This is a genomic window from Nocardioides ureilyticus, from assembly GCF_051280745.1.
Classification (GTDB): Bacteria; Actinomycetota; Actinomycetes; order Propionibacteriales; family Nocardioidaceae; genus Nocardioides.
The window spans coordinates 1-56802 of record NZ_JBNCOG010000018.1 but is presented as its reverse complement, the minus strand read 5'-3'; the positions used below and the strand labels follow the sequence as shown (position 1 = coordinate 56802).

The following is a 56802-nucleotide window of genomic DNA, read 5'->3' as shown; positions in this document are numbered from 1 at the left end:
CGCAACGCCTGCGACGTGCTCGCGCCGGTGGCCGAGAGCACCCCTGACGACGGCCGGGTCTCCATCGAGGTGGAGCCCGACCTGGCCAACGACACCGACGCGACCATCGCCTCGGCCCGCAAGCTCTGGCAGGCCGTGGACCGGCCGAACGCGCTCATCAAGATCCCGGCGACGCTCGAGGGCCTCCCGGCGATCACCACCGCGATCGCCGAGGGCATCAGCGTCAACGTGACCCTCATCTTCAGCGAGGAGCGCTACCGCGCCGTGATGGACGCCTACCTCACCGGCCTGGAGCAGGCTCGCGAGGCCGGGCGCGACCTCTCCACCATCCGCTCGGTGGCCTCCTTCTTCGTCTCCCGGGTCGACAGCGAGGTCGACAAGCGGCTCGAGGCGGTCGGCTCGGACGTGGCGCTCGCCCTGCGCGGCAAGGCGGCGGTCGCCAACGCGCTCGTCGCGTACGGCGCCTTCGAGGAGGTCACCGCCTCCGACCGCTGGCGTGCGCTCGCCGACGCCGGCGCGAACGTGCAGCGCCCGCTGTGGGCCTCGACCGGGGTGAAGAACCCCGACTACGACGACACCATGTACGTCACGCAGCTGGTGGCGCCCGGCACGGTGAACACGATGCCGGAGAAGACGCTCGAGGCCTTCGCCGACCACGGCGAGGTCCTCGGGGACGTCGTCACCGGCCGGGCCGGCGAGGGGCGCGCCATCCTGGAGCGCCTCACCGAGCTGGGCATCGACGTCGACGACGTGCTCCTCGTGCTCGAGCAGGAGGGCGTCGCGAAGTTCAAGGGCTCGTGGACCGACCTGGTCGAGACCGTCCGCACGCAGATGGAGAACGTCGCGGGATGACCGACGCGCCGGTGGACCCGACGTCGACCCGCGCCTGGTCCCGGCTGTCGGCCCTGGCTGCCGACTTCGCGCCGGACCTCCGGAGCTGGTTCGCCCGCGATCCCGAGCGGGTCGACCGGCTCTCCTTCACCGCGGGCGACCTCCTCGTGGACCTCTCGAAGTCCCTGGTCGACGACGACGTGCTCGCGGCGCTCCTGGACCTCGCCGACGAGGTGGGGGTCGCGGAGCGCCGCGAGGCGATGCTGCGCGGTGAGCGGGTCAACGTCACCGAGGACCGCGCGGTGCTGCACACCGCGCTGCGGCTGCCGCGGGACGCCTCGCCCGACCGGAGGCCCAGCGTCGAGGGCCAGGACGTCGTGCCCGACGTGCACGCCGAGCTCGACCGGGTCTACGCCTTCGCCGAGAAGGTCCGCAGCGGTGAGTGGACGGGCGTGACCGGGCAGCCGATCCGCACCGTGGTCAACATCGGCATCGGTGGCTCGGACCTCGGGCCGGTGATGGCCTACGAGGCGTTGGCGGCCTATCGGCAGGAGGGGCTGGAGTGCCGGTTCCTCAGCAACATCGACCCGACCGACGCCGCCACGACGCTCGCCGGCCTGGACCCGGCGACGACCCTCTTCATCGTCTCGAGCAAGACCTTCGGGACCTTGGAGACCCTCACCAACGCCCGCCTGTGCCGCCAGTGGCTGCTCGACGGTCTCCGCGCCTCCGCACACGACGGTGACTCCGGGGACGACGCCGAGGCCGTGCGGCGCCACTTCGTCGCCGTCTCGACCGCGCTCGACAAGGTCGCCGACTTCGGCATCGACCCGGCCAACGCCTTCGGGTTCTGGGACTGGGTCGGCGGGCGGTACTCCCTCGACTCGGCCATCGGGACCTCGTTGGTCATCGCGATCGGCCCCGACCGGTTCGCGGAGCTGCTGGCGGGCTTCCACGCGATGGACGAGCACTTCCGGACGGCCGAGCCGGCGCGGAACGTCCCCGTCCTCATGGGCCTCCTCAACGTCTGGTACACCGACTTCCTCGGCGCCGAGACCCACGCGGTCCTCCCCTACTCGCAGCTGCTGCACCGCTTCCCGGCGTACCTCCAGCAGCTGACGATGGAGTCCAACGGCAAGCGCGTGCGGTGGGACGGCACGCCGGTCACCACCGACACCGGCGAGGTCTTCTGGGGCGAGCCGGGCACCAACGGCCAGCACGCCTTCTACCAGCTCATCCACCAGGGCACCCGGCTCGTGCCGGCCGACTTCATCGCCGTGGCCCAGCCGAGCCATCCGCTCCGCGACGGCGACGTGGACGTCCACGAGCTGCTGCTGGCGAACTTCCTCGCCCAGACCCGGGCGCTGGCCTTCGGCAAGACCGCCGAGGAGGTCCGGGCGGAAGGCACGGCCGAGGACGTCGTGCCGGCCCGCGTCTTCCCGGGCAACCGTCCGACGACGTCGATCATGGCGCCGGCCCTGACCCCGTCCGTGCTGGGCCAGCTCGTGGCCCTCTACGAGCACGTCACCTTCACCCAGGGCGTGGTCTGGGGGATCGACAGCTTCGACCAGTGGGGCGTCGAGCTCGGGAAGCAGCTGGCCCAGGAGGTGGGCCCCGCGCTCAGCGGGGACGCCGGCGCGCTGGCCGGTCAGGACGCCTCCACCCGGGCGCTCATCGCCTACTACCGGCAGCACCGCCAGCCGTGACGACGTACCGCAACCCGCTCCGCGACCCGCGTGACCGGCGCCTGCCGCGCATCGCCGGTCCGTGCAGCATCGTCCTCTTCGGCGTCACCGGCGACCTCTCGCGCCGGAAGGTGATGCCCGCGATCTACGACCTCGCCAACCGAGGCCTCCTCCCACCCGGCTTCAGCCTGGTGGGCTTCGCGCGCCGGGACTGGTCCGACCAGGACTTCGCCCAGGTCGTCCACGACTCCGTCCGGGAGCACGCGCGCACCGAGTTCCGCGAGGAGGTGTGGCAGCAGCTCGCCGAGGGGCTCCGCTTCGTGCCCGGCACCTTCGACGACGACGCCGCCTTCCGCCACCTGCGGCGGACCGTCGACGAGCTCGACGAGGAGCGCGGGACCGATGGCAACCACGCGTTCTACCTCGCGATCCCGCCCGGCTCCTTCGGCGACGTCGTCGGCCAGCTCGCCAGGCACGGCCTGGCCGACGGCGGTGCGGGCTCGTGGCGCCGGGTCGTCGTGGAGAAGCCGTTCGGCCACGACCAGGAGTCGGCCCGCCGGCTCGACGCGACGTTGGCCGAGGTCTTCCCGGCGGAGTCGGTCTTCCGGATCGACCACTACCTCGGCAAGGAGACCGTCCAGAACATCCTGGCCATCCGCTTCGCCAACGCGATGTTCGAGCCGCTCTGGAACGCCCGGTACGTCGACCACGTGCAGATCACCATGGCCGAGGACGGCGGCATCGGCGGTCGCGCCGGCTACTACGACGGCATCGGCGCGGCCCGCGACGTCATCCAGAACCACCTGCTGCAGCTGCTGGCGCTGGTGGCGATGGAGGAACCGGTCTCCTTCGACGCCGACAGCCTCCGGTCGGAGAAGGAGAAGCTGCTGCGCAGCGTCTCGCTCCCGGAGCGGCTGGACCTCACCACCGCCCGCGGGCAGTACGCCGAGGGGTGGGCCGGCGGCCGGAAGGTCCCCGGCTTCCTGGAGGAGGACGGGGTCGCCGAGGACTCCACCACCGAGACCTACGCCGCGGTGACCCTCCACGTCGACAACCGGCGCTGGGCCGGGGTGCCCTTCTACCTCCGGACCGGCAAGCGCCTGGGACGCCGCGTCACCGAGGTCGCCGTGGTCCTCAAGTCCGCGCCGCACCATCCCTTCGGCGCCCAGTCGGTCGAGGAGCTCACGCAGAACGCCGTCGTCATCCGGGTCCAGCCGGACGAGGGCATGACGGTGCGCTTCGGCTCCAAGGTCCCGGGGACCACCATGGAGATCCGCGACGTCAACATGGACTTCGCCTACGGCGGCTCGTTCACCGAGTCCTCCCCCGAGGCGTACGAACGCCTGGTCCTCGACGTGCTCCTCGGGGACCCGCCCCTCTTCCCGCGCCACGAGGAGGTCGACCTCTCCTGGCAGATCCTCGACCCGGTGCTCGAGCACTGGGCGCGCGAGGGCGCCCCGGAGCCGTACCCCGCCGGCACGTGGGGACCGCCCTCGGCCGACGCCGTGCTGGCCCGCGCCGGGCACACCTGGAGGCGGCCGTGATCGAGCTGACCGACACCACCGCCTCGGCGATCGCGGCGGAGCTGGTCCGCGCCCGCAGCCGCGCGGGGTCTCCCGCGATGGGCATGGTCATGACCCTCGTGGTCGTGGTCGGCGAGGACCGGGCGGCCGAGGCGATGGAGGTCGCCCGCACCTCGTCCCACGAGCACCCGGCCCGGGTGCTCGGCGTCGTCCTCGGCGACCGGCACGGCAGCTCCACGGTCGACGCCCAGGTGGGCACGGGCTCGGGCTGGACGGGCGAGACGGCGATCGTCCGCCTGCGGGGCGAGGTGGTCGAGCACCCGGAGTCGGTCGTCCTCCCGCTGCTGCTCCCCGACTCGCCCGTGGTCGTCTGGTGGCCCGCCGACGCACCGCCCGACCCGGCCGCCGACCCCATCGGAGCCCTGGCCCGACGGCGCATCACCGACGCCGGATCAGCCGGCCGGGGCGCGCGCGGGACGCTGCGGCAGCAGTGCGCGGCGTACGTCCGGGGCAACACCGACCTCGCCTGGACGCGGGTGACCCCGTGGCGAGCCCTGCTGGCCACGGCACTGGACCAGCACCAGCTGCGCGTGACCGGTGGCTCCGTGACCGCCGAGGGTGAGAACCCGAGCGCCGACCTGCTCGCGACCTGGCTCGCCGACCGCCTCGAGGTGGCCGTCACGCGCAAGGACCTGCCGGGCCCCGGCATCACCGAGGTCGTGCTGGACACCGAGGAGGGGCCGATCAGCATCACCCGCGAGGACGGCCGGCTCGCCACGTTCCGCACCCCCGGCCGCCCCGACCGACCGGTCGCCCTCACGCGGCGCTCGCTGCCCGAGCTGCTCGCCGAGGAGCTGCGCAGGCTCGACGAGGACGACGTCTACGCCGCCACGGCCCGACGGCTGGCGGAGAGCAGGAGCACCCCATGAGCACCCCCCGGATCGAGGTCCACGACGACGACCAGACGCTGGCGACCGCCGTCGCCGGTGAGCTGCTGACCCGCCTCGAGGAGGCCCAGGAGGCCGGCCGGCAGCCGCACGTCGCGCTCACCGGCGGCACCTTCGCCGACGTGGTGCACCGCGAGGTCGCCCGGCTCGCACCGGAGTCGGCGGTCGACTGGGACCGCGTGGTGCTGTGGTGGGGCGACGAGCGCTTCGTCGAGCACTCCTCGCCGGACCGCAACGCGGGGCAGGCGCGGGCTGCCTTCGTCGACGCCGTGGGAATCCCCGACCGGAACGTCCGTGAGGTTCCGCCGGCGGACCGGTGCGACTCGGTCGAGGAGGCCGCCGAGCGGTACGCCGCAGCGCTGGACGCCGAGCTGGGTGGGGAGGGCACCGGCTTCGAGGTGGTCATGCTGGGCCTGGGCCCGGACGCGCACGTCGCCTCGCTCTTCCCGGGCCATCCGGCCCTCGACGCGGCCGGCCGGTCGGCCGTGGCGGTGCACGACTCCCCCAAGCCGCCCCCGCAGCGGGTCACGCTGACCTACGAGGCCCTCAACCGGAACCGCGCCCTGTGGTTCCTGGTGAGCGGCGACGGCAAGGCCGAGGCCGTCGCACGGGCACTGGCCGGTCGCGCAGGCCAGCCCGGGGAGGCGGCCGACCGGCACGACGTACCGGCCGTCGGCGCCACCGGCACCGAGGAGACCATCTGGTTCCTCGACCGGGCCGCCGCGTCGCGGTTGTAGGCCCTCGCCGGGCTCGGGGCGCGGGCGCTGGTCCCGACACGCCGGTCGCGACCTCCATCGTCGGTCGCGCGGCTGCTCGACCTGGCGCCTGCTTCGCAGTCCTCGCGAGCTCGGACTGCGGGCGCTCAGAAGATCAGGTCGCCGGACTTGCGGCGGGAGCGGAGCAGCTGCAGCGCCTCGTCGAGGATGTCAGCCGCCTCCTGGTCGGAGCGGCGCTCCTTCACGTAGGCCAGGTGGGTCTTGTAGGGCTCGATCTTCGGGGCCGGCGGCGGGTTCTCCGAGTCGAGGCTGGCGGGCAGCCCGCACTTCGGGCAGTCCCAGGACTCCGGGACCGTGGCCTCCACCGAGAACGTCACCACCGAGCGGTGCTCGTGGGAGCAGAAGTAGGTCACCGCCTGGCGCGGCGCGGCCTCACCCCGCTCGGCCTCGCCCATCGGGCCGGCCCCCACCCGGCTGCCTCGAATCGCATTTCCTCCACCAGCCACGTGATGTCCCTTTCTCGGGGTTGTCCGAGGGCCTAGCCCTGGTAGGCCATGATGAGGCCCAGCGCGATGACGGTCGCGAACCAGATGACGCCGATGCCGACCGTGAGCCGGTCGAGGTTCCGCTCGGCGACCGAGGAGCCGCCCAGCGAGCTGGAGACGCCCCCGCCGAACATGTCGGACAGACCACCGCCACGACCCTTGTGCAGCAGCACGAGCAGGATCATGAGGGCGCTCGTGATCATGAGCACGACAGTGAAGAGGAGTTGCACAGTTACCGATCCTACGTCAACGAGTCGGCTGGTCAGAGGACCGGCATGTCGTAGTACCGGCAGACGCCGCTGAACTCCTCGACCTGCAGGCTCGCACCGCCCACCAGGCACCCGTCGACGTCCGGCTGGGCCATGATCCCGGCGACGTTGGCGGCCTTGACGGAGCCGCCGTAGAGCACCCGCACGCCGTCGGCCGCCTCGTCGCCGTGGGAGTCCCGGATGCACGAGCGCAGTGCGCTGCAGACCTCCTGGGCGTCCTCGGGCGTGGCCACCTCACCGGTGCCGATCGCCCACACCGGCTCGTAGGCGACGACCAGGCCGGCCACCTGCTCGGCGGTGAAGCCCGCCAGGGAGCCGGTGACCTGCGTGACGCAGAAGTCGACATGGCCGCGGGCCTGCCGCGTCTCGAGACCTTCGCCCACGCAGACGATGGGCGTCATCCCCGCCTCGTGCGCCTTGTGCGCCTTGGCGTTGACGACCTCGTCGGTCTCCCCGTGGTGCTCACGCCGCTCCGAGTGGCCGACGACGACGTAGGAGCACCCGAGCTTGGCCAGCATCGAGGCGGAGATCTCCCCCGTGTAGGCGCCCGAGTCGTGGGTGGAGACGTCCTGGGCGCCGTACCGCACCTGGAGGCGGTCGCCGTCGACCAGCGTCTGCACCGACCGCAGGTCGGTGAACGGCGGCACGACGACCACCTCGACCTTGGAGAAGTCGTGGCGCTTGTCCGCGAGCGTCCACGCCAGCTTCTGGACCAGCACCACCGCTTCCTGGTGGTTGAGGTTCATCTTCCAGTTGCCCGCCATGAGCGGGGTCCGGGTCTGCTTAGCCATGGGTCAGTCCTCCAGGACCTTGATGCCGGGGAGCTCCTTGCCCTCGAGGTACTCGAGGCTCGCACCGCCCCCGGTCGAGATGTGGCCGAACGACGACTCGTCGAAGCCGAGGGTCCGCACGGCGGCGGCCGAGTCGCCGCCACCGACGACCGTGAGGCCCCCGGAGCCGGAGGCCTCGGTGAGGGCGCGGGCGACGGCGCGGGTGCCCTCGGCGAAGGCCTCCACCTCGAAGACCCCCATCGGGCCGTTCCAGAAGACGGTGCGGGCGCCGGACAGCGCGCCCGCGAACGCGGCGGCGGAGTCGGGGCCGATGTCGAGGCCGAGGCTGTCGGCGGGGATCTCCGCGGCCGGCACGACGCGCGGCGTCGGGGTGGCGTCGCCCCCGGGGAACGCCGTGTCGACCACGACGTCGCTCGGCAGCAGCAGCTCCACCCCCGAGTCCGCGGCGCGTCGGAGGTACTCGCGGCAGGTCTCGACCTGGTCCTCCTCGAGGAGGCTCTTGCCGACCTCGTGGCCCTGGGCCCGGAGGAACGTGAAGACCATGCCGCCGCCGATCAGCAGCTTGTCGGCCTTCCCCAGCAGGTTGTCGATGACCCCGAGCTTGTCCGAGACCTTCGAGCCGCCGAGCACCACGACGTAGGGGCGGGCCGGGTCGACGGTGAGCCGACGGAGCACGTCCACCTCGGCCGCGACGAGCGTGCCCATCGCGTGCGGCAGCCGCTGCGCCACGTCGTAGACCGAGGCCTGCTTGCGGTGCACGACGCCGAACCCGTCGGAGACGAAGACGTCGGCCAGCGCCGCGAGCCGGTCGGCGAACTCGCCGCGCTCGGCGTCGTCCTTGCTGGTCTCCCCCGCGTTGAAGCGGACGTTCTCCAGCACGGCGACCTGCCCGTCCGAGAGCGCCGCGACGGTGTCGCGGGCGGAGTCCCCGACGGTGTCGGTCGCGAAGTCGACCTCCTGCCCGAGCAGCTCGCCGAGCCGCTCGGCCACCGGCGCCAGGGAGTACGCCGGGTCGGGCGCGCCCTTCGGACGGCCGAGGTGGGCGGTGACGACCACCCGGGCACCGGCCTCGGCCAGGGCGCGGATGGTCGGGACGCTCGCACGGATCCGGCCGTCGTCGGTGATCCTCGCCCCGCCGCCAGGAGCAGTGTCGAGCGGCACGTTGAGGTCCGAGCGGACCAGGACGCGCCGGCCGCGGACGCCCTGCTCGACGAGGTCGGCGAGGGTGGTGTGGTCCGCCACGGTCAGAGGGTCTCGCCGATGTAGTCGATGAGGTCCGCGAGGCGGTTGGAGTAGCCCCACTCGTTGTCGTACCAGCCGACGACCTTGACCTGGTTGCCGATGACCTTGGTCAGCGGGGCGTCGAAGATGCAGGACGCCGGGTCGGTCACGATGTCGGAGGAGACCAGCGGGTCGGTCGAGTAGCGCAGGAACCGGCCGTCGGCGGCCTTCTCGACCGCAGCGTTGACCTCCTCGACGCTGGTCTCGCGCCCGGCCTCGAAGGTGAGGTCGGTCGCGGAGCCGGTCGGCACGGGGACCCGCAGCGCGTAGCCGTCGAGCTTGCCCTTGAGCTCGGGGAGCACGAGCCCGATCGCCTTGGCGGCACCGGTGGAGGTGGGGACCACGTTGATCGCGGCGGCGCGGGCGCGGCGCAGGTCCTTGTGGATGTTGTCCTGCAGGTTCTGGTCGGCGGTGTAGGCGTGGACCGTCGTCATCAGGCCCTTGACGATGCCGAGCTCGTCGTTGAGCGCCTTCGCCATGGGCGCCAGGCAGTTGGTGGTGCAGGAGGCGTTGGAGATGACCGTGTGCGCGGAGGGGTCGTACTGCTCGTGGTTGACCCCCATGACCACGGTGACGTCCTCGTTCGAGGCCGGGGCGGAGATGATGACCTTCTTCGCGCCGCCGTTGTCGACGTGGGCGCGCGCCTTGGTGGCGTCGGTGAAGAAGCCGGTGGACTCGACGACGACGTCGACGCCCAGGTCGCCCCACTTCAGGTTCGCCGGGTCGCGCTCGGCGAAGGTCTTGATCACCTGGTCGCCGACCCGGATCTCGTCCTGGGTCGCCGTCACGTCGGCGTCGAGCCGGCCGAGGATCGAGTCGAACTTGAGCAGCGGGGCCAGCGACGTGTTGTCGGTCAGGTCGTTGACGGCGACGATCTCGATGTCGAGACCCGACGCCCGGACGGCGCGGAAGAAGTTGCGGCCGATCCGGCCGAACCCGTTGATGCCTACGCGAACAGTCACTGCGGTTGCTCCTGCTTCCTCATCGGGTGTGCGGTGAGGTCGACCCTACCCAAGCAAGCGACGGTCGGGACCTCAGCCCTCGTCGGCGAGCATGTCGGGTGTCAGCGACGCCTCGGTGTCGGGGATGCCGAGGTCCTCGGCGCGCTTGTCGGCCATGGCCAGCAGGCGGCGGATGCGGCCCGCGATGGCGTCCTTGGTCAGGACCGGGTCGTGGAGCTGGCCCAGCTCCTCGAGCGAGGCCTGCTTGTGCTCGAGGCGGAGGGCGCCGGCCATCTTGAGGTGGTCGGGGACCTCGTCGCCGAGGATCTCCATCGCGCGCTCCACCCGGGCTCCCGCGGCGACCGCGGCACGTGCGGAGCGCCGGAGGTTGGCGTCGTCGAAGTTGGCGAGCCGGTTCGCCGTGGCGCGCACCTCGCGGCGCATCCGGCGCTCCTCCCACGCCATCAGCGACTCGTGCGCGCCCAGGCGGGTCAGCAGCTGGCCGATCGCGTCGCCGTCGCGGATGACCACCCGGTCGACGCCGCGCACCTCGCGCGCCTTCGCCTGGATGCCGAGGCGGCGGGCGACGCCGACCAGGGCCAGCGCGGCCTCAGGCCCAGGACAGGTCACCTCCAGCGAGGAGGAGCGGCCGGGCTCGGTCAGCGACCCGTGCGCCAGGAAGGCCCCACGCCAGGCCGCGACGGCGTCGCACCCGCCACCGGAGACGACCGCGGGCGGGAGGCCCCGGACCGGGCGGCCCCGCTGGTCGAGGAGCCCGGTCTGCCGGGCCAGGGCGTCGCCGTCCTTGGCGATGCGGACCAGGTAGCGGCTGCCCTTCCGGATGCCGTTGCCCTGCACCATCACGACGTCCGACTGGTGGCCGTAGACCTCGGCGATGTCCTTGCGCAGGCGGCGGGCGGCGGCACCGGTGTCGAGCTCCGCCTCGATGACGACCCGCCCGCTCACGAGGTGCAGCCCGCCGGCGAAGCGGAGCATCGAGGCGACCTCGGCCTTCCGGCAGCAGGTCTTCGTGATCTGGGTGCTGGCCAGCTCAGCCTTCACCTGTGCCGTCATCGCCATGGGCGCATCCTCGCACGCCGCCACGGCGCCCGCAGAACCTCGCGCAGCCTCGTTCAGGCGCCGGTGAAGACCCGCTCGTAGGCGGCGGCGAGCTTCCGGGGGTCGTGCCGCGGCGTGCCGTCGTCGGCCGCCACGTCGTCGACGACGAGCCGTGCGCCGTACGCCGCCACGACGTGCTCGAGGTCCGCGAGCCCGTCTGCGACGCTCGCCCGGTCGGCCAGCACCGTGTGGACGACGAGGTCGGGGGCGTGCTCGGCCAGCACGGCGAGGTGGTCGGCGGGACCGAAGCCTCCGGTCTCCCCCGCCTGCTCGGCGAGGTTGAGCACGACGACGACACGGGCGCTGGTGCCGACCAGCGCCTCGCGGAGCGCGGGGACCATCAGGTGCGGGAGCACGGAGGTGAACCAGGAGCCCGGCCCCAGGACCACCCAGTCGGCCGCCTCGACCGCCGCGACCGCCTCCGGGCATGCCGCCGGGTCGGCGGGCTCGAGGCGGATCGAGTCGATCACGCCGTCGGTGGTCGCCACCTCCACCTGCCCCCGCACGGTCGTGGGCGCGTCGGGGTCCCCCGGCACCAGCCCCCGCACCTCGGCGGTGATGTCCATCGGCGTCAACGCCATCGGCAGCACCCGGCCGCGTGCGCCCAGCAGCCGGCCGACCCGGTCGAGCGCGTCCACGTGGTCGCCGAGGAGCTCCCAGAGCCCGACGATCAGCAGGTTTCCGACCACGTGGCCGCGCATCTCGCCGTTCCCCTCGAACCGGTGCTGGAGCAGGTTGGTCCACGTGTCGCCCCACCGGTCCTCGCCGCAGAGCGCGGCCAGGGCCATCCGGAGGTCGCCGGGCGGGAGGACGCCGAACTCCCCGCGGAGCCGACCGGAGGAGCCGCCGTTGTCCGCGACGGTCACGACGGCGGTGAGCTCGTCGAGCACGAGCTCGTCGAGCAGCCGGCGCAGGGCGCTGAGGGACGCGTGCAGCCCGTGGCCGCCGCCGAGCGCGACCACCGACTGGGCCCGGTCGCCGGTCCCGCTCACTCGCGGCCCAGGTCCCGGTGGACCGGCTGGGCGTCGTACCCGCGAGCGCGCAGGCGGCGGACCACCTCCTCGGTCATCGCGACGCTGCGGTGCTTGCCGCCGGTGCAGCCGATCGCCACCCGCATGAAGCGCTTGCCCTCGCGCAGGTAACCCTCGGCCACGCCCGCCAGGACCGGGACGTAGCCGTCGAGGAACTCCGAGGCGCCCGCCCTGCTCAGGACGTACTCCGCGACCTCGGTGTCCCGGCCGGTGCCCGGCCTGAGGTCGGGGATCCAGTGCGGGTTGGGCAGGAAGCGCATGTCGGCCACGAAGTCGGCGTCGATCGGGATGCCGTACTTGAAGCCGAAGCTGATGACGTTGACGCTGAGCCGGACCTTGTCGGCCTTGCCGAACGCCCCGGCGATCGCCCGGGTCAGCTGGTGGACGTTGAGCCCCGTGGTGTCGATGACCAGGTCGGCGTCGCCCCGGAGGTCGGCCAGGACCTTGCGCTCGCGCTGCAGCCCGTCGAGCAGCCGGCCACCCCCCTGCAGCGGGTGCGGTCGGCGGGCCGCCTCCTGGCGGCGGACCAGCACCTCGTCGGTGGCGTCGAGGAAGAGCAGCGTGGCGCGACGCCCGATCCCCCCGCGGGCCAGGTTGGCCTGGAGGGTCTGGAAGAACGAGCCCGACCGCACGTCGACGACCACCGCGATCGACTGACCCGGGCCGGCACTCTCGTCGACGAGGCGGACCACGTCCCGCAGCAGGCCCGGCGGCAGGTTGTCGACGACGTAGAAGCCGAGGTCCTCCAGCTCCTTCGCGGCGGTGCTGCGGCCGGCACCGGTCATGCCGGTGACGACCACGAGCTCTCCGGGGGGCGTCTGCTCGGTCACTCCGTCTCCTCGATGATCTCGCCGGTCGCGGTGTTGACCGTCATGGTTGCGCCCGTGCCGCGGCCTCCGGACGAGGAGGTGGTGACCGCCTCCTTGATCGACGCCGCCGTGCGGGCGCCGATCCCCGGGACCGTCGCTATCTCCTCCACCGTCGCCTCGCGCAGCTTCTTCAGGCTTCCGAAGTGCTTCATGAGCGTCTTGCGTCGCACTTCCCCGAGCCCCGGCACGTCGTCGAGGACGCTCTCGACCATGGACTTCGACCTCCGCGACCGGTGGTGGTTGATGGCGAACCGGTGCGCCTCGTCGCGGAGCCGCTGCAGCAGGTACAGGCCCTCCGAGGAACGGGCCAGGATGACGGGGTCGGCCTGCCCGGGCACCCAGACCTCCTCGAGGCGCTTGGCCAGTCCGCAGACCGGGATGTCGTCGATCCCGAGCTCGTCCAGGGCCTGCTGGGCGGCGGCCACCTGCGGCGGGCCGCCGTCGACCACGACGAGGCCGGGCGCGTAGGCGAACTTGCGCGGGCGCCCGGTCTCGGGGTCGACCAGCATCGGGCCGCTGGCCGGGTCCGCCGGGTCGCCCGGCCGCGTCTCGCTGCGGGCCTGCTCGTCGAGGAGGCGGCGGAACCGGCGGGTGATGACCTCGTGCATCGACGCGACGTCGTTCTGCCCCTCGACGCCTCGGATGACGAACCGGCGGTACTCCGACTTGCGTGCGAGACCGTCCTCGAAGACGACCATGGAGGCCACCACCTCCGTGCCCTGCAGGTTGGAGACGTCGTAGCACTCGATGCGCAGGGGGACGTCCTCCAGCTCGAGCGCCTGCTGGATCTCCTCCAACGCCCGGTTCCGGGTGGTGAGGTCACTGGCCCGCTTGGTCTTGTGCAGGGCGAGCGCCTGGCCGGCGTTGCGGGCCACGGTCTCCTGCAGCGTCTTCTTGTCCCCGCGCTGGGGCACCCGGATCGCGACCCTGCTCCCGCGGAGGTCGGAGAGGAGCTCCTCGAAGACGTCCGCGTCCGGCGGGAGCGCGGGCACCAGGATCTCGCGCGGCACCGACTCGGCGCCCTGGTCGCGGTCGGTGCCGGCGTAGAGCTGGAGCAGGAAGTCCTGCACCAGCTCGGGGGTGTCCCCCTCGTCGACCCGATCGGCTACCCAGCCCCGCTGCCCCCGGATCCGGCCGCCGCGGACGTAGAAGATCTGGACGGCAACCTCGAGCGGGTCCTCGGCGAGCGCGATGACGTCGGCGTCCGCGCCGTCACCGAGCACCACGGCCTGCTTCTCCAGCGCACGCTGCATCGCGCCGAGGTCGTCGCGGAGCCGTGCGGCCTTCTCGAAGTCCATGGCGTCGGAGGCGGCGTACATCTCCTTCTCGATGCGCCGCATGAAGGGCCGGGTCTGGCCGGCCATGAAGTCGCAGAAGTCCTCGACGATCGCCCGGTGCTCGTCGGCGGAGACGTTCCCGACGCACGGCCCGGAGCACTTGTCGATGTAGCCCAGCAGGCAGGGGCGGCCGATCTGGGCGGACCGCTTGAACACGCCGTTGCTGCACGACCGCATCGGGAAGACCCGCAGCAGGACGTCGACCGTCTCGCGGATGGCCCAGGCGTGGCTGTACGGACCGAAGTACCGGGTGCCCTTCTTCTTGGCCCCCCGGCCGACCATCACCCGGGGGAACTCCTCGCCGACCGTGACCGCCAGCCACGGGTAGGACTTGTCGTCGCGGTACTTGACGTTGAACCGCGGGTCGTACTCCTTGATCCAGGAGTACTCCAGCTGCAGCGCCTCGACCTCGGTGTTGACGACGGTCCACTCCACGCTCGCCGCGGTCGTGACCATGGAGGCGGTCCGCTGGTGGAGGTTGCCGATGTCCTGGAAGTACGACGACAACCGGGCGCGCAGGTTCTTCGCCTTGCCGACGTAGATCACGCGGCCGCGGCCGTCGCGGAAGCGGTAGACGCCCGGCTGGGTGGGGATCGATCCCGGCTCGGGACGGTAGGACAACGGCCCGCGGGTGGTACGTCGGTCTCCGGCGGCAGGCACCCCGCAAGCCTACGTTCCACCGCCGACAGCTCCGGCGCCGGAAGGAGGGGCCGGAGGCGTCAGGACAGGAACAGCTGCCCGTCGGCCACCCGCACCGGCCGCTCCGCGAGCGCGGTGGTGGCGGGGCCGCCCTGGGGCGACCCGTCGGTGATCGCGAAGATGCTGTTGTGGCACGGGCAGACGATGCCCTCGTCGGAGACCTCGATCACCGTGCATCCCTGGTGGGTGCAGATGGCGGAGAACGCCTTGAACTCCCCCTCCGACGGCTGGGTGATCACGACCTCCTCGTCGGGGTAGACGGCGCCGCCACCGACCTCGATGTCGGACGCGGGCGCGAAGGCCTCGGCGCCGGGTGCGCCGTCGCTCGAGGCGCTGCCGGACGCGGTCGGCGTGTCGGTCGTCGGGTCCGGGTCGACGGCCGTCGAGGGCTCGCTGTCGCCACCGCAAGCGGCGAGCACCGGGAGGCCGATGCCGACACCGGCGATCCCGGTCAGGGCACGGCGTCGGGAGAGGTCGGGAGCGGGCTGCTGGGTCACGGAGGCGTCCTCACGGCAGGGAGCTGGTTGAACGGGACACTAGGGGAACCTCAGGCGGTCCGTCGGGCGGCCGCCTTCTTCGCCGCCGCGGATCCCTTCCGGGCGGCCGCGGCGGCCTTCTTCGCCGCGGCGCGCTCCGCAGCCGCGTCGGCCTTCGCCTTCGCGGCCGCGTCGCGGCGCCCGAGCGGCGCCGACGAGGCCGGCGCCTTCCCGGTCGGCTGGCGCGCCTCCTTGCCCTCCAGCAGCGGGGCCAGGAACCGGCCCGTGTGGCTCTCGGGGTTGGCGGCCACCTGCTCGGGGGTGCCCTCGGCGACGACGACGCCACCGCGGGAGCCGCCCTCCGGCCCCATGTCGACCAGCCAGTCGGCCGTCTTGATGACGTCGAGGTTGTGCTCGATCACCAAGACGCTGTTCCCCTGGTCGACCAGGCGCCCGAGGACGAGCAGCAGCTTGCGGATGTCCTCGAAGTGCAGCCCCGTCGTCGGCTCGTCGAGGACGTAGAGCGTGCGACCGGCGGACCGCTTCTGCAGCTCCGCGGCGAGCTTCACCCGCTGCGCCTCACCGCCGGACAGCGTGGTCGCGGGCTGGCCGAGCCGGACGTAGCCGAGGCCGACCTCGACGAGGGTCTTGAGGTGCCGGTTGATCGCCGGGACCGCCGCGAAGAAGTCGACCGCCTCCTCGATCGGCATGTCGAGGACCTCGGCGATGGTCTTGCCCTTGTAGTGCACCTCCAGCGTCTCCCGGTTGTAGCGGGCGCCGTGGCAGACCTCGCACGGGACGTAGACGTCGGGGAGGAAGTTCATCTCGATCTTGATGGTGCCGTCGCCCGCGCACGCCTCGCAGCGGCCGCCCTTGACGTTGAAGGAGAACCGCCCCTGGAGGTAGCCCCGCATCTTCGCCTCGGGGGTCTGCGCGAACAGCTTGCGCACGTGGTCGAAGACCCCGGTGTAGGTCGCCGGGTTCGACCGGGGGGTGCGACCGATCGGCGACTGGTCGACGTGGATGACCTTGTCGACGTGCTCCAACCCGGTGATCTTGCGGTGCCGTCCCGGCACCGTCCGTGCCCGGTACAGGTGCTTGGCCAGCGAGGTGTAGAGGATGTCGTTGACCAGCGTGGACTTGCCGGAGCCCGACACCCCGGTCACCGCGACGAAGAGACCGAGCGGGAAGGTGACGTCGACGTCGCGCAGGTTGTGCTCGCGCGCACCCACGACCGTCAGCTCGCGCCCGACGGTCCGCGGCCGCCGCACCTCCGGGACGGGGATCTCCCGGCGTCCCGAGAGGTACTGGCCGGTGATGGAGTCGGGGTGTGCGTAGAGGTCCTCGACCGTCCCGCTGTGCACGACCTGGCCGCCGTGCTCGCCGGCCCCCGGGCCGATGTCGACGATCCAGTCCGCCACCTTGATGGTGTCCTCGTCGTGCTCGACGACGATCAGCGTGTTGCCCAGCTCCTTGAGCCGCACCAGGGTCTCGATCAGCCGCTGGTTGTCCCGCTGGTGCAGGCCGATGGAGGGCTCGTCCAGCACGTAGAGCACGCCGACGAGACCGGCGCCGATCTGCGTCGCCAGCCGGATCCGCTGGGCCTCGCCGCCCGACAGGGAGCCGGACGGACGGTCGAGCGAGAGGTAGTCGAGGCCGACGTCGAGGAGGAACCGGAGCCGCTCGTGGATCTCCTTGAGCACCTGCTCGGCGATCTGGCGCTCGCGGGCCGTCAGGTCGAGGTCGGCGAGGAACTCCGCGGTCTCGTTGATCGGCATCGCGCACACCTCGGCGATGTTCTTGCCACCGCCCCGCGGACCCAGCGTCACGGCCATCGACACCGGCTTGAGCCGGCTGCCGCGGCAGGCCGGGCACGGGACCTCGCGCATGAAGCCCTCGAACCGCTCCCGGCTGGTGTCGGACTCGGCCTCACGGTGGCGGCGCTCGACGTAGGTGCGCACCCCCTCGAACTCGGCGTAGTAGGCACGCTCGCGCCCGTAGCGGTTCCGCGTGACGACGTGGACCTTGGTGGAGTGCCCGTCGAGCAGCGACCGCTGCGCCTTCGCGGAGAGCTCCTGCCAGGGTGTGTTGAGGTCGAAGCCGAGCTCCTTGCCGAGCGCGCCCATCAGCCGCAGGAAGTAGTCGGCCACGTGCGCCTGGCTCCACGGCTGGATCGCACCCTCGCCGAGGGTCGCGCCCGGGTCGGGGACGACCAGCTCGGGGTCGACCTCCATCCGCGTGCCGAGCCCGTGGCACTTCGGGCAGGCGCCGAAGGGCGAGTTGAACGAGAACGAGCGCGGCTCGAGCTCGTCGGTGTCGATCGGGTGGTCGTTCGGGCACGACATCTTCTCGCTGAACCGCAGCTCGCGCTCCGGGTCGGCCTCGCCCGACTCCAACGGCGGAGTGTCGACGAAGTCGAGGACCACGAGGCCGCTGGCGAGGTTGAGCGCCGTCTCGACCGAGTCGGTCAGGCGGCGCTTCGCCGACTCCTTCACGGCGAGCCGGTCGACGACCACCTCGATGGTGTGCTTCTTCTGCTTCTCCAGCTTGGGGCCGTCGGAGAGCAGCGCGTCGAGCGTGTGGATCTCGCCGTTCACGCGCGCGCGGCTGAAGCCCTGGGCCTGCAGCTGGCGGAAGAGCTCGAGGTACTCGCCCTTGCGGCCCCGGACCACCGGCGCGAGCACCTGGAAGCGACGGCCCTCCTCCAGCGTCAGCACCCGGTCGACGATCTGCTGGGGGGTCTGCCGCTCGATCGGTGCGCCGCAGGTCGGGCAGTGCGGCCGTCCCGCGCGGGCGTAGAGCAGCCGGAGGTAGTCGTAGACCTCCGTGATCGTGCCGACCGTCGATCGCGGGTTCTTCGAGGTCGACTTCTGGTCGATCGACACCGCGGGCGAGAGCCCCTCGATGAAGTCGACGTCGGGCTTGTCCATCTGGCCGAGGAACTGCCGCGCGTACGCCGAGAGCGACTCGACGTACCGACGCTGACCCTCGGCGAAGATGGTGTCGAAGGCCAGCGACGACTTCCCCGAGCCGGATAGCCCGGTGAAGACGATGAGGGAGTCGCGCGGCAGGTCGAGGGAGACGTCCTTGAGGTTGTGCTCCCGGGCGCCCCGGATGATCAGCTGGTCGGCCACAGTGCTTCCTCGAGTCGGTGGTGCGGGCGTTCGGCCGCGCGGGCGTTCGAACGTGCGTTCGTCATGGTAGCGGCTCAACGGGCACGCCGGCGTCTGGACGACGACGCGGCTGGCGGTGCGGCCGGTGACCGGCTTTGATGACAACCATGCCCGAGCCCCAACCCTTCCCGGACGCGATCCCCGACGAGGTGGTCGACGAGCTGGGTGATGCGACCGCGCGGCTGGTCCGCACCGTCGACGGCGCCGCGGACGACGCCTGGGCCGCGCCGAGCCTGCTGCCGGGCTGGACCCGGGCGCACCTCCTGGCCCACCTCGCCCTCAACGCGGAGGCGCTGGCCGGCGTGCTGCACGGCGTCGTGCGCGGAGAGGAGGTGGCGATGTACCCCTCGCCGTTGCACCGCGACACGGCGATCGCGGAGCTGGCCCGGGCCGAGCCCGAGGTGCTCCGCGAGCGTCTCCTCTCGACGAGCGCCGTGCTCGCCGACGCGCTTGCCGCCGTGCCGTCTGATCGCTGGCAGCAGGGCTTCCGACGGACGCCGGACACCGCGGAGCACCCGCTCTCAGGGGTTCCCGAGATGCGCTTGCGCGAGGTCGAGGTCCACCACGTCGACCTCGGCCTCGGTGCGACGCCGGCCGACTGGCCCCGCTCGTTCCCGGCCCGCCTCGTCGGGTACATGGTGGAGCGGCGACCCACGGACCGACCGCTGCGGGTGCACGCCACCGATCTCGGCCGGACCTGGGAGACACCGGAGCCCGCGGACGCGACGGTGCACGGGACCGCGGCGGACCTCGGTTGGTGGCTGACCGGCCGGGGAACGGGCGAGGGACTCTGGACCGACGACGACGGCGAGCTGCCGAGGATCGAGGAGCTGTGAGCTACACCGGCGAGGTGACTTCCGGCGGACCGCCGGACGTGCGCGAGCTGACCGGGCTGCGGATCGCCAAGGTCGCGGTGGACGAGCAGATGTCGAACAACTGCTACCTGCTCACCTGCCGCGAGACCGGTGAGCAGCTGCTGGTCGACGCCGCCGACGAGCCGTCGACGCTGCTGCCGCTGGTGGGCGATGCCGGGCTGGCGACGGTCGTGACCACCCACCAGCACTGGGACCACCACCGGGCGCTGGCCGAGGTGGTGGCGGCGACGGGCGCCCGGGTTGTCGCCGGCGCCCCCGACGCCGCCGCGATCACCGAGCAGACGGGGGTGGCGGTGGACCGTGCCGTCGGTCAGGGCGACACGGTCACCGTCGGCGCGTGCACCCTGGAGGTCATCGCGCTCGCCGGCCACACGCCCGGGTCGATCGCGCTGTTGTACGACGACCCCGACGGCCACCCGCACCTGTGGACCGGCGACAGCCTGTTCCCCGGCGGCGTGGGCAACACCTTCGGCGACGCCGCGGCCTTCCGCCAGCTCATCGAGGAGGTGTCGGTCAAGCTCTTCGACCGCCTGCCCGACAGCACGTGGTTCTACCCCGGCCACGGCGGCGACTCGACGCTCGGCGCCGAGCGTCCCCGGCTCGGCGAGTGGCGCGAGCGCGGCTGGTGACCGAAGGCGTCAGCCGTGGTTCCAGGCCCGGCTGAAGCCGTCGAGGTACTGGCCGACCGTGTCCCGGGAGGACACCACGAGGCTGACGCCGTCGCTGCCCAGCGCGCCGTCGGTCCACGAGGGACCGCCGATCCACGCCCGCTGGACGTTGCGGCGCTTGCCGTACCGACCGTCCACCACGACCTGGTGGGCACCGACCGCAGCCTCGCGGACCGCGACGCCACCCCGGTCGAGGACCCGTCGCACGCCGCGGCGCACGTCCGGCCCCACCACCGCCGCGACGTCGCAGCCGCGACCCCGCAGCTCGGCCAGGCGCTCGGCGATCCGCTTGCCCCGGGCACCGGCCGCGGTCCCGACCAGGACCCGCACGTTCGTGCGGCCGTCGTCGGTGCGGAGACCACGGGCGTTCTTGCAGCCCACGCGCGCGAGCGCCTTGAGCACGGGATCACGGCGGGGGACGTCGGGGACCGGGTAGAGCTGGGCGGTGTACCGGCCCCAGGTCAGCTCACGGGTCCGCGTGCTGTCGAGGGTGTCGGCGGCCAGGCGGTCGAAGATCAGGCCGTAGCCGGCGTACACGTCGGCGTCGGAGGTGAGGAAGACGTTGCTCCACTGGCGCCGGGCGGCCGAGGTCGGCGCCCCCGAGCCCACCAGGGTGAGCTCGGTCGTGCCGCCGGCCCGGCTCACGAGCAGCACGTCGACCTCCATCCGACCCGTCCCGCCCAGGCACGTGGCGGTGCAGCGCACCAGCCACGAGGACGCCCCGCGGTCGCTGCCGAGGGTCGCGGCCAGCCGGTCCTCCACGCTGGACGACCGGCCCGGGCCGAGCACGACCTGCACGGCGACGCCCTCCGCGGCGGCGTCCAGCAGCGCGTCGGCGAGGACCCCGTCGTCGATGGTGGACGCGGCCAGGCGGACCAGGTCGCCGGGCTCGGCGTTCATCACCGCACGCGCCTGTCGGTCGACGACCTGCTTGCGGTCCGCGCGGGTCCCCACCGGTCGGTTGTGGACCGGCCCGGTCGCGAACAGGTCGATGGTCCGGTAGCTGAAGACCACTGCGTCGTGGTCGGAGTGGAAGCCGCGCACGACCTCCGCGCCGGTCTTCACCAGGCCGCTCCCCTGCCGCACGCTCATGCCGTAGTCGAGCAGCGAGCCGGCGCCGCGCGAGCCGGTCAGCGGCATGTCGAAGCTCACGAGGTCGCCGAGGCGGTCGGTGGGCAGGCCCGCGAGCCGCCGCCGGCGGTCGGCGAGGTAGTTGACGTTGAGGTCGCCGCCCGCGAAGACGTGCTCGGTGGTGGCGAACACCTTCTTGATCTCCCGCCGCAGGAGCAGCAGGTGCTTGCGGAGCCGCGGGATGCGGTGCATGTTGCTGAGCTGGGCGTCCCGCGAGGCCTGAGAGATGGTGTGGGCGTTGAGGAAGCCGAAGACCTTGCCGGTCGCGACCTCTCGCAGCCGGACGACGTTGATGAAGCGAGCCGGGGTGACGCCCTTCTCGGGGCCGTGCACCATGATCGACCGACCCTCGATCAGGCGGAAACGCTGCCGGTCCCACACGATCGGGATCGCGACGCCTGCGCCGTTCGGCATGTACCAGCCCCAGTCCTTCTCCTGCAGGAGCGCGATGAGGTTCTGCCGGTCCTCGGAGTCGGAGAACTCCTGGAGACCGCCGACGTCACCGAGGGTGAGCGCGCGGCGCACGTCCGCCATCGCCTTCTTCTCGCCGAGGCAGTGGCAGACGTTGAGCGTGAAGGTGCGGTACGTCGGGCTCGGGATCGCGGCGGCGACCGGTGCGAGCCGCTCGGTCCCCGGTCGGGACCCGTCCCGGCCGGTCGGCGAGGTGGCGAGCAGGGTCAGGCCGAGGACACCGGCGACGCCCAGGGGGAGGGCGGTGCGGAGCAGGCGGGCCGCCGCGCGGCTCAGCGCCGTCCAGGACGGTCGGCGGGCCGGTCGGGCGACCGCGGTCGGGCGTGCCACGAGTACTCCTCAGACGTGCGGGATCGGTCCGGCGGACGCACCGCCGACCGAATCACATCAGTCACAGCAGTCACACGCAACGGCTTCGGGACAACTACAAGGCTGTGATTACCACGGGCCCTGCCCTGGTCCCCTCAGCTGTAGGTGGCCCGCACCGTGTCGGTCACGGGCACCGACTGGCAGGCGAGCCGGATCCCGTCGGCGAGGTCCTCCTCGTCGAGGACGTCGTTGTGCAGCATCCGCACGTCGCCCTCGAGGAGCCGGACGGCGCACGCCGAGCACTCGCCCTCGCGGCAGGAGTACGGCGCCTTGACCCCCTTGGCCTCGAGGTGGTCCAGCATCTTGGTGCCCGGCGCCCAGTCGTCGAAGGCGTGGGTCTCGCCGTCGAGCTCGACCTCCAGGCGCACCGGCGAGGCGGGGCCCTCGGCGGGGCCCGCGTCCGCCGCGCCGGGCTCCTCGTGCTCGGCCGCGTCGATCTCCTCCTCCGCCACCCGCACGTCGTGCAGGTCGCCGAAGGGATTGCCGCCGAGGGAGACGAACTTCTCCTGGTGGCGGCGCTCCCGGGGGAAGCCGAGCTCCTTGAGCGCCGCCACCGCCATCTTCATGAACGGTCCCGGCCCGCAGACGAACGCGTCGTACGACGCATGGTCGGCGGCGAACGCCCGGAGCTGTGCCTGCGACGGCAGCCCCTGCACCGACTCGAGCCAGTGCACGACCGACAGCCGGTCCGGGTGCTCGGCGGCGAGCCGGGCGAGCTCACCGGCGAAGATGACCGACCGCTCGTCACGGTTGGCGTAGAAGAGCACCACCCGTCCGGTGCCCTGCGTGAGCGCGGTGCGGGTGATCGACATGACGGGGGTGATCCCGCTTCCGCCCGCGAACAGGAGCAGGTCCGCGCTGAGCGAGGCCGGCGTGAAGATGCCGCTCGGCGGGAGCACCCGCAGGGAGTCGCCCGGCCGCAGGTGGTCGCAGATCCAGTTCGACGCGTAGCCGCCCGCGGTCCGCTTGACCGTGATGGTCAGCGCTCCCCCACCCACCGGGCTGCTGCACAGCGAGTAGCAGCGGGCCGCCACGCCCGTCTGGTCGCTCGGGACCGCGACCGTGAGGAACTGCCCGGGCTTGTAGGCGAACTGCTCCTCGGCACCCTCCGGCACCTCGAAGGTGATCGAGTGCGCGTCGGCCGTCTCCTCGACGACGTCGAGGATCTTCAGCTCGAAGGAATCGGTGTCCACTGGCTCAGTATCCGTCCTCGGCACCGATGGGGATCTCGCCCTCCCGCACGGCGGCCTCGATGCTGGCGATCATCCGGGGGCAGCCGGCGTGGCTCTCCCGCCCACCGGCTCGGCGACTCAGCTCGGGGCAGCCGCGCCGGGCCCCGGCGCTCCACTGGATGGAGGTGTGGTGCTCGCTGTTCTTCTTGACGCCGACCTTGGCGAGGCAGTCGAGGCAGGCGACTTCGGTGAGCCGGGCCGAGGTGTAGAGGCGCTGGTCCTCGAGGGTCTCGGGTCGCAGGGGCACGAACGAGGCCACCCTCAGGTGCCCGTCATGATCTGCGGCTCGTCGCTCGACGGCTGACCGGCGGCCTCCTCGGCGGCGCGCTTGGCGAGGTTCTCGGCCACCTCCGCCTGCCAGAACTCGTTGGCCTTGGTGGTGTCGACCTCGAACTCGAAGCGGTCCGTCATCTCCGGGGCGATGTCGGCGACGTCGACGTAGAACTGCTCGTACCAGCGCCGGAGCTGGTAGACGGGGCCGTCCTCCTCGCACAGCAGCGGGTTCTGCACCGGCACCTTGTTCTTCCAGATGTGCACGTCCTGCAGGAACCCCTCGCCGAACATCGTGGCGTACTTCTTCGCGATGTACTGCGCGGTCTTCTCGTCGAGCCCCTCGGGCTTCTTGACCGAGATGCCGTACTGCAGGGTGAAGGAGTCCGGGCCCGTGGGGAGGTGGCAGTTGATCAGGACCACCTCGGTGACGAAGCCCTTGTAGTCCACCTCGAGCCAGTTGATCATGTACGACGGGCCGTAGTAGGTGGCCTCGGACTTCAGGAACATCTCCGCGTCGCCGTACCCGCCGCTGACGTCGGGCCGCCCCTTGGACGCCATGTACTGCGTCGCCTGCGTGCCCTCGAAGACGTTGCGGAAGCTGGTCGGGAAGGAGAGGTGCACGTAGTAGAAGTGCGCCATGTCGACCACGTTGTCGATCAGCTCGCGGCAGTTGGAACCCTCGATCGGCACGACCTCCCAGAACCAGTCGGTCCACTCATCGGTCCCGATGCCGGGCAGCTCCGGCGGGAGGATGTCCAGGTCGGGGGCCGAGCCCTCGACGTCGTGCCACACCAGCACCTGCCCGTTGCGGACGACGACCGGGTACTTCTGGGTGCGGGCACGGAGCGGGACCCGGCGGGCGTAGGGGATCTGCTTGCACTTGCCGTCCCCGCCCCAGCGCCAGTCGTGGAACGGGCAGGCGACCTCGTCGCCCTTGACCGAGCCCTGGGTGAGGTCCCCGCCCATGTGCCGGCAGTAGCCGTCGAGGACGTTGGTCCCGCCGCGGCTGTCCTGCCAGACGACCAGCTTGGTGCCGAACGCCTCGATGCCGTGCGGCTTGCCGTCGGCGAAGGCGCTCTCCAGCCCCAGGCAGTGCCAGCCGCGTGCGAAGCGCTCCGGCGGCCTGCCCTGGTCCAGGAGCCGGGTCGCCTGGGCGCTCCCCTGGGCGCTCCCCTGGCTGCTGACTGCGGTGTCGCTCATCGCGTGCCTCCCGATCGTCGTTGGCCGTACCGCGAGCCGGTGGACCAAAACGAGAACAGGTTATAGTTTTTGGGACGGTTCTTCCACCACTGAACCACGGAGCGGGCGCGGTCGCGGCGTCCGCACCCCGCCGCCCCGGCGACCCACCGGCAGGAGTCCGAACCATGCACCTGGCTCTCTCACCCGACGAGCTCCGCCTCCGCGAGGAGCTGAGCGACTACTTCGCGGCCCTGGTCACCCCCGAGGTGCGAGCCGGTCTCGCGGCCTCCACCGGCGAGTTCGGCGAGGAGGGCGTCTACAAGGACGTCATCCGCCGGCTCGGCCGGGACGGCTGGCTCGGCATCGGCTGGCCCGAGGAGTACGGCGGCCAGGCCCGGTCCATGGTCGAGCAGCTGATCTTCACCGACGTGGCCGCCGACCACGGCGTGCCGATCCCCTACCTCACGCTCAACACCGTGGGGCCGACGATCATGCGCTACGGCACGCCGGAGCAGAAGGAGCACTTCCTCCCCCGCATCCTCGCCGGCGACCTCCACTTCTCCATCGGGTACTCCGAGCCGGGCTCGGGCACCGACCTGGCATCCCTGCGGACCCGCGCGGAGCGGCAGGGCGACGAGTGGGTCATCAACGGCCAGAAGATGTGGACGTCGTTGATCCAGTACGCCGACTGGATCTGGCTGGCCTGTCGCACCGACCCCGACCTGCCCCGCCACAAGGGCCTGTCGATGATCCTCGTCCCTGCCGACGCGCCCGGCTTCTCCTACACACCCGTCCACACCGTCGCCGGGGTGGGCACCAGCGCCACCTACTACGAGGACGTCCGGGTGCCGGTCTCCAACCTCGTCGGTGAGCTGAACGGCGGCTGGGCGTTGATGACCAACCAGCTCAACCACGAGCGCGTGGCGCTGACGTCGTCGGCCCCGCTGACCCAGTCGCTCCGCCTGGTGCGCGCGTGGGCGCAGGAGACCAAGACCGCCTCGGGCAGCCGGGTCATCGACACCGAGTGGGTGCAGGTCGCGCTGGGGCGGGCGCACGCACGGGTGGAGATGCTGACCCAGCTGAACTGGAAGCTGGCCTCCGACGCCGACCACGGAGTCGACCTCTCGCCCGCCGAGGCGTCGGCGACCAAGATCTACGGCTCCGAGCTCGCCACCGAGGTCTACCGCTCCCTCATGGAGATCGTCGGGCCGAACGCCGCGCTGCCCGGGTCGGCCGAGGGTGCCGTCCTCGCCGGCCGGCTCGAGCGGATGTACCGCTCGTCGCTGGTGATGACCTTCGGCGGCGGCACCAACGAGATCCAGCGCGACATCATCGGCTACGTGGGCCTCGGCCTGCCCGCAGCGAAGAGGTAGGACCTGAGCATGGACTTCTCCTTCACCACCGAGCAGGACGAGGCCGCGGACCTCGCCGCGAGGATCCTGGCCGACCGGGCCACCCCGGAGCGCATGCGCACGGTCGAGCAGGCCGGTGACCGGTTCGACCGCGACCTGTGGCGCGAGCTCGGCTCGGCAGGCCTGCTGGGCCTCGCCCTTCCCGAGCAGCACGGCGGAGCCGGCCTGGGGATCATCGAGCTGTGCCGGGTCCTGGTCGAGGTCGGCCGCCGGGTCGCACCGGCCCCCCTCGCGTTCCACGGCCCCGCCTCCAGGGTCGTCGCGGAGGTCGGCACCGCCGAGCAGCAGTCCCGCTGGCTCCCCGCCGCCGCTACCGGCGCCTCCGTGCTCACCGCGGCCGTGGCCGAGGACCGGTCGTTCGCGCCCGAGCGGCCCGCCACGGTCGCCACGCCGGACGGGGACGGCTGGGTGGTGACCGGCGCGAAGGCCGTCGTGCCCGCCGGGGCGTACGCCGACCTCTTCCTCGTGCCGGCCGACACCGCCGACGGCGTCGCCGTCCTGCTCGTCGAGGCGTCCGACCCGGGCGTCAGCCTGGTGGCGCTGCCGTTCACCGACGGGGACCGCGTGGCCCGCCTCGAGCTCGACGGGGCGCGACTCGCCGCCGACCGGCTCCTCGGGTCCCCCGACGGTGCGGCCGCCCACCGCCTGCGCCAGCTGCTCCTGCTCGCCGCGTCGGCCGAGCAGCTCGGCGTCACCGAGGGCGCGCTCCAGCTCACCTCCTCCTACGCCAAGACGCGCGAGCAGTTCGGCCGGCCCATCGGCACCTTCCAAGCCGTCTCGCAGCGCCTGGCCGACGGGTACATCGACGTCCTCGGCCAGCGGCTCACGCTGTGGCAGGCCGCCTGGCGCCTCTCCGAGGGACTGCCGGCCGACACCGAGGTGGCGATCGCCAAGCTGTGGGCCGCCGACGCCGGCCATCGCCTCGCGCACACGGCCGTCCACGTCCACGGCGGGGTGGGGATCGACCTCGACGGGGAGGCGCACCGCTACTTCACCACCGCCAAGCGGTTCGAGTTCCTGCACGGCGGCGCGACCGAGCAGGCGCTCACGATCGGACGGGCGCTGGCAGCCGAGCCCGCATGACGATCGGCAGCCTCGACGGGCTGACCCGGCCGAGCCCCGTCGGAGTGGTCGATCGGTCACACCTCGGTCGATCCCCGGCGCGCCTGCTGGACGCCCGCCTACGGTCGGGGCCATGTCCGGCTGGCTGCTGCGTGCCCTCACCGCGTTCGTCGCGTGCCTCGCCGTCCTCGCCGCTCCCCTCGGACCGGCGGCGTCCGGGACGGCCGTGGCCGACCCGCGGAGCGACAACCCGCTCGCCGGCGGCACGTGGGGCGTCTACCGCGGCCCCGCCGAGATGGCGTGGGAGCCGTACGTGCGGGCGGACGGCCGCCGCAAGGAGCTCCTCGGCCGGATCGCCGAGGCGCCGAAGGCGAAGTGGTTCGGCGACTGGATCGCCGACCGCGACGTCGCCGCGCGGGTGCGCGAGTACGTCGAGAACAGCCAAGCCGGCGACCCCGACGCCCTGGTCCAGCTGACCGTCTTCCGGATGGTCCCGTGGGAGCACGAGGCCTGCGACCGGCTACCCACCAAGGCGGAGAAGCGGTCCTACAAGCGGTGGATCACGCGCTTCGCCGGAGCCCTCGGCGAGACCCGCGCCGCGGTGGTGCTGCAGCCGGACGGCCCGTTCGCGCTCTGCGCGCCGGGCGGCTCACGGCAGCTCTCGCGCCTCGTGGGGTACGCCGCCCGCACGCTCGCCGCGCTCCCCCGCACCGCCGTCTACATCGAGGTCGGCTCCGCGGGCTGGAACCACCTCGACCCGCAGCTCGCGCTGCGCCAGCTGCTGCCTGCGGGCATCCGGCACGTCCGGGGCTTCCACCTGAACGTCACGCACTACGAGCCGACCGCCCGGCAGGTCCGCTTCGGCGCCCGGGTCGTCGAGGCGCTGGACGCGCGCGGCATCACCGGCAAGCACTTCACCGTCGACACCGCGCAGAACGGGCGGGGCTTCACCTACGAGCACAACCGGCGCCACCACGGCGGCCGGTTCGACAACGCGCCCACCTGCCGCAAGCGGAGCCAGCGCCACTGCGTGACGCTCGGCATCCCGCCGACCTGGCGGGTCGCCGACGAGCGGTGGGGCCTGCCCGAGGACGTGCGCCGGCTCGCCCGCCGTCACGTCGACGGCTACCTGTGGTCCGGGCGGCCCTGGCTGCACCGCCAGGCCAAGCCGTTCGACCTGCGGCGCGCCCTCGCGGTCGCCCGCACCACGCCGTACCGCGACGCGGGCTGAGCCACGCTGCACCGAGTCAGGGCGTCTGGATCCCGTCCAGGCGCTTGACCGTCGCCTCGAACTCCGCGACCAGGTCGGCCATCACCTCGGCGACCGGCCGGACCTCGTTCATCCGGCCGACGATCTGCCCGACCGGCATCGAGATCACGTCGGGGTCGTTGGACGCCACGATCCGGTTGTGGGCCTCGGCGACGAGGAGGTTCTGCAGCGGCATCGGCAGGGGCTGCGGAGCGCCCTCCTCGGCCCACGCCTCGGTCCACTTCGTCTTGAGCAACCGGGCCGGCTTGCCGGTGTAGACCCGGGTCCGGACGGTGTCCGCGGAGGTCGCCCGGGTGAAGGCGGTCTCCCAGGCGGAGTGGTTGGCCGAGAGGTTGCGGTACTCCTCGGTGCCCAGCCAGATCGAGCCGGTCCACACGCCCTGGGCGCCGAGCGCCAACGAGGCCGCCACCTGGCGTCCCGAGCCGATGCCGCCGGCGCCGAGCACCGGGACGTCGGCGCCCACGGCATCGACGATGTCGGGAGTGAGCACCATGCTCGCGATCTCGCCGGTGTGGCCGCCGGCCTCGTAGCCCTGGGCGATGATGATGTCGACGCCGTTGGCGACGTGGCTCAGCGCGTGCTTCGGGGCCCCGGCCAGCGCGCCGACCTTGAGCCCACCGGCGTGGCACTGCTCGATGACGTCGACCGGCGGGGAGCCGAGCGCGTTGGCGATGAAGACCGGTCGGTGCTGGAGGGCGATGTCGACGTGCGAGCGCGCCATCGAGTGCAGCCAGCCGAGCACGCCCTCGCGGCCCTCGCCCTCGGGGAGCGGCGGGACGCCGAGCTTGAGCAGCGTCTCGTCGACGAACTTCTTGTGTTCCTCGGGGATGTAGCTCGACAGGTCCGCCGAGGTGCCCTCGGTCGGGATCTTCATCGGCATCACCACGTCGACGCCGTACGGCTTGCCGTCGGTGTTCTCGTCCATCCAGGTGAGCACGCGGTCGAGCTCGTCGGTGTCGTTGAACCGGACGCAGCCGAGGACACCGAGCCCACCGGCACGGGACACCGCGGCGGCCACGTGCTCGGAGGGGGTGAAGGCGAAGATCGGGTGCTCGATGCCGAAGGCGTCGCAGAGGGGGGTGCGCATGGTCGGTCAGGCTCCCGTCGGGGCGGTGGCGGAGGCGTCGGGGGTGGAGGCGGCCAGCGCCATCTCCTTCGCCTTGGGGTACTGCGCCTTGCCGGTGGCGTTCCGCGGGACGCGGTCGACCACGGTCAGCGCGCGCGGCAGCTTGTAGCCGGAGAGGTGGGCGCGCAGGTAGCTGCGCAGCTCCTCCAGCTCGAGGCTCGCGCCCTCGCGCAGCTCGACCACGGCGGCGACCGCCTGGCCGTACGTCGGGTCGGGGACGCCGACGACGAGGACGTCGTAGACGGCCGGGTGGCCCTTGATGGCCATCTCGACCTCCTCCGGGTAGACCTTCTCGCCGCCGGTGTTGACGCAGTTCGAGCCGCGGCCGAGGAGCGTGACCTTGCCGCCCTCCTCGATCCGCGCGAAGTCGCCCGGGACCGAGTACCGCTGGCCGTCGATGGTCAGGAACGTCGCGGCAGACTTCGCCTCGTCCTTGTAGTAGCCGACCGGGACGTGGCCGCCGCGGCCGAGGCGGCCGATCTTCCCGACGTCCGTCGTGGTGTCGAGCAGCCGGTTGTCCTCGTCGAGGACCACGCTGGCCGGGCCCAGCGCGACGACCGGGCCGTCGGAGCTGATGTGGCCCCTCTCCTGCATGCCCATCCCCTGGAAGCCGGTCTCGGAGGCCCCGATGGAGTCGGTGAACACCGCGTCGGGGAACGCGTCCATCCACCGCTTCTTGACCTGCGGGCTGAAGATGGCGGCGCTGCTGGAGATCGCGAACAGGCTGGAGCCGTCGAACCCGTGCTCCTCGTAGGCCTCGATGAGCGGGCGCGCCATGGCGTCGCCGGTCATGAAGATCAGCTGCACCTTGTCGCGGTCGATGATCTCCCAGGTCCGCACGGGGTCGAACTTCGGCTCGAGGATCGTGAGGTGGCCGGCGAAGAGGTGCATGAGCAGGCCGGCCTGCGCCCCGCCGTGCATGAGCGGGCTCAGCGGGAACGTGACCATCCGCGGGTCGCTCGCCTGCTTGGACTGGTCGAACTCGTCGAGCGGGTTGCCGGTGTAGAAGTCGATGCCACCGCCGAGCACGCGCCAGAAGTCCTCGTGGCGCCACATCACGCCCTTGGGGAACCCGGTGGTCCCGCCGGTGTAGATGATGTGGAGGTCCTTGCCGCTGCGCTCGCCGAAGTCGCGCTCCGCCGACTGGCCCTCGAGCGCGTCCGCCCAGAGCACGCCGCCGTACGACGACACGTCGCTCGTGTCGTCGGGCTCGATCGCGTCGGGCATCACCACGACGGTCTGCAGCTTCGCGTGCTTGGGGTAGCACTTGGCGACGAGGCCGGCGTAGGGGCGCTCGTGGATCAGCGCGACCACGTCGGCGTTGTCGAAGAGGTAGTCCAGCTCGCCCTCGACGTAGCGGTAGTTCACGTTGATGTTGACCGCACGGATCTTGACCACGGCGAGCACGGCGACGACGTGCTCGACGCTGTTCTTGGCGTAGATGCCGACGTGGTCGCCGGGTCCGACCCCCTGCGACTGGAGGTAGTGCGCGAGCCGGTTCGACTCGGCCTCGAGGTCGGCGTAGGTGGCGACCCGGTCCCCCACCTTCACGGCAGGGTTCGAGGGCACCGCGTCGACGGCGTGTTCGAAGAGATCAGCGATGTTGTGAGCCACGCCGCGAGACTAGAACACGTTCTCGTTCTTGGCTAGCATCCCGCCCATGACCAGCACGGACGCCTCCCCCGACAGCCCGCCCACCTCGACCGACCACCCCGCCCCCCACTGCCTCGTCGAGCAGGACGGCCACAAGCTGGTCGTCACGATGAACCGTCCCGAGGCGCGCAACGCGCTCTCCGGCGAGATGCTCGCGATCATGGAGGAGGCCTGGGACCGGGTGAACTCGGACCCGGAGATCCGGGTCTGCATCCTCACCGGCGCCGGCGGCTACTTCTGCGCGGGCGCGGACCTGAAGTCGATGTCCAAGCGGCCGCCCTCGGAGAGCTTCGAGTCCGGTGAGTACGACCCGACGGTCATCAAGGGCCTGCTCAAGGGGTTCCGGCTGACCAAGCCGCTCATCGCCGCCGTCGAGGGGCCGGCGATCGCGGGGGGCACCGAGATCCTGCAGGGCACCGACATCCGGGTCGCCGGCGAGTCGGCGAAGTTCGGCATCTCGGAGGCGCGGTGGAGCCTCTACCCGATGGGCGGCTCGGCCGTCCGGCTGGTCCGCCAGATCCCGTACACCGTCGCCGCGGACCTGCTGCTGACCGGGCGCCACATCAAGGCGGCGGAGGCCCGGGACATCGGCCTGGTGGGGCACGTCGTCCCGGACGGCCAGGCGCTGGCCAAGGCCCACGAGATCGCGGACATGATCGCCGCGAACGGGCCGCTGGCGGTGCAGGCGATCCTGCGGACGATGCGGGACTCCGAGGGCAAGCACGAGGACGAGGCGTGGCAGGACGACGCGCGGGTCGGCGCGGCCGTCTTCGCCTCGAACGACGCCAAGGAGGGTCCGCGGGCGTTCGCCGAGAAGCGCCCACCGCAGTTCACCGCGTCCTGAGGCGGCATCCCCGACCGCACGTGGGGGTACCCGTCTTCCCGTGGGGCCCGTGTCACCGGGACCAGCGCCCCGGGAGGTGCCGATGCCTGCACGCGAGCCGAAGGAGATGGCGGAGGTCGCCGCCACCACGGGCACCAAGAAGGTCCGAAGGTCCTGGGACAAGGTGCTGGTCAGCGCCTTCCTCGCCGGCGCCTACATCGCCTTCGGCGGGATGGTGGCGATCACGGTGTCCTCCGGGCTCGACCCGGCCACGTGGGGAACGTTGCCCACGCTCTTCACCGGTGCCGCCTTCACCCTCGGCCTGGTGCTGGTGCTCATCGCCGGCTCCGACCTCGCGACCGGGAACATGCTGCTGGTGCCCCTCGGGGCGATGCGCGGCCGGCTCGGCCTCGGCGACGTGGCCCGGAACCTGACGCTCGTGCTGCTCGGGAACCTGGTGGGGGCCCTCTTCGTGGCCTTCTTCCTCGCCGTCCAGACCGGCGTCATCGGGAGCGCCTCGGCCGACCCGGGCACGACCGCGGCGCTCACCTATGAGCGCCTGGCCGGGATCGCCACCGACAAGGCGACCGGCCACTCGGCGTGGGAGACGTTCCTGCGCGCCGTGGGTTGCAACTGGTTGGTCTGCCTGGCGGTGTGGATGTCGCTCGCCGCCACGACGGTCTCCGGCAAGATCCTGGCCGTGTTCTTCCCGATCATGGCGTTCGTCGCCATGGGGTTCGACCACGTCGTCGCCAACATGTTCTTCCTCCCCGCCGCGATCTTCGCCGGAGTGCCGGACCTCGGCTGGGGTGACGCCGCCCTCAACTGGCTGCTGGCAGGCGTCGGCAACCTCGTGGGCGCGGTGATCTTCGTGGCGACGTCGTACTGGTACCTCTTCCTCAAGGACACCCCGACCGAGGAGGACGCCACCGTCGACGCCGAGCCGGCCGAGCGCGCCTGAGCCCCTGCCGCGGCGTCACCGTCCGTCGAGGACGGCCTGGACGGCAGCGCCGTAGACCTCCGCGACGCGCGCCCGGTCCGCGCCGGTGACGACAGGATCCTCGAGGATCGCCACCGCCTCGAGCAGTCCACCCACCTGCGCGGCCACCAGGCGGGCGCGCAGCCGCGCGTCCGGCCCCTCCACCAGCGCCTCGAGCGGGGTCGCCAGCGTGGCGTCCATCGCCTCGACCAGCCGGGCCCGCACCTGCGGGCTGTCGGTCGCCCGGATCATCGCCCGGTACGTCGTCCGGAAGACCCGGCCGAGGCCGTCGTCGAGCACGAGCGCCACCAGACGCTCCCCCACCCGGTCGGCCGGCCCGGCCAGTGCAGCCCCGAACGCGCCCTCCACGTCGATCGTCTCGAGGAAGAGCTGCTCCTTGGAGCCGAAGTGGCGCATGACCAGAGCGGGGTCGACGCCTGCCTCGGCGGCGACCGAGCGGACCGACGTGGCGGCGTACCCGCCGGCGCGGAACTGCCGCCGCGCCGCGTCGGCGATCGCTCGTCGCGTCGTAGGGCCGGTCACCCGCGGCAGGTTAGGGCACGGCTCAGCCGACGCTGCGCTCCCCGGTCCAGTACTGCGCCCGCAGCGCCTTCTTGTCCGGCTTGCCGAGCGCGGTCAGGGGGAGGCTCTCGGCCACCACCACCTGCTTGGGCGCGTGGACCGAGCCCTTCCGCTCCTTGACCATCTCCTGGATCTCCGCGGTCATCCGCGCGACCGCGTCGTCGTCGCGGGCCGCGTCCTCGCGGAGCACCACGATGGCGGTCACCGCCTCACCGAACTTCTCGTGCGGCGTGCCGATGACACCGACCTGGGCGACGGCGGGATGCTCGGCCACGACGTCCTCGACCTCGCGCGGGAAGACGTTGAAGCCGCCGGTGACGATCATGTCCTTGGTGCGGTCGACGATGTACCAGAAGCCGTCCTCGTCCTCGCGGGCCACGTCCCCGGTGTGCATCCAACCGTCCCGGAAGGTCTCCGCGGTGGGCTCGGGCAGCTTCCAGTAGCCCCCGGCCAGCAGTGGCCCCGCCACGCAGATCTCGCCCGGCTCGCCGACCGGCACCGGACGGCCGTCCTCGCCGAGCAGGGCTGTCCGCAGGAACGCCGAGGGGCGCCCGCACGAGGAGAGCCGGCGGTCCCCCGCCTCCACGTGGTCCTGCTTGCCGAGGTAGCTGATCACCATCGGCGCCTCGGACTGGCCGTAGTACTGCGCGAAGATCGGGCCGAAGCGGTCGATGGCCTCGCGCAGGCGGACCGGGTTGATCGCCGAGGCGCCGTAGTAGACGGTCTCCAGCGAGGAGAGGTCCCGGGTGCGCGAGTCCGGGTGGTCCATCAGCGCGTAGAGCATCGACGGCACCAGCATCGTGGCGGTGATCCGCTGCTCCTCGATGGTGCGCAGCACCTCGGCGGGGTTGAACTTCGCCAGGACGTAGAGGCAGCCGCCCTTGAGCACGGTGGGCACGAAGAACGCCGCGCCGGCGTGGGACAGCGGCGTGCACATGAGGAAGCGGGGCGACTCCGGCCACTCCCACTCGGCCATCTGGACCTGGGTCATGGTGTTCATCTGGCGCGCGGTTCCGATGACGCCCTTCGGCTTGCCGGTCGTGCCGCCGGTGTAGGTGATCGAGACGACGTGGTCCTCGGGCAGCGCGGCCGCCTCGAGCGGCTGGGGTTCGAACGCCGCGGCCGCGGCGGCGAGGTCCCTGCCGACGTGCGAGAGCTCGTCGGGCACCGGGCCGATGGTGAGCACCTGCTTGAGGCCGGGGCACTCGTCCAGCAGCCCGAGGGCGCGCTCGACGAACATCGGGACCGGGTCGACGACCAGGGTGGTGATCTCCGCGTCGTTGATGACGTAGGCGTGGTCGTCGAGGGAGCCGAGCGGGTGCAGCGACGTGCGGCGGTAGCCCTGGGTCTGCCCGGCGCCGAGGATGAAGAGCACCTCCGGGCGGTTGAGCGCCAGCAGCGCGCCCGCGGTGCCACGCCCGGCGTCGAGGGACTCGAAGGCCTGGACGTACTGGCTGATCCGCTGCGCGACCTCACCGCCGGTCAGCGTCACCTCGCCGAGGTGCATGACCGGCTTCGTGCGGTGCTTCTTCAGTGCCGCGACCATGAGGTGGCCGTTGTGGGCGCCGAGGCGCAGGGTGTCGTCGGTCCGGGTCTCGGTCATGCGAGCACCTCCGCGACGCGGCGGACCTCGTCCGCGGATCGGCAGCTAAGCAGCAGCGTGGTCACTCCGGTCTCCTCCCACTGGGCGACGCGCTCGCGCACCTCGCCCTCGGTTCCGATGATGTGCATGTCGTCGACGAGCTCGTCGGGGACCAGGCCGGCGGCCCGGTCCTTCTCACCCTCGAGGTAGAGCTTCTGGACCTGGTCGGCGAGGTCGGCGTGGCCCATCCGCTCGAACACCTGCTTGTGGAAGTTCTGCTCCTTGGCCCCCATGCCGCCCATGTACAGCGCGACGAACGGCTTCATGGCGTCGATGACCCGCTGCTTGGCGGCGGCGTCGGGAACGACCTCGAGGTGGCAGGTCGCTGCGATCTCGAAGTCCGCCCGGGTACGCCGGGCGCCCGGGCGCGCGAAGCCCTCGTCCAGCCACGGCTGGTACATCCCCGCGGAGCGCGGCGTGTAGAAGATCGGGATCCAGCCGTCGGCGATCTCCGCGGTCTGGGCGACGTTCCTCGGTCCCTCCGCGCCGAGCCAGATAGGGACGTCGGCGCGCAGGGGGTGCACGATCGGCTTCAGCGGCTTGCCGAGGCCGGTGGCGCCGGGGCCGGCGTACGGCAGCGGGTGGTGCGGGCCGTCGTTCGTGACGGGCGCCTCGCGCGCCAGCACCTGGCGGATGATCGCCACGACCTCGCGGGTGCGGGCCAGCGGCTTGCTGAACGGCTCGCCGTACCAGCCCTCGACGACCTGCGGCCCGCTGACCCCCATGCCGAGGACCACGCGGCCGCCGCTGAGGTGGTCGAGGGTGAGCGCGTGCATCGCGATCGAGGTCGGGGTGCGCCCCGACATCTGGACGATCGAGGTCCCCAGCCGCAGGCGCGAGGTCTCGCGGCCCCACCACGCCAGCGGCGTGAAGGCGTCGGACCCCCATGCCTCGGCGGTGAAGACCGCGTCGAAGCCGGCGTCCTCCGCTGCGGCGACCAGCTCTCCGACGCCCTGCGGTGGCTGCGCGCCCCAGTAGCCCAGCTGCAGACCGAGTTTCATGCCGACACCTTCGCAGACCCTTGCCGCGATTTCTAGAACGTGTTTCACTTCCGAGCCATGTCCCGAACCTTGTCCGCCCCCATGACGGTCGCCTTCGACTACACGCGGTCGACCGGCCCCGTCCTCGGCCGCTTCTTCACCGGCCTCCGCGAGGGCCGCCTCGTCGGCGCCCGCACCTCGGACGGCCGCGTGGTCGTCCCCCCGCCCGAGTTCGACCCGGTCACCCACCGGCAGGTCGAGAACTTCGTCGAGGTCGCGGAGACCGGGACGGTGACCTCCTGGTCCTGGGTGCCCGAGCCCGTGGCGGGCCAGCCGTTCGACCGCCCCTTCGCCTTCGCCCTGGTCACCCTCGACGGTGCGGACGCCCCCCTCCTGCACGCCCTGGACGTCGCCTCGCCCGACGAGGTCTCGACCGGCATGCGGGTCCGCGTCCGGTGGGCCGAGGAGCGGGTCGGCGCGATGACCGACATCGCGTGCTTTGAGCCCGTCGCCGCACTCGACGGAGTCGAGGACGGCGCTGGCGGGCCAGATCGAGCGCGAGCGCAGGCGACGAAGGAGCCGGCGACCGAGCAGTCGAGATCCGGCGACGTGGTCTCGACAGGCTCGACCACCGAGGCCACAGGCTCGACCACCGAGGCCACAGGCTCGACCACCGAGGCGACAAGCTCGACCACCGGGGCGACAGGCTCGACCACCGAGGCCACAGGCTCGACCACCGAGGACGTGACCGGCATCGTCACGCCGGTCGAGCTCGACTACGTCTACGCCGCGTCGCCGGAGGAGTCGGCCTTCTACCGCGGACTGGCGGAGGGCCGGATCGTCGGCCAGCGCTGCCCCGCGTGCGGGAAGGTCTACGTCCCGCCGCGCAGCGCGTGCCCCTCCGACGGGACGCCGACCGCCGAGGAGGTCGAGCTCTCGCAGACCGGCACGGTCACCACGTTCTGCATCGTCAACGTGCCCTTCCTCGGCCAGCGGATCACCCCGCCGTACGTGTCGGCGTACGTGCTCCTCGACGGCGCCGACATCGCCTTCCTCCACCTCATCCTGGACATCCCGGCCGAGGAGGTCCGGATGGGCATGCGGGTCAAGGCGGTGTGGAAGCCCCGGGAGGAGTGGGGCACCACCATCGAGAACATCAGCCACTTCAGTCCCGCCGACGAGCCCGACGCGGACTTCGACACCTACAAGCACCACCTCTGAAGGCGGAGAGGAAACGATGAGAGACGTCGCCGTCGTCGGGTTCGCCCAACGACAGATGGAGGAGTTCGACGGGTCGCCCACGTGCGTGGAGCTGCTCGTCCCGCTCTTCGCGGAGTGCTACGAGCAGACCGGATGGAGCCGCCGCGACATCGGGTTCTGGTGCTCGGGCTCCTCCGACTACCTGGCCGGCCGGTCCTTCTCGTTCGTCCAGGCGGTGGACGCGATCGGCGTCATCCCGCCGGTCAACGAGTCCCACGTCGAGATGGACGCCGCCTGGGCGCTCTACGAGGCGTGGCTGAAGATCCAGACCGGTGAGGTCGACACCGCGCTGGTCTACGGGTTCGGCAAGAGCTCGGCGGGTGTGCTCCGCCGCACGCTGAGCCTGCAGCTCGACCCGTACACCATGACTCCGCTGTGGCCCGACACCGTGTCGCTCGCCGGCCTCCAGGCCCGCGCGGGCATCGACGCCGGCCTGTGGGACGAGCGGGCGATGGCCGAGGTGGTCAACCGCTCGCTGAGCGACGCCGAGAAGAACGAGTACGCCGTGCGCAAGGGCGGCTCGTCGGTCGAGGAGCTGCTGCGCCGGCCGGTCTACGCCGACCCCTTGCGCAAGCACGACTGCGCGCCAGTCACCGACGGGGCGGCCGCGATGGTCCTCGCGGCGGGCGACCGGGCCCGGGAGGTCTGCGACCGACCGGCGTGGATCACCGGTTTCGCGCACTACGTCGACCCGATCAGCGTGGGCACGCGGGACCTGACCCGCTCGCCGTCGGCGGCGCGGGCCGGCGAGGCCGCCGGGGTCGACGGCGTCGAGGTGGCGGAGCTGCACGCGCCGTTCAGCCACCAGGAGCTGCTCCTGCGCCGCGAGCTGGGGCTCGCCGACGACGTGCAGGTCAACCCCTCGGGTGGCGCGCTCGCCGGGAACCCCATGTTCACCGGCGGCCTGATCCGGTTCGGCGAGGCGGCGAAAAAGGTCTGGCAGGGCGACGCCGGTCGGGTGCTGGGCCACGCCACCAGCGGACCGGCACTCCAGCAGAACATCGTGTGCACCATGGAAGGGCGGTCCTGAGGTGGCCAAGCAGCCAGCAGCCGTGGTCGGGGTCGGCCAGACCCACCACCGGGCCAAGCGTGAGGACGTCTCGATGGCGGGCCTGTGCCGGGAGGCGATCGACCGCGCCCTCGAGGACGCGGGCATGTCGCTCGACGAGATCGACGCGATCGTCGTCGGCAAGGCGCCGGACCTGTTCGAGGGCGTGATGATGCCCGAGCTCTTCCTGGCCGAGTCGCTCGGCGCCGCGGGCAAGCCGCTGCTGCGCGTGCACACGGCCGGCTCGGTCGGCGGCTCGACCGCCATCGTCGCCTCCTCGCTCGTCCAGGCCGGCGTGCACAAGCGGGTGCTCACCGTGGCCTACGAGAAGCAGTCGGAGTCGAACGCGATGTGGGCACTGTCGGTGCCCGTGCCGTTCAACATGCCGGTCCACGCCGGGGCCGGCGGCTACTTCGCGCCGCACGTGCGCTCCTACATCCGCCGCTCCGGCGCGCCGACCCACGTGGGCGCGATCGTCGCGGCGAAGGACCGGAACAACGCCCTGCGCAACCCCTACGCCCACCTGCGCAACGAGGGCACGACCGTCGAGACGGTGCTGGCCTCGCAGATGCTGTGGGACCCGATCCGCTACGACGAGACGTGCCCGTCCTCCGACGGGGCGTGCGCCATGGTCATCGTCGACGAGGACACCGCGGCGGCCTCGTCGAACCCGGCGTGGATCCACGGCACGGTAATGCGCTCGGAGGCCACGACCGCCGCCGAGCGGGACCAGGTCAACCCGCAGGCCGGCCGCGACGCCGCCGCGCACCTGTGGCAGCAGGCCGGCATCACCGACCCGCTGCGGGAGATCGATGCCGCGGAGATCTACGTGCCGTTCTCGTGGTTCGAGCCGATGTGGTTGGAGAACCTCGGCTTCTGCGCGGAGGGCGAGGGCTGGCGGCTCACCGAGTCCGGCGGCACCGCCATGGACGGCACGCTGCCGGTCAACGCCTCGGGAGGCGTGCTCTCCTCCAACCCGATCGGTGCGTCCGGGATGCTGCGGTTCGGCGAGGCCGCGCTCCAGGTCCGGGGGGCCGCCGGTGAGCACCAGGTCGACGGCGCACGCCGAGCACTGGGCCACGCCTACGGCGGCGGCTCGCAGTTCTTCGCCATGTGGGTGGTCGGGGCGGAGAAGCCCAGCAACTGAGCCCGACGGCTGAACCCGACGGCTGAGCCCGGCGGCTGAGACCTGCGGGGCTCACCTCCACTGCCCGGGACGCACCAGCGTCCCGGGCAGTGTCGTGCCGGCGTCACCGCGGGCACCGCCCACCTGCACGGCGGTCAGGAAGAGCACCTCGGACAGGTCCGTGCCCCGGACGTCGGCGGCCCGCAGGTCCGCACCGGTGACGTCGGTACGCCGCAACCGGGCGCCGCGCAGGTCGGCGCCGAGCAGGAGCGCCCCACGCAGGTCCGCACCCGAGAGGTCCTCGCCCCGCAGGTCCGCACCGACGAGGTCGCGCGGGCGCCGGCGGCCCGTGCCGACGCCGCGGCGCGCGTGCTCGCTGGCCGCGCGCAGCAGCGGCACCACACGCGCCCGCTCGTCGTCGGCGTCGGCGCCGCCCAGCACCTCCGCGTCGGACAGCGCGAGGCGCTCGACGCGCTCGCGGGCGGCCACCAGGTCCGCCTGGAGGTCGCCGTCACCGACCAGCCCCACCGCCTCCTCGACGTACCAGAGCAGCTCGTGGAGCGCCCGGACGCGGTGGAAGACGTCGAACATCGCCGCGGCCCCACCGGGATCCTGGCGCCAGTCGGTCCCGGCGAAGGTGTGGCCGGTCACGCGCTGGCCGGCACCGAAGCAGTCGAAGGCGGCGCAGCCGGGGAAGCCCCGCGGCGCCAGCTCGTCGTGGATGGAGCACCGCAAGTCGCCGGCGAGGTGGACGCACGGCGTCCCGGCGGGGCGGTCGATCGCGAAGTCCGCGGACCGGCTGAAGGTGGTCGCCACGCAGCACAGGGCCGCGCACGCCGCGCAGTCCGCGCGCAGGTGGTCCCGCCCGGTGCCGGTCTCGATGTGGGCCACGAGCACGAACCTATCTAGGCTCGGCACGTGATCGAGCTCCGCACCGCTGCCCAGATCGAGGAGATGCGCCCGGCCGGGCGCTTCGTCGCCGATGTCGTCACCACGCTGGCCGAGGCGGCCGACGTGGGGGTCAACCTGCTGGAGCTCGACGAGCTGGCCCACCAGATGATCCGCGACCGCGGGGCGGAGTCGTGCTACATCGACTACCACCCCTCCTTCGGCGCCTCGCCGTTCGGCAAGGTGCTCTGCACGTCGGTCAACGACGCGGTCCTGCACGGGCTCCCCCGCGACTACGTCCTCCAGGACGGCGACCTGCTCAGCGTCGACTTCGCTGCGAGCGTCGACGGCTGGGTCTCGGACTCGGCGTACTCGCTCGTCGTGGGCACCGCTCGGCAGGAGGACCTGTCGCTCATCGCCACGACGCAGCGTGCCCTCGAGGCGGGCATCGCCGCCGCGCAGGCGGGCAACAAGGTCGGCGACATCTCGCACGCCATCGCCACCGTGGCGCGGGAGGCCGGGCTGCGGATCAACACGCAGTTCGGGGGGCACGGCGTGGGCCGGACCATGCACGGCGACCCGCACATCCCCAACGACGGGCGGCCGGGCCGCGGCTACACGCTCAAGCCCGGGCTGGTCATCGCGATCGAGCCGTGGTTCCTGCACACCACCGACGAGATCTTCACCGACGCCGACGGTTGGACGCTGCGCAGCATGGACGGCTCCCGGGGCGCCCACATGGAGCACACCATCGCCGTGACCGAGGACGGGCCGCTCGTGCTCACCGCCCGCGAGCACGAGCCGGTGCTCCGGGGCGGCCTCGCAGCTCAGGCGTAGCGGACCGGGAGGTCCTTCAGCCCGTTGATCCACGAGTGGCGCAGCCGCCGCGGCTCGCGCTCCTTGGTGATCCCCGGCGCGTGGTCGGCCACCGCGTCGAAGAGCACGCGGATCTCCTGCCGGGCGAGGTTGGCGCCGAGGCAGTAGTGCGCGCCGTGGCCGCCGAAGCCCAGCTGCGGGTTGGGGTCGCGGGTGATGTCGAAGCGGAACGGGTCCTCGAAGACGGTCTCGTCGAAGTTTGCACTGGCATAGAAGAGCCCCACCCGCTGGCCCTTGGCGACGGTGACGCCGCCGATCTCCACGTCACGGACGGCGGTGCGCTGGAAGACCGTCACGGGCGTGCCCCAGCGGACCACCTCGTCGACCATGGTGGCCGGTCGCTCCGCCTTCCACAGCTCCCACTGCTCGGGGTTGTCGAGGAAGGCGTTCATCCCGTGCGAGATGGCGTTGCGGGTCGTCTCGTTCCCCGCCACGGCCAGCAGGATCACGAAGTAGCCGAACTCGTCGTCGGTGAGCCCGCGCTCGCCCTTGTGGGCGTTGAGGAGGCGGGTGATGAGGTCGTCGCGCGGGTTCGCCTGCCGCTCGGCGGCCATCGCCATCGCGTAGCCGAGGATCTCTGCCGCCGCCATGTCGGGGTCCCCGGGGTAGTCGGGGTCGTCGGAGGCCAGCATCTGGTTGGACCAGTCGAACAGCTTGAACCGGTCCTCTTGCGGGACGCCGATGAGGTCGGCGATCGCCTGGAGCGGCAGCTCGGCGGCGACCTCCTCGACGAAGTCGCCGGTGCCTCGCTCGAGGGCGGCCTGCACGATCGACTCGGCCCGCTGCCGCATGAGGTCCTCGAGCTCGTTGATCGAGCGCGGGGTGAAGGCGCGGGAGACGATCTGCCGGGTCGTCGGGTGCTCCGGCGCGTCCTGGTTGAGCATGATGACCCGCTGCATCTCGATCTGCTCGCGGAGCATGCCCTCGGAGAACCGGATGATCGCGCCGTTCTCGGCGTTGGACCAGTCCTTGGAGTTCTTGGATATGGCTGACACGTCGGCGTGCCGGGTGACGGCCCAGTAGCCGCTCCCGGACTCGGGCGCCATGCCGTCGTAGGTCCCGGGCGCCTGCTCGATCCAGGTCAGCGGGCCGCTGTGGCGCAGCCGTCGGAACTCCTCGTGCGGGACCGCCTTCTCGTTGACGAACGGGTCGGTCGGGTCGAATCCCTCGGGCAGCACTCCGGTCGCGCTCACGGCGGTCCCTCCTGATCTCGGCTCGTCACCGGTAGGCGACGCGCAGCTCCTTGACACCGTTGATCCACGCGCTGCGGAGCTTGCGGGGCTCCTCGAGCTGGGTCACGGTCACGCCGCGGTCGGCGAGCGCGCGGAAGATGAGGTCCACCTCGAGCCGGGCCAGGTTGGCGCCGATGCAGTAGTGGGCGCCGTGGCCACCGAAGGCCTGGTGCGGGTTGTGGTCACGCCGCACGTCGAAGGTGAACGGGTCCTCGAAGACGTCCTCGTCGAAGTTGGCACTGGCGTAGAGCAGGCCGACCCGGTCGCCCTTGCGGACCTGCACGCCGCCCACCTCGACGTCGTTGAGCGCTGTGCGCTGGAAGACGGTGACCGGCGTCGCCCAGCGGATGATCTCGTCGACCGCGGTGGCCGGGCGCTCGGCCCGGTAGATCTCCCACTGCTCGGGGTTCTGCATGAAGGCGTGCATGCCCCAGGTGATGGCGTTGCGCGTGGTCTCGTTGCCGGCGACCGCGAGCAGGATCATGAAGAAGCCGAACTCGTCGTCGGTCAGTCCCCGGCTCTCCTCGTCGCCCTCGGTCTGCACGTCCGCGGTGACCAACCTGGTGAGGATGTCGTCCTGGGGGTTGCGCCGGCGCTCGTCGGCGAGCGCCATCGAGTAGGCCAGGATCTCCATGAAGGCGGTCATCTGGTCGCCCTCGACCTCGGGGTCGTCGTAGGAGAGCATCTGGTTCGACCACTCGAAGAGCTTCCCGCGGTCCTCCTGCGGCACGCCGAGCAGCTCGGCGATCGCCTGGAGCGGGAGCTCGGCGGCCACGTCCTCCACGAAGTTGCCCTCGCCCTTGGCGAGCGCGTCGTCGACGATCTTCTCGGCCCGCGCCTTGAGGTTGTCGTGGAGCGCGTTGATCGCCCGCGGGGTGAAGGCTCGCGAGACGATCTGCCGGAGCTTGGTGTGGTCGGGCGCGTCGTGGTTGATGAGCAGGAAGTTCGTCTGCTCGACCTCCTCGCGGGTCATCTCCGGCGCGAACCGGATGATCACGCCGTTCTCCCGCGTGGAGAAGTTGGTCTGGTCCTTGGACACGGCTGCGACGTCGGCGTGCTTCGAGAGTGCCCAGTAGCCGGTGTGGTCCGGGAATCCCGCGCGGGCCGCCTCGGTCTGCTCGACCCAGGAGACCGGGGCGGTGCGCCGCATCGCGAGGAGCTCCTCGTGCGGCACCCGCTCCCGCATGACGTCGGGGTCGGTGGGGTCGAAGGCGACGGGCAGGGCGGTGGCGGTCACGGAGAGCCTCTCGGTTCTGGAACACGTTCTAGTGTCCGAGGTTACATACTCTCGGTAGGTAAGGGAAGGCGCTCGACCCACGACGAACGGAACTCATCTCGCCGCGAACGAGAACGTGTTCTAGTCTGGCGGCATGGGCACCCCAGTGATCGTCGACGCCGTCCGCACCCCCCTCGGCAAGAAGAAGGGCTGGCTGGCCGGCGTGCACCCGGCCGTCCTCCTGGGCTTCGCCCAGCGCGAGGTCCTCTCCCGCGCCGGCCTCGACCCCGAGCTGGTCGAGCAGGTCGTCGGCGGCTGCGTGACCCAGGCGGGCGAGCAGTCCAACGACATGGTGCGGCGCGCGTGGCTCCACGCCGGACTCCCCCAGCACACGGGCGCCACCGCCATCGACGCCCAGTGCGGCTCCGGGCAGCAGTCCGCGCACCTGGTGCACGACATGGTCGCGGCCGGCACGATCGACGTCGGCATCGCCTGCGGCGTCGAGTCGATGTCGCGCATCCCCCTCGGCGGCAACGTCCCGCCCGGTCTCGGCGACCCGCGCCCCGACGACTGGACGATCGACATGCCGAACCAGTTCGAGGCCGCCGACCGGATCGCCCGCAACCGCGGCCTCTCCCGCGAGGACCTCGACGCCTTCGGGCTCGCCTCCCAGCAGAAGGCCCGGGTGGCGGTCGACGAGGGGCGGTTCAAGCGCGAGATCGCGCCGATCGAGGCGCCGGTGCTGTCGGAGTCCGGCGAAGCCACCGGCGAGACGCGCGTCGTCGACAGCGACCAGGGCCTCCGCGACACCACTGCCGAAGGGCTGGCGAACCTGCGCTCGGTCCTGCCGGACGGGCTGCACACCGCCGGGACCTCCTCCCAGATCAGCGACGGCGCCTCGGCCGTGCTGGTCATGGACGAGGACCGGGCTCGCGCCCTGGGCCTGACGCCCCGGGCCCGGATCGTGACCCACTGCTTGGTCGGCTCCGACCCGTACTACCACCTCGACGGACCGATCGCGGCCACCTCCCGGGTGCTCGAGCGCACGGGGATGGCGATGTCGGACATCGACCTGTTCGAGGTCAACGAGGCCTTCGCCTCCGTCGTCCTGTCGTGGGCCGGCCAGCACGGCGCCGACCTCGACCGGGTCAACGTCAACGGCGGCGCGATCGCGCTCGGCCACCCCGTAGGGTCGACCGGCACCCGGCTGATCACCACGGCGCTGCACGAGCTCGAGCGCCGCGACGCCTCCACGGCACTGGTCTCGATGTGCGCCGGGGGCGCCATGGCCACCGGGACCCTGCTCGAGCGGATCTGAGCTCTCCGGCGCCGCCCGGGCGGCCGGCCTCAGCCGGTGGCGGCCTCCGCCGCCGCCCGCAGCTGCTCCACCATGCGGTCCGGGTCCTCGGCGGAGTACACGGCCGAGCCGGCCACGAAGACGTCGGCGCCCGCCTCCGCGCAGCGCTCGATGGTCTCCAGCGAGACGCCGCCGTCGACCTGCAACCAGGTCTCGACGCCGTGCCGGTCCATCAGCGCGCGCGCCCGGCGGATCTTCGGCAGCACCAGGTCCAGGAACTTCTGGCCACCGAAGCCCGGCTCGACGGTCATCAGCAGCAGCATGTCGAGCTCGGGGAGCAGGTCCTCGTACGGCTCGACCGGCGTGGCGGGCCGCAGCGCCATGGAGGCGCGGGCGCCCTTGGCCCGGATCTCCCGAGCCAGCCGCACCGGCGCCCGGGCGGCCTCCACGTGGAAGGTCACCGACCCGCAACCCGCCTCGACGTACGCCGGCGCCTCGCGGTCGGGGTCCTCGATCATCAGGTGTGCGTCGAGGGGCACGTCGGTGCTGCGGGCCAGGGCCTCCACCATCGTGGGGCCGAAGGTGAGGTTCGGGACGAAGTGGTTGTCCATGACGTCGACGTGCACCCAGTCGGCGCTCGGGATCCGGGCGACCTCGGCGCCGAGGGCGGCGAAGTCGGCGTTGAGGATGCTCGGGGTGATCTGGATGTGGCCCACGGGCGGGCAGTCTAGGGAGCGTCCCGCTCCGGCTCGGCGCGGGCACCGTCGAGCACCGCGGCCCGGCTCGTGCGGGGCACGACCACGTGCACCGCGTTGCGCTCCACCTCGAACTGCGCCGGGGTGCTCGCGACCACCTCGCCGTCGAGGTTGATCCCCAGCGCTCGATCGGTCGTGAGCCGGAGCCGGCGGGTGGTGAGGTGGTGCACGCGGTGGTGCTCGACGAAGGAGCCGTCCCGCAGGAGGCGCGCGATCGAGACGTGGTCGCGGAGCCGGCCGCGCTCGATGGCGTAGACGTCGAGCAGGTGGTCGTCGATCGAGGCGTTCGGCGCGACGGCGTTGCCGCCGCCGTAGTGACGCCCGTTGCCGACCGCAACCTGGAGCAGGTCAGTGAGGTCCAGGGCTCCGTGGTCCCCGTCGGGGAACTCCAGCCGCGCGGTGAACGGACGGTGGTGACGGTAGGCGGCAAGGGTCGCGACCGGGTACGCCACCGGGCCCAGGCGCCGCTTGGGGCCGGGCGTGAGCCGCTCGGTCACCGCGACGGACAGGCCGGCGGAGGCGACGTTGAGGAAGGCCCTGCCGTCCACCCGGCCGAGGTCGACGTCGACGACGTGGCCCTCCACCAGCGCCGCGATCGCGGAGGACAGCGGGGTCGGGATCTCCAGGGTCCGGGCGAAGTCGTTCGCAGTGCCGAGCGGCAGCACCCCGAGCGTCATCTCGGTGCCGGCCACACGACCGGCAGCACAGCTGACGGTGCCGTCCCCGCCGCCGACCACGAGCAGGTCGGGCCCGTCCGCGACGACGCGGTCCAGCGTGGCAGCCAGCTCTGCGCCGTCGCGGACGGGGTGGGTGCGCACCGGGCCCAGACCCGCGCCCTCGAGCATCACCGCCGTCCGGTCCAGGGCAGCGGCGCCCCTGCGGGAGCCGGCGTTGACGACGACTGCGACGTTCCGGGCTTCTCGTGCGGTGCGCATGCCGTGACCGTAGGGCGTCCGGATGGGCGGCCCGTGGGCGGAGGATGTGAGGACCCTGTGAGGGTTGCCCACCTGGTCTCAGGCGCGGTCGAGCAGCTCCTGCTCCTCGACGACGTCGAGGGAGAGCGTGCGGTAGCCGACCGACTCGAAGAGCACCGTCACCCGGTCCTCCTCCAGGTCGGTGACCACGCCCGGCCCGAACTCGGCGTGCTCGACCTCGCTCTGGACCGGGTACGGCGCGGACTGCTCGACCGCAGGGTCCTCGGCCACCCCCGCGCGGCAGTTGTCGCAGCGTCCGCAGCGCTGGTCCACCTGCTCACCGAAGTACCCCTGCAGGTACGCCGGACGGCACCGGTCGGTCTCGGCGTACCCCCGCATCATGTCGACCCGCGAGCGCTCGAGCTGCCGGTGCGACTCGGCGATCTCGACGACGGCGGCAACGGCTGCGTCCGGTGCGTCGTCCTCGGGGCGGGTCTCGTGGACCAGCTCGAGGAGGTTGAGCAGGCGGCCGGCCTTGCGCCGGCCGAGCCCCGACCGCTCCGCCACGTCGGCCGGGTCCGTGCCCACCTCGCCGGCGGCTCGCAGCACGGCCTGGACGTCCTTGCGACGAGGCACGCCCCCGGAGAAGAACCGGCCGAGCGAGAGGTTCTCGGGCCGGTAGACCAGCGTGGCGGTCGCCGGCTCCCCGTCGCGTCCGGCGCGGCCGACCTCCTGGTAGTAGGTGTCCGGTGACTCGGGGATCTGGGCATGGACCACGAACCGGATGTCCGGCTTGTCGATCCCCATCCCGAAGGCCGACGTGGCCACGACCGTGTCGACCTCGTCGGCCATGAACGCCTGGTGTGCCCGCTCGCGGCGGCGGTGGCTCAGCCCGGCGTGGTAGACCGCGGTGCGGCGGCCGGCCTCTGCCAGCGCGGCGGCGTACTCCTCCGCAGCGGGCCTGGTCCGGCAGTAGACGATGCCCGCCCCCTGCTTGCCGGCGACGACGTCGAGCACTGCCGCGCGCTGGTCGTCGGGCTCGGCGACCCGCATGACGTCGAGAGCGAGGTTGTCACGGGCGAACCCGGTGAGCACGGTGCGGTGGTCACGCAGCCGCAGCCGGGTGACGATGTCCTCCTGCACCGGCGGTGCTGCGGTGGCGGTCATCGCCACGACCCGGGTGTCGTCCCCGCCGCCCAGCAGCTCGGCGAGCAGGTCACCCAGGCGGAAGTAGTCGGGGCGGAAGTCGTGGCCCCACGCCGAGACGCAGTGCGCCTCGTCGACGGCGACCAGGCCCGGGCCCACCGCCGCCACGGCAGCTCGGACCTCGTCGTTCGCCAGCTGCTCGGGTGAGCAGAAGAGGAAGTCGACGCGGCCCTCGGCCGCCTCCTCGAGGGCCTCGCGCCGCTCCGCGTCGGTCTCGGCCGAGCTCAGCCGGCGTGCCGACAGGCCCCCGGGGGCCTGGGCGATGCCGTCTGCCTGGTCCTGCTGCAGCGCCAGCAGCGGGGAGACCACCAGGGTGCAGCGGCCCGAGAGCACGCCGGCGACCTGGTAGACCAAGGACTTCCCCGACCCCGTCGGGGAGACCAGGAGGACGTCGTGGCCGTCCCTGAGGGCGGTGAGCGCGTCCGCCTGGCCGGGCAGCAGCTCGTCGTGGCCGAAGGTGTCCCGTGCGGCGTCGCGCACCTCGGCCAGCAGCCGCTCGTGTGATGTCACCGCGGCCAGTTACCCGCCGGTCACCCCGGGCAACCTCACCCCGCGGGAGGACGGTCCGGCGCCTCCTCACGCTCGTCGCGCTCCGCCCACTCCAGGAGCGGCGCGATGTCCCAGGCATGGCGATCGATGTCGGCGTGCAGGTCGCCCAGGTCGGCGAAGCGCCCCGGGACGGTGGCGATCGTGAAGTCGCGGGGATCGGCGTCGTCGACCTCGTCCCACCGGATCGGCGTGGAGACCCGCGCGTCGGGCAGCCCACGCACCGAGTACGCCGCGGCGATGGTGTGGTCGCGGGCGTTCTGGTTGTAGTCGACGAAGACCGTCGTGGGGTCCCGGTCCTTGCGCCACCAGCTCAGGTCGACGTCCTCGGGCGCGCGGCGCTCGACCTCGCGGGCGAAGGCCAGCGCCGCCCGGCGTACCTCCTTGAAGCCGTGGTCGGGGCGGATCCGGACGTAGACGTGTATCCCCTTGCTGCCGCTGGTCTTGGGGAAGCCGACGGCGCCCAGCTCGTCGAGCACCTCGCGGGTGACGTGTGCGACGCGGCGGACCCGGTCGTAGTCGCACTCCGGGCCGGGGTCGAGGTCGATGCGCCACTCGTCGGGCTTCTCGGTGTCCTCCCGGCGGCTGTTCCACGGGTGGAACTCGACGGTCGACATCTGGACGGCCCAGATGACGGAGCCGAGCTCGGTCACGCAGAGCTCGTCGGCCGTGCGGTTCCAGCGGGGGAAGTGCAGCTGCACCGTCTCGACCCACGGCGGTGCCCCGCGGGGCAGCCGCTTCTGGTGGACCTTCTCCCCCGCCAGGCCGGTGGGAAAGCGGTGGAGCATGCAGGGCCGTTCGTAGAGCGCGTTGACGATGCCGGGCCCGACCGCGAGGTAGTACTCGACCAGGTCGAGCTTGGTGACTCCCGTCTGCGCCGAACCCTGGGGAGGGAAGTAGACGCGGTCGGGATTGCTGACCCGGACCACGCGGTCGTCGACCTCGATCTCGACCGAGGGGGACTTCGAGGCAGCCACGCGTCCACCGTAGTGGGCCCTACGGTGAGTCCGTGCGCTTCGACCAACCGCCCGTCGTACGGGTGTCCGTCCCGAGGGAGGGACGCGCCGAGCGACTACCGCTGGACCAGTGGCCGATGACCGTCCCGGCGGTGGAGCAGGTGGTACGCCGGGGGCTCGACCTGCCGCCCGGCGTCACCTTCCTGGTGGGTGAGAACGGGTCCGGGAAGTCGACGGTCGTCGAGGCCGTGGCCGAGGCGTACGGCCTCTCCCCCGAGGGCGGCTCCCGCAACTCCCACCACTCCACTCGGGTCAGCGAGTCGCCGCTGGGCGCCGCGCTCTCCCTGCAGCGCGGCCTCGGTGCCAACCGCTGGGGGTTCTTCCTGCGGGCCGAGACCATGCACGGGTGGTACACCCACCAGGAGCAGCTCGGCGGACCGGTGCTGCACGAGATGAGCCACGGCGAGTCCTTTCTCGAGGTGCTCCGGCTCCGCTTCGACTCGCCGGGCTTCTACTGCCTGGACGAGCCGGAGGCGGCGTTGTCGTTCTCCGCGACGCTCGGGCTGGTCTCGGTGCTCGACGGGGTGGTGCGCTCGGGAGGGCAGGTGCTCTGCGCGACGCACTCCCCCGTGCTGGCGGCCATGCCGGGGGCCAGGATCCTCGAGGCCGGACCCTGGGGCCTGCGCGAGACCGCGTGGGAGGACCTGGAGCTGGTGCAGCACTGGCGCGCCTACCTCGCCGACCCGCGGCGCTACCTGCGCCACGTGCTCGACGACGACTGACCTCACCCCTTCGGGCTGACCCGCGTAGGGCATGTCCGCGTCCGAGCGGACCATTTCGCGCACGGAGCCGTGTCCCCGGGCGCCCGCCCGCGTTGAGGGGTGCAGAGCGCTCGGAGGGGGCGCTCGACGACCTGGGAGCCACCACCATGACGCTAACCGTCACCACCGCACTGCTCGACCGCTCGGCCCTGTTCGTGATCGAGGGCGAGCTCGACCTCGCGGGCACCGACCTGGTGCCGTCGCGCTTCGAGGCGCTGCTCGCGGCCGGGGTCGAGTCCGTGGTCATCGACCTGTCCGGGGTGACCTTCCTGGACGCCGCGGGCCTCAGCGTGCTCCTCGCCTGCCGCGAGCAGGCCGCGGCAGCCGGAGCGCACAGCGTGCTGACCGGCGCCGGCCGCCCCGTCACCCGCGTCATGGACCTCACCCGCACCCGCCCCGTCGAGCTGGGGCTCACGGGCTGACGATCAGCCAGTACGCCGCACCAGGGCCAGGAACATGGCGTCGGTGCCGTGCCGGTGCGGCCACAGCTGCAGCGTGCCGGGCAGCGGACCGGCGGCCCGCGGAACGTGCGCGAGCAGTCCGCTCGCGTCCTCCAGGACAGCGGCCTCCTGTCCGGCCAGGACACTCGTCACCACCTCGGCCGTCTCGGCCAGCACCGGCGAGCAGGTCGCGTAGACCACGACGCCGCCGGGGCGGACCAGCTCGAGCGCGGAGCCGAGCAGCTGCCGCTGGAGCACCACGAGGTCGGCCAGGTCCACCGGCCGTCGGCGCCACCGCGCCTCGGGCCGCCGGCGCAGCGCTCCCAGGCCGGTGCAGGGCGCGTCGACCAGCACCCGGTCGAAGGACCCAGCCCGGAACGGCGGCCTGGTGCCGTCCGCGGTGACGACGCCGGCGACGCCGCCCGATCCGCGCAGGGCGCGGGCGACCAGCCTCGCCCGGTGCTGCTGCCGCTCGCCCGCCACGAGGTGGGCGCCCCTGCCGGCGGCGAGGGCGGCGAGCAGCGCCGACTTGCCGCCCGGGCCCGCGCAGAGGTCGAGCCAGCGGGTGTCCTCGCCCACGACCGGGGCCTCCGCCGTCACCGTGGCGACCAGCTGGGAGCCCTCGTCCTGGACGCCGGCTCGCCCCTCCGCCACAGCCGGCAGCGCACCGGGGTCCCCGCCCTCGAGCACCACGCCGTACGGCGACCAGCGGGTCGGCTCCCCGGGCAGCTCCGCCCGGTCCGCGCGACCCGGGCGGGCGACGAGGGTGACCCGCGGCGGGTCGTTGTCGGCGGCGAGGAGGTCGTGCAGCTCGTCCTGTCCGACCGCCTGCCGAAGCTCGTCGACGACCCACCGCGGGTGGCTGAAGGCCACCTCCGCGTGGCGCAGCGGGTCCGCAGCGGGATCGGGGGCGACCGCGGCCACCCAGGACTCGAGGTCGCGCGCGGCCACCTTGCGGAGCACGGCGTTGGCGAAGCCGGCCGCCCCGGGACCGACCTTGGCCCGGACGAGGTCGACGGTGGTGCTGATCGCGGCGTGCGCCGGCACCCGCATCGACAGCAGCTGGTGCGTCCCGAGCCGCAGCGCGTCGAGCACCTTGGCCTCGACCTTGGCGAGCGGGCGGTCGACGCACGCCGTGAGGACCGCGTCGTAGGTGCCGCGCCGGCGGATCGTGCCGGAGGCCAGCTCGGTGGCGAAGGCCGCGTCGCGCCCGGTGAGCCCGTGCCGCCCGATCGCGGCGGGGAGGGCGAGGTTGGTGTAGGCGTCGTCGACACGCACGGCCTTGAGGACGTCGAACGCCGCGAGCCGGGTGGCGTCCACCCGCGGTCGGGGCGCGGGCCGGCCGGCCGGCCGCCCGCGGCGTCGGCCCTCAGCCATCGCCGAGGTGCTCCCGCACCAGGCGCTTCGGTGCGCGCGCCGCCCACGCGTCGGTGAGCACCTCGCGCAGCTCGTCGACGTCGAGCTCGGCGAGCCGCGACTGCTGGACGAGGACGGCGTTGGTGCGGCGGAAGTGGTCAATGGTGAAGAAGGGCGAGGAGGCATCGCCCACGAGCGCCTCGCTTGCCTCGCGTGACGGCGTCGTGACGACCAGGAGGTCGTCGTACATCTCGCCGGTCACGGGGTCCACCGCGGTGGGGTGCGGCGGTCGGAAGAGCAGGAACCCGCGGCCGCGGACGAGGTACGTCGGGAGGTCGCCCCAGCTGGTCCCGAGGACCACCTCCGGGAGCGCTCGGCAGATGGCGTCGACGTCATCCGGGGTCGCCGGCCGAGCCATCAGCCGGGACCGAACCGCGCGCCGGACTCCAGCCGCGCGCCGCGGGCCCAGTCGGCCGCGCCCATCTGCTTCTTGCCGAACGCCTTGACCTCACCGAGCCGCACCGCGTGGGTGCCGGTGCCGACGAGGACGGCGTTCTTGCGGACCTCGAGAACGCCCGGCTCGAGGGTCGTCTCCGGCTCGAGGGAGACCGGACCGATCTTGATCCGCTCCCCCTCGTGGGTCGACCAGGCGCCGGGGCCGGGGGTGCACGCGCGGATCCGGCGGTCGACCGCGACGGCGGGCTCGGACCAGTCGACCTCGGCGTCCTCGACGAGGATCTTCGGGGCCACGCTGACGCCCTCGGCCGGCTGCTCGCGCGCCTCCAGGGCGCCGTCCTCGATGCCGTCGAGGGTGGCGACGAGGAGGCCGGACCCGCCCTCGGCGAGGCGCGTGAGCAGGTCGCCGGCGGTGTCGGTAGGCCGGATCCGCTCGGTCATCACGCCGAAGGTCGGGCCGGCGTCCATGGCCTTGACGATCCGGAACGTCGTCGCGCCGGTGACCTCGTCGCCGGCCCAGATGGCGTGCTGCACCGGTGCGGCGCCGCGCCAGGCGGGGAGGCAGGAGAAGTGCAGGTTGACCCAGCCGTGGGGCGGGATGTCCAGGGCGGACTGGGGCAGCAGGGCCCCGTAGGCCACCACCGGGCAGCAGTCGGGCCGCAGCTCCCGCAGGGCCGCCTGGAACTCGGGGTCGCGCGGGTGCTCGGGCTTGAGGACCGGCACGCCGAGCTCCTCGGCCCGCTGCGCGACGGGGCTGGCGACCAGCTTGCGACCTCGGCCGGCCGGCGCATCGGGACGGGTGACCACGCCGACCAGCTCGTGGCGGGAGTCGGCGATGGCGTCGAGGGAGGGGACGGCCACCTCGGGGGTGCCGGCGAAGACGAGGCGCATGGTCAGAAACCGAAACCGTTCGTGGGATGGGGGCTGAGCTTGACCTGGGGCTTCTCGAGGCCGAACCACTCCGACTCGCGGATCGCCTTCATGGCGGCCTTGCGGGCGTCGGCGTCGAGGCGGTCGATGAAGAGGATGCCGTCGAGGTGGTCCGTCTCGTGCTGGATGGCGCGGGCGAGCAGCTCGGAGCCTTCGACACGGACCGGCTCGCCGTGCATGTTCATGCCGGTCGCGACCACCCGGAGCGCGCGGCGGCAGTCGAAGGAGAGGTCGGGGATCGACAGGCAGCCCTCGGGGCCGTCCTGGATCTCCTCGGAGAGGTCGAGCGAGGGGTTGACCAGGTGGCCGACCTCGCCGTCGACGTACCAGGTGAAGACCCGCAGGCCCACGCCGATCTGCGGTGCCGCGAGACCCGCCCCGGGCGCCTCGAGCATCGTGTCGGTGAGGTCGGAGACGAGGGTGCGCAGCTCCTTGTCGAAGTCGACGACCTCGAGGGCGGGCTTGCGCAGCACCGGGTCGCCGAAGAGGCGGATCGGCTGGACGGCCACGGGACTCCTGGGTGATCGGTACGTCGGTGCAGCGTTCGAGTCTAGTCAGGCACCGCGCGCGTCCACGTGCTGGCCTCAGGCGGCGGGGATGTAGTCGATCCTGATCGGTGGCCGGTCGTGGATGGTGACCAGGGCTGGTGGTCGGGTGTGGTGTCGGTGGCCGGTGGGAGTGAGGGTCTCGATGGTGCCCTCTGGCGTGGGTCTGGCCCGCCACCCGGGCGCTTCCTTGGCATGGTTTCGAGACGGCTCGTCCCTCGCCTCCTCAACCCATGAGTTGCACGCTTCGCAGAGACCTTGGCCGTTCTCCCCGGTGGTGGGGCCGCCGTCGATGACGGCGTCGGCGTGGTCGCTGTGGCGGATGGGTGCGGTGCACCAGGGGGTGCGGCAGACCTGGTCGCGCAGTCGGATGAACCGCGCGAGCCCGGTGGGGAACTGCCTGCTCAGGGAATCCATGGCGAGGAGCTCGCCGGTGGTGGGGCTGGTGTACAACCTCCGCACCCAGACTTCCTCGTCGGCGGTGAGGGCGCCGGCGACGATCTCGCGGGCGAGCTCGGCGGGGATGGGTCCGTAGCCGTCGAGGTGGGCGGGGTCGTCGCTGTCGCCGACGGCGGTGTGGTCGCTCATCACGAGGCCGAGCTCGACCTTCGGCCCTCCGGTGGCTTCGTGACCGCCGAGGACCGCGGAGACGAGGGTGTCGGTCATGACCTGGCCCTTGGTGCGCTCGTCGGTGCCGTCGGCCCGGGCGGCATCAGCGGCCTGGGTCAGCGCGGCGTAGGCGGCGACGCCGTCCTTCACCGGGAGCAGGGCGTCAGGTAGGTCATGGTGTCGGGGGCGGGGCGCAGGGTGACGCAGCGGTCTTCCTCGGCCTTGCGGCGCCGGGCGACGACGGAGGCGGGGTCGAGGCGGGCGGCGTGCTTGGCGCAGAACCCCGCGACCTCCCGCTCACCCATCGTGGCCAGGGACTCTAGGGCGTCGGGGGTGCCGGCCAGGAGCCGGTCGACCTCGAGCCGGTCCTCCAGCTCCAGGCAGGCAGTCTCGCGGACCGCGAGGGTGGCGGCGTGCTCGGTGATCACCCCGGTGCGCCAGGCGGCCCAGGTGTGCGGCATCTCGGTGGAGACGACCTTCGCCAGCCCGAGGTGGCGCTTGCCGCGGTGGTGGGACTCCCGACGGGCGAGCGCGACCTGCAACGCGACCCCGCGCCCGCGGTGCTCGGCAGCCAGCCCGGCCTCGGCCTGCACCGCGCGTTGCGAGGCGTCCAGCTCCCGGGCCAACGCCGCCTGCGCAGCAGTCGCCACCCGCACCAGCTCCTCCAACGCCCCGATCGACTCCACCCGACCGGCATCGTCGAGACCTGAGCCCGACTCCAGCGCCGCCACCAGCCGCTCCTTGACCGCCGCGATGCTCGAGGCGCACAACACCCCGGCATCAGTAGTGGCCGGCGGCTCGAACATGTGTTCGATCCTGTCCCCATAATGTGTGACCGTCAATATGCCTGGTCGATGCTCCTGATCGCCCTCGTCGAGGATGATCGGGAGCTAGCGTCGCTCCATGCCAGGCTTACCTGACGAGAAGCGCATGCGACTCCGCTATGCCGGCACCTGTCGTTCCTGCTCCACGGAGCTCGACGCTCGCGCTGAGGCTGTCTACGAGCGGGCTACCAAGACCATCCGCTGCCTGAACTGCCTACCCACCACGTTGGTCCCCGGCTCCGCCCCTCCTGAGCCAGTCGATCCCGGGACCGCTGGCGCCTCCGCCCGCCGCGAGTACGAGCGCCGCCAAGCCAAGCGCGAGGAGCGGATCCGTGCCAAGCGCCCCAAGCTCGGCGGCCTGGTCCTCGCGCTGAGCGACGACCCGCAGTCGACGACCGCCTGGGACGCCGGCGCGCTCGGCGAGGAACGGCTGGGTCACCGGCTCAACGAGCTCGCCTCCGACACGCTGCGCCTCCTGCACGACCGTCGCATCCCTGGATCCCGCGCGAACATCGACCACCTCGCCGTGACCCCGACCGGCGTCTACGTCATCGACGCCAAGCGGTACGTCGGGAAGCGCCCCGCTCTCCGCGTCGAGGGCGGCATCCTCCGCCCTCGGGTCGAGAAGTTGATCGTCGGCTCCCGGGACCAGACCAAGCTCGTCGACGGTGTCCTGAAGCAGGTGGAGCTCGTCCGATCTGTCGTCGGTGAGGACCTACCTGTCGTCGGCGTCCTGTGCTTCATCGAGTCCGACTGGCCACTGATCGGCGGCGCCTTCACCACCCGCGGAGTCGACGTCCTCTGGCCGAAGAAGCTCTATCCGCGGCTCTCGGCCGACGGACCGCATGCCTCGTCCGTCGCTGACGTCCACGCGCGCCTGGCAAGTGCGCTGCCGACAGCCTGAGTCGCGGCTTGGACCTCCCGACAGGCACTCATCACTAGAGCGAGAACGGGTCGACCTGCACCCGGACGGCGTCGAGCTTGCGCGCGGAGCGCACCCGCTGCAGCTCGCCCAGCGCCTGCGCCAGTGCGACTCCTTGGGCGCGCGGCACCCGGACCACGGCCCGCACCTCCTCCGGCTCGGCCTCGGCGCGCCCGGGCGCGCCCCGCAGACCGCCCCGCACGGGGACGACCGGCACCGGCCCGAGCACCTCGGCGACGTCGGGAAGCCGGAGCAGGGTCAGGGCGTCGTCGACCGCGCCCGGCTCGCCCGCGATGGTCGCCAGCCGGCTGGCGGGCGGCAGGTGCGCCTCCTGGCGCTCCTGCGCCTCGCGCTCGGCGAAGCCGGCGGGGTCCCACCGGACCAGCGCCTGGACCGCCGGGTGCGCCGGGTCGCCGACGACGACCGCTCGACCACCCGGTCGGACCAGCCCGACGGCGTTCGCCCACCGGCGCAGTGCCTCCTCCTCGGTGCGCAGGTCGGTGCGCCCGAGCAGCAGCCAGGCGTCCAGCAGGACCACTGCGGCGTACCCGCCCTCGGCCACCGGCTCGGGGGGGGGGGGGGGGGGCGGCCCCCGCGCGGGGGCGGCGGACTCTGGGGT

54 protein-coding genes (1 of these 54 only partly in view) are annotated in these 56802 nt (G+C 72.4%); 20 read left to right on the top strand and 34 right to left on the bottom strand.

Going from position 1 to position 56802, the window contains the following annotated elements; all coding sequences use genetic code 11:
* The 5 genes in view from tal to pgl are tightly spaced (each overlapping or abutting the next) and all read left to right on the top strand, a layout consistent with a single transcriptional unit that may run on beyond the window.
* Positions 1 to 852, top strand: partial view of a transaldolase gene (gene tal, locus ACSMHG_RS11850; protein WP_435745156.1) — the 3' portion only. 255 nt of this gene lie to the left of the window's left edge; 852 of the gene's 1107 nt are visible here — the last part of the coding sequence; the start codon falls outside the window, past its left edge; it ends in the stop codon at positions 850 to 852.
* Positions 849 to 2537 carry a glucose-6-phosphate isomerase gene (gene pgi, locus ACSMHG_RS11845; protein ID WP_435745154.1) on the top strand — a complete coding sequence of 563 codons (1689 nt, stop codon included), beginning with the start codon at positions 849 to 851 and terminating at the stop codon, positions 2535 to 2537. The genes tal and pgi overlap by 4 nt, the downstream gene beginning before the upstream one ends.
* Complete coding sequence (zwf, locus tag ACSMHG_RS11840) at positions 2534 to 4060, top strand: glucose-6-phosphate dehydrogenase (RefSeq protein WP_435745151.1); 1527 nt, start codon at positions 2534 to 2536, stop codon at positions 4058 to 4060. Before pgi ends, zwf begins: the two co-directional genes overlap by 4 nt.
* Positions 4057 to 4968, top strand: coding sequence for a glucose-6-phosphate dehydrogenase assembly protein OpcA (locus ACSMHG_RS11835; RefSeq protein WP_435745149.1), 912 nt, complete (start codon positions 4057 to 4059; stop codon positions 4966 to 4968). The genes zwf and ACSMHG_RS11835 overlap by 4 nt, the downstream gene beginning before the upstream one ends.
* On the top strand, positions 4965 to 5723 hold the full coding sequence (gene pgl / locus ACSMHG_RS11830) for a 6-phosphogluconolactonase (protein ID WP_435745147.1): 759 nt from the start codon (positions 4965 to 4967) through the stop codon (positions 5721 to 5723). The genes ACSMHG_RS11835 and pgl overlap by 4 nt, the downstream gene beginning before the upstream one ends.
* A gap of 125 nt (positions 5724 to 5848) precedes the next feature.
* Here pgl and ACSMHG_RS11825 read toward each other — a convergent pair whose 3' ends face one another.
* From ACSMHG_RS11825 to uvrA, 11 genes are all read right to left on the bottom strand, one after another.
* Complete coding sequence (locus tag ACSMHG_RS11825; protein WP_435745145.1) at positions 5849 to 6208, bottom strand: RNA polymerase-binding protein RbpA; 360 nt, start codon at positions 6206 to 6208, stop codon at positions 5849 to 5851.
* A gap of 32 nt (positions 6209 to 6240) precedes the next feature.
* Positions 6241 to 6477 (bottom strand): preprotein translocase subunit SecG, encoded by a 237-nt coding sequence (gene secG, locus ACSMHG_RS11820; RefSeq protein WP_435745143.1) that lies wholly within the window; start codon positions 6475 to 6477, stop codon positions 6241 to 6243.
* 32 nt (positions 6478 to 6509) lie between these two features.
* Positions 6510 to 7307, bottom strand: a complete 798-nt coding sequence (gene tpiA, locus ACSMHG_RS11815) for a triose-phosphate isomerase (RefSeq protein ID WP_435745141.1) — start codon at positions 7305 to 7307, stop codon at positions 6510 to 6512.
* 3 nt (positions 7308 to 7310) lie between these two features.
* Entirely contained in the window at positions 7311 to 8549 is a 1239-nt protein-coding gene (locus ACSMHG_RS11810) for a phosphoglycerate kinase (protein ID WP_435745139.1), read from the bottom strand.
* A 2-nt stretch (positions 8550 to 8551) separates the two neighbouring features.
* Positions 8552 to 9550 (bottom strand): type I glyceraldehyde-3-phosphate dehydrogenase, encoded by a 999-nt coding sequence (gene gap, locus ACSMHG_RS11805; protein ID WP_435745137.1) that lies wholly within the window; start codon positions 9548 to 9550, stop codon positions 8552 to 8554.
* Between the two features lie 72 nt (positions 9551 to 9622).
* On the bottom strand, positions 9623 to 10609 hold the full coding sequence (gene whiA / locus ACSMHG_RS11800; RefSeq protein ID WP_435745135.1) for a DNA-binding protein WhiA: 987 nt from the start codon (positions 10607 to 10609) through the stop codon (positions 9623 to 9625).
* 53 nt (positions 10610 to 10662) lie between these two features.
* Positions 10663 to 11640 (bottom strand): gluconeogenesis factor YvcK family protein, encoded by a 978-nt coding sequence (locus ACSMHG_RS11795; RefSeq protein WP_435745133.1) that lies wholly within the window; start codon positions 11638 to 11640, stop codon positions 10663 to 10665.
* Positions 11637 to 12509, bottom strand: a complete 873-nt coding sequence (gene rapZ / locus ACSMHG_RS11790) for an RNase adapter RapZ (protein WP_435745131.1) — start codon at positions 12507 to 12509, stop codon at positions 11637 to 11639. Before rapZ ends, ACSMHG_RS11795 begins: the two co-directional genes overlap by 4 nt.
* Positions 12506 to 14545 carry an excinuclease ABC subunit UvrC gene (uvrC, locus tag ACSMHG_RS11785; RefSeq protein ID WP_435745129.1) on the bottom strand — a complete coding sequence of 680 codons (2040 nt, stop codon included), beginning with the start codon at positions 14543 to 14545 and terminating at the stop codon, positions 12506 to 12508. The genes rapZ and uvrC overlap by 4 nt, the downstream gene beginning before the upstream one ends.
* 59 nt (positions 14546 to 14604) lie before the next feature.
* The gene (locus ACSMHG_RS11780) at positions 14605 to 15081 is read right to left on the bottom strand and encodes a Rieske (2Fe-2S) protein (RefSeq protein ID WP_435745127.1); all 477 of its coding nucleotides are present in this window, start codon (positions 15079 to 15081) and stop codon (positions 14605 to 14607) included.
* A 50-nt stretch (positions 15082 to 15131) separates the two neighbouring features.
* Entirely contained in the window at positions 15132 to 18194 is a 3063-nt protein-coding gene (uvrA, locus tag ACSMHG_RS11775; protein ID WP_435745125.1) for an excinuclease ABC subunit UvrA, read from the bottom strand.
* 146 nt (positions 18195 to 18340) lie between these two features.
* Here uvrA and ACSMHG_RS11770 point away from each other — a divergent pair, with 146 nt between their 5' ends.
* Both ACSMHG_RS11770 and ACSMHG_RS11765 read left to right on the top strand, forming a co-directional pair.
* On the top strand, positions 18341 to 19069 hold the full coding sequence (locus tag ACSMHG_RS11770) for a maleylpyruvate isomerase family mycothiol-dependent enzyme (protein ID WP_435745123.1): 729 nt from the start codon (positions 18341 to 18343) through the stop codon (positions 19067 to 19069).
* Positions 19066 to 19737, top strand: coding sequence for an MBL fold metallo-hydrolase (locus ACSMHG_RS11765; RefSeq protein ID WP_435745120.1), 672 nt, complete (start codon positions 19066 to 19068; stop codon positions 19735 to 19737). The genes ACSMHG_RS11770 and ACSMHG_RS11765 overlap by 4 nt, the downstream gene beginning before the upstream one ends.
* 9 nt (positions 19738 to 19746) lie before the next feature.
* Here the strand turns inward: ACSMHG_RS11765 and ACSMHG_RS11760 are convergent, their stop codons facing one another.
* The 4 genes from ACSMHG_RS11760 to ACSMHG_RS11745 all read right to left on the bottom strand — a co-directional run bounded on the left by ACSMHG_RS11760 (position 19747) and on the right by ACSMHG_RS11745 (position 24452).
* Positions 19747 to 21708: an endonuclease/exonuclease/phosphatase family protein gene (locus ACSMHG_RS11760; RefSeq protein WP_435745118.1), complete on the bottom strand. Its 1962-nt coding sequence runs from the start codon at positions 21706 to 21708 to the stop codon at positions 19747 to 19749.
* 134 nt (positions 21709 to 21842) lie between these two features.
* Positions 21843 to 22940, bottom strand: coding sequence for a 2Fe-2S iron-sulfur cluster-binding protein (locus tag ACSMHG_RS11755; protein WP_435745116.1), 1098 nt, complete (start codon positions 22938 to 22940; stop codon positions 21843 to 21845).
* A gap of 4 nt (positions 22941 to 22944) precedes the next feature.
* Positions 22945 to 23226, bottom strand: a complete 282-nt coding sequence (locus ACSMHG_RS11750) for a hypothetical protein (RefSeq protein WP_435745114.1) — start codon at positions 23224 to 23226, stop codon at positions 22945 to 22947.
* 14 nt (positions 23227 to 23240) lie between these two features.
* A complete protein-coding gene (locus tag ACSMHG_RS11745; RefSeq protein WP_435745112.1) occupies positions 23241 to 24452 on the bottom strand; it encodes a 3-ketosteroid-9-alpha-monooxygenase, oxygenase component in 1212 nt (403 codons plus the stop codon).
* 164 nt (positions 24453 to 24616) lie between these two features.
* Here ACSMHG_RS11745 and ACSMHG_RS11740 point away from each other — a divergent pair, with 164 nt between their 5' ends.
* The 3 genes from ACSMHG_RS11740 (at position 24617) to ACSMHG_RS11730 (ending at position 28136) form a co-directional block, all read left to right on the top strand.
* On the top strand, positions 24617 to 25804 hold the full coding sequence (locus ACSMHG_RS11740; protein WP_435745110.1) for an acyl-CoA dehydrogenase family protein: 1188 nt from the start codon (positions 24617 to 24619) through the stop codon (positions 25802 to 25804).
* A 9-nt stretch (positions 25805 to 25813) separates the two neighbouring features.
* On the top strand, positions 25814 to 26926 hold the full coding sequence (locus ACSMHG_RS11735; RefSeq protein ID WP_435745108.1) for an acyl-CoA dehydrogenase family protein: 1113 nt from the start codon (positions 25814 to 25816) through the stop codon (positions 26924 to 26926).
* 112 nt (positions 26927 to 27038) lie between these two features.
* Positions 27039 to 28136, top strand: coding sequence for a glycoside hydrolase family 6 protein (locus tag ACSMHG_RS11730; protein ID WP_435745106.1), 1098 nt, complete (start codon positions 27039 to 27041; stop codon positions 28134 to 28136).
* A 16-nt stretch (positions 28137 to 28152) separates the two neighbouring features.
* Here the strand turns inward: ACSMHG_RS11730 and ACSMHG_RS11725 are convergent, their stop codons facing one another.
* A complete protein-coding gene (locus ACSMHG_RS11725) occupies positions 28153 to 29262 on the bottom strand; it encodes an NAD(P)H-dependent flavin oxidoreductase (protein ID WP_435745103.1) in 1110 nt (369 codons plus the stop codon).
* A 6-nt stretch (positions 29263 to 29268) separates the two neighbouring features.
* Positions 29269 to 30915, bottom strand: coding sequence for an acyl-CoA synthetase (locus ACSMHG_RS11720; protein WP_435745101.1), 1647 nt, complete (start codon positions 30913 to 30915; stop codon positions 29269 to 29271).
* Positions 30916 to 30961: 46 nt separating this feature from the next.
* Between ACSMHG_RS11720 and ACSMHG_RS11715 the strand changes: the two genes are divergently transcribed.
* Both ACSMHG_RS11715 and ACSMHG_RS11710 read left to right on the top strand, forming a co-directional pair.
* On the top strand, positions 30962 to 31798 hold the full coding sequence (locus tag ACSMHG_RS11715; RefSeq protein WP_435745099.1) for a crotonase/enoyl-CoA hydratase family protein: 837 nt from the start codon (positions 30962 to 30964) through the stop codon (positions 31796 to 31798).
* Between the two features lie 82 nt (positions 31799 to 31880).
* Complete coding sequence (locus tag ACSMHG_RS11710; RefSeq protein ID WP_435745097.1) at positions 31881 to 32738, top strand: formate/nitrite transporter family protein; 858 nt, start codon at positions 31881 to 31883, stop codon at positions 32736 to 32738.
* A gap of 15 nt (positions 32739 to 32753) precedes the next feature.
* On the opposite strand, the gene ACSMHG_RS11705 is transcribed toward ACSMHG_RS11710, so the two are convergent.
* The 3 genes from ACSMHG_RS11705 to ACSMHG_RS11695 are packed head-to-tail and all read right to left on the bottom strand — an operon-like array spanning position 32754 to position 35981.
* Positions 32754 to 33299: a TetR/AcrR family transcriptional regulator gene (locus tag ACSMHG_RS11705; RefSeq protein WP_435745095.1), complete on the bottom strand. Its 546-nt coding sequence runs from the start codon at positions 33297 to 33299 to the stop codon at positions 32754 to 32756.
* Between the two features lie 22 nt (positions 33300 to 33321).
* Positions 33322 to 34941 (bottom strand): fatty-acid--CoA ligase FadD8, encoded by a 1620-nt coding sequence (gene fadD8, locus ACSMHG_RS11700; RefSeq protein ID WP_435745093.1) that lies wholly within the window; start codon positions 34939 to 34941, stop codon positions 33322 to 33324.
* Positions 34938 to 35981, bottom strand: a complete 1044-nt coding sequence (locus ACSMHG_RS11695) for an LLM class F420-dependent oxidoreductase (RefSeq protein ID WP_435745091.1) — start codon at positions 35979 to 35981, stop codon at positions 34938 to 34940. Before ACSMHG_RS11695 ends, fadD8 begins: the two co-directional genes overlap by 4 nt.
* Positions 35982 to 36038: 57 nt before the next feature.
* Here ACSMHG_RS11695 and ACSMHG_RS11690 point away from each other — a divergent pair, with 57 nt between their 5' ends.
* Genes ACSMHG_RS11690 through ACSMHG_RS11680 form a run of 3 tightly spaced genes read left to right on the top strand, consistent with a single transcriptional unit; the run spans position 36039 to position 39415 of the window.
* The gene (locus ACSMHG_RS11690; RefSeq protein WP_435745089.1) at positions 36039 to 37181 is read left to right on the top strand and encodes a Zn-ribbon domain-containing OB-fold protein; all 1143 of its coding nucleotides are present in this window, start codon (positions 36039 to 36041) and stop codon (positions 37179 to 37181) included.
* 16 nt (positions 37182 to 37197) lie between these two features.
* On the top strand, positions 37198 to 38250 hold the full coding sequence (locus ACSMHG_RS11685; protein WP_435745086.1) for a thiolase family protein: 1053 nt from the start codon (positions 37198 to 37200) through the stop codon (positions 38248 to 38250).
* A 1-nt stretch (position 38251) separates the two neighbouring features.
* Positions 38252 to 39415 (top strand): thiolase family protein, encoded by a 1164-nt coding sequence (locus tag ACSMHG_RS11680; protein WP_435745084.1) that lies wholly within the window; start codon positions 38252 to 38254, stop codon positions 39413 to 39415.
* A gap of 51 nt (positions 39416 to 39466) precedes the next feature.
* Here ACSMHG_RS11680 and ACSMHG_RS11675 read toward each other — a convergent pair whose 3' ends face one another.
* On the bottom strand, positions 39467 to 40285 hold the full coding sequence (locus tag ACSMHG_RS11675; RefSeq protein ID WP_435745081.1) for a pentapeptide repeat-containing protein: 819 nt from the start codon (positions 40283 to 40285) through the stop codon (positions 39467 to 39469).
* 27 nt (positions 40286 to 40312) lie between these two features.
* Between ACSMHG_RS11675 and map the strand changes: the two genes are divergently transcribed.
* Positions 40313 to 41119 carry a type I methionyl aminopeptidase gene (gene map / locus ACSMHG_RS11670; RefSeq protein ID WP_435745078.1) on the top strand — a complete coding sequence of 269 codons (807 nt, stop codon included), beginning with the start codon at positions 40313 to 40315 and terminating at the stop codon, positions 41117 to 41119.
* Here the strand turns inward: map and ACSMHG_RS11665 are convergent.
* A complete protein-coding gene (locus ACSMHG_RS11665) occupies positions 41110 to 42351 on the bottom strand; it encodes a cytochrome P450 (protein WP_435745076.1) in 1242 nt (413 codons plus the stop codon). The genes map and ACSMHG_RS11665 overlap by 10 nt on opposite strands.
* A 25-nt stretch (positions 42352 to 42376) precedes the next feature.
* Entirely contained in the window at positions 42377 to 43627 is a 1251-nt protein-coding gene (locus ACSMHG_RS11660; protein WP_435745073.1) for a cytochrome P450, read from the bottom strand.
* A 133-nt stretch (positions 43628 to 43760) separates the two neighbouring features.
* On the opposite strand from ACSMHG_RS11660, the gene ACSMHG_RS11655 reads away from it, so the two are divergent.
* Positions 43761 to 44924, top strand: coding sequence for a steroid 3-ketoacyl-CoA thiolase (locus ACSMHG_RS11655; RefSeq protein WP_435745070.1), 1164 nt, complete (start codon positions 43761 to 43763; stop codon positions 44922 to 44924).
* A gap of 29 nt (positions 44925 to 44953) precedes the next feature.
* Here the strand turns inward: ACSMHG_RS11655 and rpe are convergent, their stop codons facing one another.
* The 4 genes from rpe to ligD all read right to left on the bottom strand — a co-directional run bounded on the left by rpe (position 44954) and on the right by ligD (position 49301).
* A complete protein-coding gene (rpe, locus tag ACSMHG_RS11650; RefSeq protein ID WP_435745068.1) occupies positions 44954 to 45619 on the bottom strand; it encodes a ribulose-phosphate 3-epimerase in 666 nt (221 codons plus the stop codon).
* An 11-nt stretch (positions 45620 to 45630) separates the two neighbouring features.
* The gene (locus ACSMHG_RS11645; protein WP_435745065.1) at positions 45631 to 46593 is read right to left on the bottom strand and encodes a lipid kinase; all 963 of its coding nucleotides are present in this window, start codon (positions 46591 to 46593) and stop codon (positions 45631 to 45633) included.
* A gap of 78 nt (positions 46594 to 46671) precedes the next feature.
* Positions 46672 to 48288 carry a RecQ family ATP-dependent DNA helicase gene (locus ACSMHG_RS11640; protein WP_435745062.1) on the bottom strand — a complete coding sequence of 539 codons (1617 nt, stop codon included), beginning with the start codon at positions 48286 to 48288 and terminating at the stop codon, positions 46672 to 46674.
* 35 nt (positions 48289 to 48323) lie between these two features.
* Positions 48324 to 49301 (bottom strand): non-homologous end-joining DNA ligase, encoded by a 978-nt coding sequence (gene ligD, locus ACSMHG_RS11635; protein WP_435745060.1) that lies wholly within the window; start codon positions 49299 to 49301, stop codon positions 48324 to 48326.
* 116 nt (positions 49302 to 49417) lie between these two features.
* Between ligD and ACSMHG_RS11630 the strand changes: the two genes are divergently transcribed.
* Together ACSMHG_RS11630 and ACSMHG_RS11625 are read left to right on the top strand one after the other, a co-directional pair.
* Entirely contained in the window at positions 49418 to 50062 is a 645-nt protein-coding gene (locus ACSMHG_RS11630) for an AAA family ATPase (RefSeq protein WP_435745057.1), read from the top strand.
* A gap of 146 nt (positions 50063 to 50208) precedes the next feature.
* The gene (locus ACSMHG_RS11625; RefSeq protein ID WP_435745055.1) at positions 50209 to 50523 is read left to right on the top strand and encodes an STAS domain-containing protein; all 315 of its coding nucleotides are present in this window, start codon (positions 50209 to 50211) and stop codon (positions 50521 to 50523) included.
* 3 nt (positions 50524 to 50526) lie between these two features.
* Here the strand turns inward: ACSMHG_RS11625 and ACSMHG_RS11620 are convergent, their stop codons facing one another.
* From ACSMHG_RS11620 to ACSMHG_RS11595, 6 genes are all read right to left on the bottom strand, one after another.
* A complete protein-coding gene (locus ACSMHG_RS11620) occupies positions 50527 to 51918 on the bottom strand; it encodes an RsmB/NOP family class I SAM-dependent RNA methyltransferase (RefSeq protein WP_435745053.1) in 1392 nt (463 codons plus the stop codon).
* Positions 51911 to 52315 (bottom strand): MmcQ/YjbR family DNA-binding protein, encoded by a 405-nt coding sequence (locus ACSMHG_RS11615; protein WP_435745051.1) that lies wholly within the window; start codon positions 52313 to 52315, stop codon positions 51911 to 51913. Before ACSMHG_RS11615 ends, ACSMHG_RS11620 begins: the two co-directional genes overlap by 8 nt.
* A complete protein-coding gene (gene fmt / locus ACSMHG_RS11610) occupies positions 52315 to 53244 on the bottom strand; it encodes a methionyl-tRNA formyltransferase (protein ID WP_435745049.1) in 930 nt (309 codons plus the stop codon). Before fmt ends, ACSMHG_RS11615 begins: the two co-directional genes overlap by 1 nt.
* A gap of 2 nt (positions 53245 to 53246) precedes the next feature.
* Positions 53247 to 53792, bottom strand: coding sequence for a peptide deformylase (gene def / locus ACSMHG_RS11605; RefSeq protein WP_435745046.1), 546 nt, complete (start codon positions 53790 to 53792; stop codon positions 53247 to 53249).
* A gap of 75 nt (positions 53793 to 53867) precedes the next feature.
* Positions 53868 to 54587 carry an HNH endonuclease gene (locus tag ACSMHG_RS11600; RefSeq protein ID WP_435745044.1) on the bottom strand — a complete coding sequence of 240 codons (720 nt, stop codon included), beginning with the start codon at positions 54585 to 54587 and terminating at the stop codon, positions 53868 to 53870.
* A complete protein-coding gene (locus tag ACSMHG_RS11595) occupies positions 54584 to 55243 on the bottom strand; it encodes a 13E12 repeat family protein (protein WP_435745042.1) in 660 nt (219 codons plus the stop codon). The genes ACSMHG_RS11600 and ACSMHG_RS11595 overlap by 4 nt, the downstream gene beginning before the upstream one ends.
* A 124-nt stretch (positions 55244 to 55367) precedes the next feature.
* Between ACSMHG_RS11595 and ACSMHG_RS11590 the strand changes: the two genes are divergently transcribed.
* Complete coding sequence (locus ACSMHG_RS11590) at positions 55368 to 56165, top strand: nuclease-related domain-containing protein (protein WP_435745040.1); 798 nt, start codon at positions 55368 to 55370, stop codon at positions 56163 to 56165.
* Positions 56166 to 56199: 34 nt separating this feature from the next.
* Here the strand turns inward: ACSMHG_RS11590 and ACSMHG_RS11585 are convergent, their stop codons facing one another.
* Complete coding sequence (locus tag ACSMHG_RS11585) at positions 56200 to 56745, bottom strand: hypothetical protein (RefSeq protein ID WP_435745037.1); 546 nt, start codon at positions 56743 to 56745, stop codon at positions 56200 to 56202.
* Positions 56746 to 56802: the final 57 nt, after the last annotated feature.

Bases quoted from the DNA above. Each gene is read 5' to 3' on its own strand.
- pgi (WP_435745154.1), top strand. From the start codon at position 849: ATGACCGACGCGCCGGTGGACCCGACGTCGACCCGCGCCTGGTCCCGG.
- pgl (WP_435745147.1), top strand. From the start codon at position 4,965: ATGAGCACCCCCCGGATCGAGGTCCACGACGACGACCAGACGCTGGCG.
- tpiA (WP_435745141.1), bottom strand. From the start codon at position 7,307: ATGGCTAAGCAGACCCGGACCCCGCTCATGGCGGGCAACTGGAAGATG.
- whiA (WP_435745135.1), bottom strand. From the start codon at position 10,609: ATGGCGATGACGGCACAGGTGAAGGCTGAGCTGGCCAGCACCCAGATC.
- ACSMHG_RS11770 (WP_435745123.1), top strand. From the start codon at position 18,341: ATGCCCGAGCCCCAACCCTTCCCGGACGCGATCCCCGACGAGGTGGTC.
- ACSMHG_RS11745 (WP_435745112.1), bottom strand. From the start codon at position 24,452: ATGAGCGACACCGCAGTCAGCAGCCAGGGGAGCGCCCAGGGGAGCGCC.
- ACSMHG_RS11740 (WP_435745110.1), top strand. From the start codon at position 24,617: ATGCACCTGGCTCTCTCACCCGACGAGCTCCGCCTCCGCGAGGAGCTG.
- ACSMHG_RS11735 (WP_435745108.1), top strand. From the start codon at position 25,814: ATGGACTTCTCCTTCACCACCGAGCAGGACGAGGCCGCGGACCTCGCC.
- ACSMHG_RS11730 (WP_435745106.1), top strand. From the start codon at position 27,039: ATGTCCGGCTGGCTGCTGCGTGCCCTCACCGCGTTCGTCGCGTGCCTC.
- ACSMHG_RS11725 (WP_435745103.1), bottom strand. From the start codon at position 29,262: ATGCGCACCCCCCTCTGCGACGCCTTCGGCATCGAGCACCCGATCTTC.
- ACSMHG_RS11715 (WP_435745099.1), top strand. From the start codon at position 30,962: ATGACCAGCACGGACGCCTCCCCCGACAGCCCGCCCACCTCGACCGAC.
- ACSMHG_RS11710 (WP_435745097.1), top strand. From the start codon at position 31,881: ATGCCTGCACGCGAGCCGAAGGAGATGGCGGAGGTCGCCGCCACCACG.
- fadD8 (WP_435745093.1), bottom strand. From the start codon at position 34,941: ATGACCGAGACCCGGACCGACGACACCCTGCGCCTCGGCGCCCACAAC.
- ACSMHG_RS11695 (WP_435745091.1), bottom strand. From the start codon at position 35,981: ATGAAACTCGGTCTGCAGCTGGGCTACTGGGGCGCGCAGCCACCGCAG.
- ACSMHG_RS11690 (WP_435745089.1), top strand. From the start codon at position 36,039: ATGTCCCGAACCTTGTCCGCCCCCATGACGGTCGCCTTCGACTACACG.
- ACSMHG_RS11685 (WP_435745086.1), top strand. From the start codon at position 37,198: ATGAGAGACGTCGCCGTCGTCGGGTTCGCCCAACGACAGATGGAGGAG.
- ACSMHG_RS11655 (WP_435745070.1), top strand. From the start codon at position 43,761: ATGGGCACCCCAGTGATCGTCGACGCCGTCCGCACCCCCCTCGGCAAG.
- ACSMHG_RS11645 (WP_435745065.1), bottom strand. From the start codon at position 46,593: ATGCGCACCGCACGAGAAGCCCGGAACGTCGCAGTCGTCGTCAACGCC.
- ACSMHG_RS11630 (WP_435745057.1), top strand. From the start codon at position 49,418: ATGACCGTCCCGGCGGTGGAGCAGGTGGTACGCCGGGGGCTCGACCTG.
- ACSMHG_RS11625 (WP_435745055.1), top strand. From the start codon at position 50,209: ATGACGCTAACCGTCACCACCGCACTGCTCGACCGCTCGGCCCTGTTC.
- ACSMHG_RS11620 (WP_435745053.1), bottom strand. From the start codon at position 51,918: ATGGCTGAGGGCCGACGCCGCGGGCGGCCGGCCGGCCGGCCCGCGCCC.
- ACSMHG_RS11615 (WP_435745051.1), bottom strand. From the start codon at position 52,315: ATGGCTCGGCCGGCGACCCCGGATGACGTCGACGCCATCTGCCGAGCG.
- fmt (WP_435745049.1), bottom strand. From the start codon at position 53,244: ATGCGCCTCGTCTTCGCCGGCACCCCCGAGGTGGCCGTCCCCTCCCTC.
- ACSMHG_RS11595 (WP_435745042.1), bottom strand. From the start codon at position 55,243: ATGTTCGAGCCGCCGGCCACTACTGATGCCGGGGTGTTGTGCGCCTCG.
- ACSMHG_RS11590 (WP_435745040.1), top strand. From the start codon at position 55,368: ATGCGACTCCGCTATGCCGGCACCTGTCGTTCCTGCTCCACGGAGCTC.